This window comes from Pseudomonas sp. NFIX28 (assembly GCF_900107395.1).
Taxonomy (GTDB): Bacteria; Pseudomonadota; Gammaproteobacteria; order Pseudomonadales; family Pseudomonadaceae; genus Aquipseudomonas.
In genome coordinates, this window is record NZ_FNPW01000014.1 from 53,216 (window position 1) to 109,304 (window position 56,089).

At 63.0% G+C, this 56,089-nt stretch carries 51 protein-coding genes (1 of these 51 only partly in view); 26 read left to right on the top strand and 25 right to left on the bottom strand.

Translation table 11 applies throughout. From position 1 onward, the window contains the following. Positions 1–261: 261 nt before the first annotated feature. The 3 genes from BLV20_RS23560 (at position 262) to BLV20_RS23570 (ending at position 3,137) form a co-directional block, all read left to right on the top strand. On the top strand, positions 262–1,317 hold the full coding sequence (locus tag BLV20_RS23560) for a Gfo/Idh/MocA family protein (RefSeq protein WP_092304848.1): 1,056 nt from the start codon (positions 262–264) through the stop codon (positions 1,315–1,317). A gap of 2 nt (positions 1,318–1,319) precedes the next feature. Then, positions 1,320–2,135 carry a sugar phosphate isomerase/epimerase family protein gene (locus tag BLV20_RS23565; RefSeq protein ID WP_092304849.1) on the top strand — a complete coding sequence of 272 codons (816 nt, stop codon included), beginning with the start codon at positions 1,320–1,322 and terminating at the stop codon, positions 2,133–2,135. A 123-nt stretch (positions 2,136–2,258) separates the two neighbouring features. Next, a complete protein-coding gene (locus BLV20_RS23570) occupies positions 2,259–3,137 on the top strand; it encodes a DMT family transporter (protein ID WP_092304850.1) in 879 nt (292 codons plus the stop codon). Positions 3,138–3,364: 227 nt separating this feature from the next. On the opposite strand, the gene BLV20_RS23575 is transcribed toward BLV20_RS23570, so the two are convergent. Continuing rightward, positions 3,365–4,702: an MFS transporter gene (locus tag BLV20_RS23575; protein WP_092304973.1), complete on the bottom strand. Its 1,338-nt coding sequence runs from the start codon at positions 4,700–4,702 to the stop codon at positions 3,365–3,367. Positions 4,703–4,880: 178 nt separating this feature from the next. Continuing rightward, the gene (locus tag BLV20_RS23580) at positions 4,881–5,363 is read right to left on the bottom strand and encodes a hypothetical protein (RefSeq protein WP_139192734.1); all 483 of its coding nucleotides are present in this window, start codon (positions 5,361–5,363) and stop codon (positions 4,881–4,883) included. Here BLV20_RS23580 and quiC point away from each other — a divergent pair. After that, positions 5,350–7,260, top strand: coding sequence for a 3-dehydroshikimate dehydratase QuiC (quiC, locus tag BLV20_RS23585; protein WP_092304852.1), 1,911 nt, complete (start codon positions 5,350–5,352; stop codon positions 7,258–7,260). The genes BLV20_RS23580 and quiC overlap by 14 nt on opposite strands. Positions 7,261–7,364: 104 nt before the next feature. Further along, positions 7,365–8,042 (top strand): TetR/AcrR family transcriptional regulator, encoded by a 678-nt coding sequence (locus BLV20_RS23590; protein ID WP_092304853.1) that lies wholly within the window; start codon positions 7,365–7,367, stop codon positions 8,040–8,042. A gap of 4 nt (positions 8,043–8,046) precedes the next feature. Here the strand turns inward: BLV20_RS23590 and BLV20_RS23595 are convergent, their stop codons facing one another. Then, the gene (locus BLV20_RS23595) at positions 8,047–9,612 is read right to left on the bottom strand and encodes a MocR-like pyridoxine biosynthesis transcription factor PdxR (RefSeq protein WP_256577867.1); all 1,566 of its coding nucleotides are present in this window, start codon (positions 9,610–9,612) and stop codon (positions 8,047–8,049) included. Positions 9,613–9,658: 46 nt separating this feature from the next. Between BLV20_RS23595 and BLV20_RS23600 the strand changes: the two genes are divergently transcribed. After that, a complete protein-coding gene (locus tag BLV20_RS23600; RefSeq protein ID WP_092304854.1) occupies positions 9,659–10,858 on the top strand; it encodes a benzoate/H(+) symporter BenE family transporter in 1,200 nt (399 codons plus the stop codon). Between the two features lie 75 nt (positions 10,859–10,933). On the opposite strand, the gene BLV20_RS23605 is transcribed toward BLV20_RS23600, so the two are convergent. From BLV20_RS23605 to BLV20_RS23620, 4 genes are all read right to left on the bottom strand, one after another. After that, a complete protein-coding gene (locus tag BLV20_RS23605) occupies positions 10,934–11,788 on the bottom strand; it encodes a shikimate dehydrogenase (protein WP_092304855.1) in 855 nt (284 codons plus the stop codon). Beyond that, a complete protein-coding gene (gene aroQ / locus BLV20_RS23610; protein ID WP_092304856.1) occupies positions 11,785–12,234 on the bottom strand; it encodes a type II 3-dehydroquinate dehydratase in 450 nt (149 codons plus the stop codon). Before aroQ ends, BLV20_RS23605 begins: the two co-directional genes overlap by 4 nt. A 295-nt stretch (positions 12,235–12,529) precedes the next feature. Continuing rightward, positions 12,530–13,609, bottom strand: coding sequence for a tRNA (uridine(54)-C5)-methyltransferase TrmA (gene trmA, locus BLV20_RS23615; RefSeq protein WP_092304857.1), 1,080 nt, complete (start codon positions 13,607–13,609; stop codon positions 12,530–12,532). Continuing rightward, complete coding sequence (locus BLV20_RS23620; RefSeq protein ID WP_092304858.1) at positions 13,606–14,901, bottom strand: NCS2 family permease; 1,296 nt, start codon at positions 14,899–14,901, stop codon at positions 13,606–13,608. Before BLV20_RS23620 ends, trmA begins: the two co-directional genes overlap by 4 nt. 207 nt (positions 14,902–15,108) lie before the next feature. On the opposite strand from BLV20_RS23620, the gene BLV20_RS23625 reads away from it, so the two are divergent. Both BLV20_RS23625 and BLV20_RS23630 read left to right on the top strand, forming a co-directional pair. Further along, positions 15,109–15,558 (top strand): DUF4879 domain-containing protein, encoded by a 450-nt coding sequence (locus BLV20_RS23625; protein ID WP_092304859.1) that lies wholly within the window; start codon positions 15,109–15,111, stop codon positions 15,556–15,558. A 69-nt stretch (positions 15,559–15,627) separates the two neighbouring features. After that, the gene (locus tag BLV20_RS23630; RefSeq protein ID WP_092304860.1) at positions 15,628–16,179 is read left to right on the top strand and encodes a DJ-1 family glyoxalase III; all 552 of its coding nucleotides are present in this window, start codon (positions 15,628–15,630) and stop codon (positions 16,177–16,179) included. Positions 16,180–16,182: 3 nt separating this feature from the next. On the opposite strand, the gene BLV20_RS23635 is transcribed toward BLV20_RS23630, so the two are convergent. The 3 genes from BLV20_RS23635 to BLV20_RS23645 form a co-directional block, all read right to left on the bottom strand. Beyond that, entirely contained in the window at positions 16,183–16,473 is a 291-nt protein-coding gene (locus tag BLV20_RS23635; protein WP_092304861.1) for a HigA family addiction module antitoxin, read from the bottom strand. A gap of 15 nt (positions 16,474–16,488) precedes the next feature. Next, the gene (locus tag BLV20_RS23640; protein WP_092304862.1) at positions 16,489–16,767 is read right to left on the bottom strand and encodes a type II toxin-antitoxin system RelE/ParE family toxin; all 279 of its coding nucleotides are present in this window, start codon (positions 16,765–16,767) and stop codon (positions 16,489–16,491) included. 107 nt (positions 16,768–16,874) lie between these two features. Beyond that, positions 16,875–18,113: an MFS transporter gene (locus tag BLV20_RS23645; protein WP_092304863.1), complete on the bottom strand. Its 1,239-nt coding sequence runs from the start codon at positions 18,111–18,113 to the stop codon at positions 16,875–16,877. Between the two features lie 502 nt (positions 18,114–18,615). Here BLV20_RS23645 and BLV20_RS23650 point away from each other — a divergent pair. The 3 genes from BLV20_RS23650 to BLV20_RS23660 all read left to right on the top strand — a co-directional run bounded on the left by BLV20_RS23650 (position 18,616) and on the right by BLV20_RS23660 (position 21,320). Beyond that, on the top strand, positions 18,616–20,052 hold the full coding sequence (locus BLV20_RS23650; RefSeq protein WP_092304864.1) for a cytochrome ubiquinol oxidase subunit I: 1,437 nt from the start codon (positions 18,616–18,618) through the stop codon (positions 20,050–20,052). A gap of 3 nt (positions 20,053–20,055) precedes the next feature. Next, complete coding sequence (cydB, locus tag BLV20_RS23655) at positions 20,056–21,063, top strand: cytochrome d ubiquinol oxidase subunit II (RefSeq protein ID WP_092304865.1); 1,008 nt, start codon at positions 20,056–20,058, stop codon at positions 21,061–21,063. An 89-nt stretch (positions 21,064–21,152) separates the two neighbouring features. Continuing rightward, complete coding sequence (locus BLV20_RS23660) at positions 21,153–21,320, top strand: DUF2474 domain-containing protein (protein WP_092304866.1); 168 nt, start codon at positions 21,153–21,155, stop codon at positions 21,318–21,320. A 210-nt stretch (positions 21,321–21,530) separates the two neighbouring features. On the opposite strand, the gene BLV20_RS23665 is transcribed toward BLV20_RS23660, so the two are convergent. Continuing rightward, positions 21,531–22,655, bottom strand: coding sequence for a methyltransferase (locus BLV20_RS23665; protein WP_092304867.1), 1,125 nt, complete (start codon positions 22,653–22,655; stop codon positions 21,531–21,533). 227 nt (positions 22,656–22,882) lie between these two features. On the opposite strand from BLV20_RS23665, the gene BLV20_RS23670 reads away from it, so the two are divergent. Continuing rightward, positions 22,883–23,659, top strand: a complete 777-nt coding sequence (locus BLV20_RS23670; protein WP_092304868.1) for a ferredoxin--NADP reductase — start codon at positions 22,883–22,885, stop codon at positions 23,657–23,659. A 54-nt stretch (positions 23,660–23,713) separates the two neighbouring features. On the opposite strand, the gene mscL is transcribed toward BLV20_RS23670, so the two are convergent. Beyond that, positions 23,714–24,127 (bottom strand): large-conductance mechanosensitive channel protein MscL, encoded by a 414-nt coding sequence (gene mscL / locus BLV20_RS23675; RefSeq protein WP_092304869.1) that lies wholly within the window; start codon positions 24,125–24,127, stop codon positions 23,714–23,716. Positions 24,128–24,412: 285 nt separating this feature from the next. Here mscL and katB point away from each other — a divergent pair, with 285 nt between their 5' ends. The 4 genes from katB (at position 24,413) to BLV20_RS23695 (ending at position 28,852) form a co-directional block, all read left to right on the top strand. Further along, positions 24,413–25,954 carry a catalase KatB gene (gene katB / locus BLV20_RS23680; protein ID WP_092304870.1) on the top strand — a complete coding sequence of 514 codons (1,542 nt, stop codon included), beginning with the start codon at positions 24,413–24,415 and terminating at the stop codon, positions 25,952–25,954. Positions 25,955–26,136: 182 nt separating this feature from the next. After that, complete coding sequence (locus BLV20_RS23685; RefSeq protein ID WP_092304871.1) at positions 26,137–26,685, top strand: ankyrin repeat domain-containing protein; 549 nt, start codon at positions 26,137–26,139, stop codon at positions 26,683–26,685. 46 nt (positions 26,686–26,731) lie between these two features. Then, complete coding sequence (radA, locus tag BLV20_RS23690) at positions 26,732–28,099, top strand: DNA repair protein RadA (protein WP_092304872.1); 1,368 nt, start codon at positions 26,732–26,734, stop codon at positions 28,097–28,099. 24 nt (positions 28,100–28,123) lie between these two features. Then, positions 28,124–28,852 carry a hypothetical protein gene (locus tag BLV20_RS23695; protein WP_092304873.1) on the top strand — a complete coding sequence of 243 codons (729 nt, stop codon included), beginning with the start codon at positions 28,124–28,126 and terminating at the stop codon, positions 28,850–28,852. Positions 28,853–28,877: 25 nt separating this feature from the next. Here the strand turns inward: BLV20_RS23695 and BLV20_RS23700 are convergent, their stop codons facing one another. Both BLV20_RS23700 and BLV20_RS23705 read right to left on the bottom strand, forming a co-directional pair. Beyond that, the gene (locus BLV20_RS23700; RefSeq protein WP_092304874.1) at positions 28,878–29,246 is read right to left on the bottom strand and encodes a PilZ domain-containing protein; all 369 of its coding nucleotides are present in this window, start codon (positions 29,244–29,246) and stop codon (positions 28,878–28,880) included. Positions 29,247–29,306: 60 nt separating this feature from the next. Continuing rightward, positions 29,307–29,768 carry a methyltransferase family protein gene (locus BLV20_RS23705; RefSeq protein WP_092304875.1) on the bottom strand — a complete coding sequence of 154 codons (462 nt, stop codon included), beginning with the start codon at positions 29,766–29,768 and terminating at the stop codon, positions 29,307–29,309. 208 nt (positions 29,769–29,976) lie between these two features. Between BLV20_RS23705 and BLV20_RS23710 the strand changes: the two genes are divergently transcribed. From BLV20_RS23710 to yjiA, 3 genes are all read left to right on the top strand, one after another. Further along, entirely contained in the window at positions 29,977–32,043 is a 2,067-nt protein-coding gene (locus tag BLV20_RS23710; RefSeq protein ID WP_092304876.1) for a carbon starvation CstA family protein, read from the top strand. A gap of 15 nt (positions 32,044–32,058) precedes the next feature. Beyond that, positions 32,059–32,256, top strand: a complete 198-nt coding sequence (locus BLV20_RS23715; RefSeq protein WP_007930039.1) for a YbdD/YjiX family protein — start codon at positions 32,059–32,061, stop codon at positions 32,254–32,256. 107 nt (positions 32,257–32,363) lie between these two features. Next, positions 32,364–33,350 carry a GTPase gene (gene yjiA / locus BLV20_RS23720; protein ID WP_175540252.1) on the top strand — a complete coding sequence of 329 codons (987 nt, stop codon included), beginning with the start codon at positions 32,364–32,366 and terminating at the stop codon, positions 33,348–33,350. Between the two features lie 99 nt (positions 33,351–33,449). Here the strand turns inward: yjiA and BLV20_RS23725 are convergent, their stop codons facing one another. From BLV20_RS23725 to BLV20_RS23745, 5 genes are all read right to left on the bottom strand, one after another. Next, entirely contained in the window at positions 33,450–34,160 is a 711-nt protein-coding gene (locus tag BLV20_RS23725) for a GntR family transcriptional regulator (protein WP_092304878.1), read from the bottom strand. A 45-nt stretch (positions 34,161–34,205) separates the two neighbouring features. Beyond that, entirely contained in the window at positions 34,206–34,910 is a 705-nt protein-coding gene (locus BLV20_RS23730; protein ID WP_053281003.1) for a FadR/GntR family transcriptional regulator, read from the bottom strand. An 83-nt stretch (positions 34,911–34,993) separates the two neighbouring features. After that, positions 34,994–36,307, bottom strand: coding sequence for a C4-dicarboxylate transporter DctA (locus BLV20_RS23735; protein WP_092304879.1), 1,314 nt, complete (start codon positions 36,305–36,307; stop codon positions 34,994–34,996). A 355-nt stretch (positions 36,308–36,662) separates the two neighbouring features. After that, a complete protein-coding gene (glyA, locus tag BLV20_RS23740; protein WP_092304880.1) occupies positions 36,663–37,916 on the bottom strand; it encodes a serine hydroxymethyltransferase in 1,254 nt (417 codons plus the stop codon). A gap of 235 nt (positions 37,917–38,151) precedes the next feature. Then, positions 38,152–41,988 carry a sensor domain-containing protein gene (locus BLV20_RS23745; protein ID WP_092304881.1) on the bottom strand — a complete coding sequence of 1,279 codons (3,837 nt, stop codon included), beginning with the start codon at positions 41,986–41,988 and terminating at the stop codon, positions 38,152–38,154. Between the two features lie 285 nt (positions 41,989–42,273). Here BLV20_RS23745 and ettA point away from each other — a divergent pair, with 285 nt between their 5' ends. After that, positions 42,274–43,938: an energy-dependent translational throttle protein EttA gene (ettA, locus tag BLV20_RS23750; RefSeq protein WP_038575602.1), complete on the top strand. Its 1,665-nt coding sequence runs from the start codon at positions 42,274–42,276 to the stop codon at positions 43,936–43,938. A gap of 261 nt (positions 43,939–44,199) precedes the next feature. Continuing rightward, positions 44,200–45,537 (top strand): NADP-specific glutamate dehydrogenase, encoded by a 1,338-nt coding sequence (gene gdhA / locus BLV20_RS23755; protein WP_092304882.1) that lies wholly within the window; start codon positions 44,200–44,202, stop codon positions 45,535–45,537. Here the strand turns inward: gdhA and BLV20_RS23760 are convergent. From BLV20_RS23760 to BLV20_RS23775, 4 genes are all read right to left on the bottom strand, one after another. Continuing rightward, the gene (locus BLV20_RS23760; RefSeq protein WP_092304883.1) at positions 45,534–46,028 is read right to left on the bottom strand and encodes a GreA/GreB family elongation factor; all 495 of its coding nucleotides are present in this window, start codon (positions 46,026–46,028) and stop codon (positions 45,534–45,536) included. The genes gdhA and BLV20_RS23760 overlap by 4 nt on opposite strands. A gap of 71 nt (positions 46,029–46,099) precedes the next feature. Continuing rightward, positions 46,100–46,456, bottom strand: a complete 357-nt coding sequence (locus BLV20_RS23765; RefSeq protein WP_092304884.1) for a hypothetical protein — start codon at positions 46,454–46,456, stop codon at positions 46,100–46,102. Positions 46,457–46,618: 162 nt separating this feature from the next. Further along, positions 46,619–48,472: an Lnb N-terminal periplasmic domain-containing protein gene (locus BLV20_RS23770; RefSeq protein WP_092304885.1), complete on the bottom strand. Its 1,854-nt coding sequence runs from the start codon at positions 48,470–48,472 to the stop codon at positions 46,619–46,621. A gap of 94 nt (positions 48,473–48,566) precedes the next feature. After that, positions 48,567–49,055, bottom strand: a complete 489-nt coding sequence (locus BLV20_RS23775; RefSeq protein WP_092304886.1) for a DUF3015 domain-containing protein — start codon at positions 49,053–49,055, stop codon at positions 48,567–48,569. Between the two features lie 273 nt (positions 49,056–49,328). Between BLV20_RS23775 and BLV20_RS23780 the strand changes: the two genes are divergently transcribed. Both BLV20_RS23780 and BLV20_RS23785 read left to right on the top strand, forming a co-directional pair. Continuing rightward, positions 49,329–51,767 carry a Lon protease family protein gene (locus tag BLV20_RS23780; RefSeq protein ID WP_092304887.1) on the top strand — a complete coding sequence of 813 codons (2,439 nt, stop codon included), beginning with the start codon at positions 49,329–49,331 and terminating at the stop codon, positions 51,765–51,767. Positions 51,768–51,977: 210 nt separating this feature from the next. Next, positions 51,978–52,289, top strand: coding sequence for a PA4575 family protein (locus BLV20_RS23785; protein WP_092304888.1), 312 nt, complete (start codon positions 51,978–51,980; stop codon positions 52,287–52,289). A 33-nt stretch (positions 52,290–52,322) separates the two neighbouring features. Here the strand turns inward: BLV20_RS23785 and BLV20_RS23790 are convergent, their stop codons facing one another. Then, on the bottom strand, positions 52,323–54,155 hold the full coding sequence (locus BLV20_RS23790) for a hypothetical protein (protein WP_092304889.1): 1,833 nt from the start codon (positions 54,153–54,155) through the stop codon (positions 52,323–52,325). A 160-nt stretch (positions 54,156–54,315) separates the two neighbouring features. Between BLV20_RS23790 and BLV20_RS23795 the strand changes: the two genes are divergently transcribed. The 3 genes from BLV20_RS23795 to BLV20_RS23805 all read left to right on the top strand — a co-directional run bounded on the left by BLV20_RS23795 (position 54,316) and on the right by BLV20_RS23805 (position 55,991). Next, positions 54,316–54,804 carry a TIGR00645 family protein gene (locus BLV20_RS23795; protein WP_092304890.1) on the top strand — a complete coding sequence of 163 codons (489 nt, stop codon included), beginning with the start codon at positions 54,316–54,318 and terminating at the stop codon, positions 54,802–54,804. A gap of 135 nt (positions 54,805–54,939) precedes the next feature. Then, the gene (locus tag BLV20_RS23800) at positions 54,940–55,242 is read left to right on the top strand and encodes a DUF6482 family protein (RefSeq protein ID WP_092304891.1); all 303 of its coding nucleotides are present in this window, start codon (positions 54,940–54,942) and stop codon (positions 55,240–55,242) included. A 131-nt stretch (positions 55,243–55,373) separates the two neighbouring features. Further along, a complete protein-coding gene (locus BLV20_RS23805; protein WP_007924751.1) occupies positions 55,374–55,991 on the top strand; it encodes a BamJ family beta-barrel-assembly machinery protein in 618 nt (205 codons plus the stop codon). A gap of 95 nt (positions 55,992–56,086) precedes the next feature. Here the strand turns inward: BLV20_RS23805 and BLV20_RS23810 are convergent, their stop codons facing one another. After that, a protein-coding gene (locus BLV20_RS23810) for a PA4570 family protein (RefSeq protein ID WP_092304892.1) crosses the window boundary here: on the bottom strand, positions 56,087–56,089 show its 3' portion. The gene runs 270 nt beyond the window's last position; only the last 3 of its 273 coding nucleotides appear in the window; its start codon lies off the right edge, out of view — the gene reads right to left on this strand; the stop codon is at positions 56,087–56,089.

The following is a 56,089-nucleotide window of genomic DNA, read 5'->3' on the forward strand; positions in this document are numbered from 1 at the left end:
GCTGCGGTGAGGCAGGTGGAATGCGGTTGGCCGTTTTGCGGGCGCTGCGCGCCCGATCGCAGCCTCGCGGGGCTCGGCAGCGGCTACGGGTTTTCCGTTTTGCTTGCGCGTTTTTTGTAGCCGCTGGCGCCTTCGCGATCTCAAGCGTTAAAGCTGTTCGCTGATCGGACACTATTTTGTTTTGCTCTTGTGTGAAAGTGGAACCGAGTTCTAAATATTTTAAATTTCGTGTTCCGATAACAATCACACGAGGATCCCGCCTTGGACTCGCCTTTGCGCATTGCCCTGATCGGCGCCGGCAATATGGGCCAGCAGCATTATCAACACCTCAAGACCCTCACCGAGGCCAGGCTCTGTGCCGTGGCCGATCCTGGGCCGCAAGCCGCGGGAATCGCCGATGGCTGGCAGGTGCCGTATTACCCCGAGTATCGACGGATGCTCGAACAGGCCCGCCCCGATGCAGTGATCGTCGCCAACCCGAACAACCTGCACGTCAGCACCGCGCTGGATTGCCTGGCCGCCGGCGTGCCGGTGCTGCTGGAGAAACCGGTCGGCGTGCAACTGGAGGAGGCGCGCGAACTGGTCGCTGCGGTGAAAGCCAGCGGCGTCCCGGTGCTGGTCGGGCATCATCGGCGCCATAACCCGCTGATCGCCCGCGCCCATGAGTTGCTGCGGGGCGGGGCGGTGGGCCGCTTGACCACGGTTACCGCGCTCTGGCAATTGCACAAGCCCGACAGCTATTTCGAGATTCCCTGGCGCCGCGAGCCCGGGGCCGGAATGCTGCTGACCAACCTGATTCACGACCTCGACCTGCTGCGTCACCTGTGTGGCGAAGTGCGGCAGGTGCAGGCTGTCACCAGCAATGCGGTGCGCGGTTTTGCCAATGAGGATTGCGCCGCCGTCCTGTTGCAATTCGCCAACGGCGCCCTGGGCAGCCTGACCGCTTCCGACGCCGTGGCGGCGCCCTGGAGCTGGGAGCTCGATTCCGGCGAGAACCCGGTGTATCCGCGCCAGGCCGACCAGCCATGCTACCTGCTGGCCGGCACCGGTGGCGCCCTGAGCATTCCGCAGCTCAAGCGCTGGCAATACGCCGAGGCCGGGGCTGGCTGGCATCAGCCGTTGCTGGTGAGCGAGGAAAATGTCACCGCCGCCGAAGCCCTGCGCCTGCAATTGCAGCACTTCGTCAAAGTGGCGCGGCGCGAGGTCGAGCCGCTGGTCAGCGTGGCCGATGCGGCGCGGACCCTGGCGCTGATCGAGGCGATTCGCGAAGCGGCCGCGACCGGCCGGGCCTGCGCTCCGGCGCTGATCGAGGAATGAGCATGAACGAACGCATTCTTTCCCTGGCCAGCCTCACGGTGCTGGAGATTTCGCCGCCGCAGATGGTCGAGGTCGCCGCCCGTGCCGGTTACAGCCACGTCGGTTTGCGCCTGGTGCCGGCGACGCCGGAAGAACACCACTTTGCCCTGGTGGCCGACGCCGAGTTGCGCCGGCAGACCCTGAGCCGCCTGCGCGACACCGGCATTTGTGTGCTGGATGTGGAGATCCTGCGGCTCAAGCCGCAAACCCGGGTGGCGGACTTCGAAGCGGTGCTGGCGGTGGGCGCGGAGTTCGGCGCCAGCGAGCTGCTGGTGGCCGGCAACGACCCCGACGAAGGGCGCATGACCGAGCGCTTCGCCGAACTGTGCGACCTGGCGTCGATCTACGGCTTGCACCCGCACCTGGAGTTCATGCCGTGGACCGATGCACGCAACCTGGAACAGGCGCTGCGGGTGGTGGAGAACGCCGGCCGCGGCAATGCCGCGGTGCTGGTGGACGCGTTCCACTTCGATCGCTCGGCCTCGCGCCTGGAAGACCTGGCGCAGGTCGCGCCAGCGCGGTTGCGTTATGCCCAGCTGTGCGACGTGGCCGGCCCGCGCCCGGACGATATGCAGGAGATTTTGCGTCAGGCCCGCAACGAGCGGCGTTTCCCCGGCGACGGCGATTGCGACCTGACGGGGCTCTTGCGCTGCTTGCCGGCCAACCTGCCGTTGAGCCTGGAAATCCCCACGGTGGCATTGCTCGAGCAGGGCGTTAGCGCCCTGGAACGGGCGCAGCTGGCGCTGGACAAGACTCGCGCGCTGCTCGCCCGGCTTTAGCGGGTAGCGGGTGCGACTTTTTTCGCGGGCAAGCCTCGCTCCTACGGACCCGGTTTCGTAGGAGCGAGGCTTGCCCGCGAAGCTGTTTTCTACACACAAACCCTATCTTGAGAGGCCCCGCGGATGACCCTCAGCACACCCCTTTGCGGTGTCAACCAGCCCTTCAAGGGCATCCTGCTGGTCGTCGTGGCGACCTTCCTGTTCGCCAGCCACGACGCCTTGTCGAAGTACCTCTCGGGGTTCTACCCGGTGGTGATGGTGGTCTGGGCCCGCTACCTGATCCATACCCTGCTGATGGCCGGGATCTTCCTGCCGCAATCGGGCCTGCGAGTGCTGCGCACCAAGCGGCCGCTGTTGCAGTGTGTGCGGGCCTTGTGCCTGCTCAGCACCAGCCTGCTGTTCACCTCGGCGCTGCTGTTCATTCCGCTGGCCGAAGCCACCGCGGTCAACTTCCTCGCGCCGGTGCTGGTCACCGCGCTGTCGGTGCCGCTGCTCGGCGAGCGGGTCACGCGGGGCCAGTGGCTGGCGGTGATCTGCGGCTTTATCGGGGTGCTGATCATCGTTCACCCGGGCGGCGACCTGTTCACTCCGGCGGTGTTGCTGCCTTTCTGCTCGGCGCTGTTTTTCTGCTTCTACCAACTGCTGACCCGCAAACTCGCCGAGCACGACAGCCCGACCACCAGCAACTTCTTCGCCGGCCTGTGCAACACCCTGGCGATGAGCGCGCTGGTGCCGTTCTTCTGGCAGCTGCCGAGCTTTACCCATGGCGTGCTGATGTTGGCGCTGGGGGCCTGCGGCATGACCGCCCACCTGTTCCTGACCCAGGCCTTCCGCCATGCAGCGCCGGCCTTGCTGGCGCCGTTCGGCTATTGCCAGATCGTCTTCGCCGGGTTGCTGGGCTGGCTGCTGTTCAGCCATACGCCGCTGCCAATCACCCAGCTGGGCATCGCCGTGATCTGCCTCAGCGGCCTGGCGGCTGCCTGGCAACAGCGTCGGCGCTGAGTTGCGTTGGTAACAGGGGGACAGCCGGTATCGACTGAGAGAAGAAAAAAAGCAGGCCCGGACTTACTGCCGATCAGCGAGGGCGATCCCCCGTAGGAGCGAAGCTTGCTCGCGAAAAACCTTAACGACAACGCGCACTATCTGGTTCAACGCGCTGTGCTGGAGGTCTTCGCGGGCAAGCCTCGCTCCTACATTAGGCCCGGAACCGGGCCTGCGAGAGGAAAGCGTCAGTCTTCTATTTTTGGAATCTTGCGTGGGGCCATGAAGTACATCCAGGTCAAGGCAATGAAGTACATCGCCGGGATCAGGGTGAACAGCACGGTGTAGTTATTGTTGGTGACGGTCAGGATGTGGCCCACCAGCTGGGTCATGAACATGCCGCCGATGGCCGCGCACATGCCGCCGAAACCGAACACCGTGCTCATCATGTGCTTGGGCGTGTAGTCCATCACCAGGCTCCAGATGTTGGCGGTCCAGGCCTGGTGCGCGCCGATGGCCAGGGAGATGGCGAACACCGCCAGCCACAGGTTGCTGGCGCCGGCCGCCATGACCACGCCGACGATGCAGCAGGCGAACAGCAGCATGGACATCAGGCGCGCCTTGATCGGGTTGACTCCGCGGCCGATCAGGAACGACGAGAGGATGCCGCCGCCGACGCTGCCGAAGTCGGCGGTCAGGTAGATGATGATCAGCGGGATGCCCATCTGGGTCACGTTGATGCCCAGGTTGTACTGCTGGTTGAGGAAGGGTGGCAGCCAGTACAGGTAGAACCAGAACACTGGCGCGGTGATCGAGTAGGCGAGGGCGAAGGCCCAGGTGCCGCGCATGCGCAGGATGCGCGAGAAAGGCACGCGGGTCTGTTCCGGCTCGACTTCTTTCTGGATGTATTCAAGCTCGGACTGTTTGACCGTCGGATGGTCCTCCGGGTTGAAGTACTTCAGGCCCCAGAACAGCAGCCAGACGCCGCCCAGCGCGGCCATGCACAGGAACGCCGCCTGCCAGCCCCAGGCGTGCAGGATCAACGGCAGCAGCATGGGCGTGAACATCGCGCCGACGTTGGTCCCGGCGTTGAAGATGCCGGTGGCCACCGCGCGTTCGCCGGCCGGGAACCACAGGCGCGTGGTCTTCACGCAGGCCGGGTAGTTGGCGGCCTCGGTCAGCCCGAGGATGAAGCGGCAGACCATAAAGCCCGCGGCCGAAGTGGCCAGGCCGTGAGCGCCGGTGGCCAGGCTCCACAGCAGCACCGCGAAGAAGAACACGCGCTTGACGCCGACCCGGTCGATCAGCCGTCCCTGCAGGACGAAACCGACGGCGTAGCCGACCTGGAACCAGAAGTTGATGTTGGCGTAGTCCATCGCCGTCCAGCTCATTTCCTTGGCCAGGATCGGTTGCATGACCCCCAGGGCGGCGCGGTCGATGTAGTTCAGGGTGGTGGCGAAGAACACCAGGGCGAGCATGCCCCAGCGGGTCTTGCCGACCGCCATGGCACCGCGGATCTTGTCGCCGATGCCACCGGAGGCGGTGCCGAGGCTCGAGGCCATGCGGGAGCTTTGAGAAGGAATCATGTGGGCCATCCGTTCAATGACTGACGAGGGACAACTCGTCGGGACTCAAGGGCGCGTGATCGATTGTCGACTGTGCGGACGGACCGCGGGGGAACTCGATGATCGATCGGCTGAGTGCTTTGGTCGACGCGCGTCGGGCGCGGCGGTGGAAAGCGGGTTGGTCAGCGTGCGGGCATGGTCAGCCCAGGGGCCGTAGTGTGTCCGTCTGAAGGCGGCGGTGAGAGGCGTGGGCGGATGAGAGCTGCGGGAGCAGGCAAAGAAGTGTGGCGTTGAGTGCAAGCATGAGGGTGTACCCGATTTTTGAAATTTTTATGGTGTGTTCTGGGTCTTTGGCGATTGAAGCCCGCAGGTTCGGTGCCGGCTCAATGTGCTGTCGATGGTGCGTAGTGGACGAAAAATCGTCAATTCGCCAACGGGCATTTTGTTCGATAATCGCACGAAAAACTAACTGGTTCGTACACTTTAAATTGCTGTCTGCAATGCCCGGCTCAATAATCCGCCCCATCCAATAACCAACGTACCTGTAGCCGCTGCCGCAGGCTGCGATGGCCCGCGAAGCGGGCGCGGGAGCTTCAGTGCGCTGGAGGACCTGCGGCAGCGGCCACAGGCACGGCGCCCGATCTGTGGTCATTACCGGGAGTTGAAACATGCAGCGTTCCATTGCCACCGTCTCCTTGAGCGGTACCCTGCCGGAAAAACTCGAAGCCATTGCCGCCGCCGGTTTTGACGGCGTGGAAATTTTCGAGAACGACCTGCTCTATTACGACGGCAGCCCCCGGGAGATCCGCCAGATGTGCGCGGACCTGGGCATCGCCATCACCTTGTTCCAGCCCTTTCGCGATTTCGAAGGCTGCCGCCGCGACCGCCTGCAGCGCAACCTGGAGCGCGCCGAGCGCAAGTTCGACCTGATGCAGGAACTGGGCACCGACCTGGTGCTGGTGTGCAGCAACGCCGCGGCCGACAGCGTCGGCTACCGGCAGATCCTCGTGGACGACCTGCGCCTGTTGGCCGAGCGCGCCGGCAGCCGTGGCCTGCGCATCGGCTACGAAGCCCTGGCCTGGGGCCGGCACGTCAATACTTATCAACAGGTGTGGGACATCGTCCGCGAGGCCGACCACCCGAGCCTGGGCGTGCTGCTCGACAGCTTCCACACCTTGTCGCTCAAGGGCGACCCGGCGGCGATCGCCGAGATTCCCGGGGACAAGATTTTCTTCGTGCAGATGGCCGACGCGCCGATCCTGGCCATGGACGTGCTGGAGTGGAGCCGGCACTTTCGCTGCTTCCCGGGGCAGGGCGATTTCGACTTGCCGGGGTTCCTCGCGCCGATCATCAAGAGCGGCTACACCGGGCCGTTGTCGCTGGAGATCTTCAATGACGGTTTCCGTGCCGCGCCCCCACGCGCCAATGCCGCCGATGGCCTGCGTTCGCTGCTGTACCTGGAGGAGAAAACCCGCCAGCGCCTGGAACAGGAAGCCGCGCCGGTGGCCAATATCGATACCCTGTTCGCGCCGCCGCCGGCCAGTGAGTATGGCGGCACCGAGTTCCTTGAGTTCGCCGTGGACGACGCGCTGGGCGCCAAGCTTGGCGGCTGGCTGGAACGCCTGGGGTTCGCCAGGGCCGGCCTGCATCGCTCGAAGAACGTCAGCCTGATGCGCCAGGGCGATATCAACCTGATCCTCAACTCTGAGCCGTACTCCTTTGCCCACAGTTTCTTCGAAGCCCACGGCCCCTCGGTGTGCGCCACGGCGATCCGGGTCAAGGACAGCGCCAAGGCGCTGGAGCGCGCGGTGGCCTACAAGGGCCAGCCGTATCGCGGGCTGGTGGGGCCCAACGAGCTGGAACTGGCCGCGGTGCGCGAGCTGGATGGCAGCCTGATCTACCTGGTGGACCAGGAGCAGGGCGGCCAGCACCTGTACGACACCGATTTCAATATGTTCCCGGGCGTGGTGGCCAAGGGCGGCCTCAAGCGCATCGACCACATGGCCATGGCGCTGCCGGCCGAGAGCCTCGACAGCTGGGTGCTGTTCTACAAGAGTCTGCTGGATTTCACCGCCGACGACGAAGTGGTGCTGCCCGATCCCTACGGGCTGGTGAAGAGCCGGGCGCTGCGCAGCCGCTGCAGCAGCATTCGTCTGCCGCTGAACATTTCCGAAAACCGCAAGACCGCGATCTCCCATGCGCTGTCCAGCTATGGCGGCTCGGGCGTGCATCACATCGCCTTCGATTGCGACGATATCTTTACCGAAGTCAGCCGGGCCAAGGAAGCGGGCGTGCCGCTGCTGGACATCCCGCTCAACTACTACGACGACCTGGCGGCACGCTTCGATTTCGACGACGAGTTCCTCAGCGAACTGGCCTATTACAACGTGCTCTACGACCGCGACGCCCAGGGCGGCGAGTTGTTCCACGTCTACACCGAGCCGTTCGAAGGGCGCTTCTTCTTCGAGATCATCCAGCGCAAGAATGGCTATGTCGGTTATGGCGCGGCGAACGTCGCGGTGCGCCTGGCGGCCATGGCCAAATCGCGCAGCGGCGGGGCGCGGCACGCCAAGTTGTAGGAGTTTCGTAACGGCGGCGGCAAAGGGCCGCCATCCTGCTTTCCTTCGCTGCGCGAGGCGGCCCATAATCGGCCGGGTGTGTAGTGATGGCCGTGAGCCCCAGAATGACAATGACCAGAGAACTCTCCGTAGCGCCCGAACAGCCTGTGATCGAGTCGCGCAAGAGTCGCAAGAACAACCCGGAAAAGACCCGCGAGAACATTCTTCAAGAAGCCATTGTCGAGTTCGTGCAGCAGGGTCTGTCCGGTGCTCGGGTGGATGCCATCGCCGAGCGCATCCACACCTCCAAGCGCATGATCTATTACTACTTCGGCAGCAAGGAGCAGCTGTACGTCGAGGTGCTGGAGAAGCTCTACGGCGATATCCGCAACACCGAAAGCCGCCTGCACCTGGCGGAGCTGGCGCCGCGCGATGCGATTCGCCGGCTGGTGGAATTCACCTTCGACCACCACGACCGCAACGTCGATTTCGTGCGCATCGTCAGCATCGAAAACATCCATAACGCCGAGTACGTGAAGCGCTCCGAAGCGATCAAGGCGATGAACAACACCATCCTCCATGCCCTGGGCGAGATCCTCCGGCGCGGTGTCGACGAGGGTGTGTTCCGCGCCGGCCTGGACCCGCTGGACGTGCATTTGCTGATCAGTTCGTTCTGCTTCTACCGCGTGTCCAACCGCCACACCTTCGGCGAGATCTTCCAGATCGACCTGCCCGACGAAGCGATCAAGCAGCGCCACCGCGAAATGATCTGCGAATCGGTGCTGCGTTACTTGCAGGCCTGATCGCCTAGGCGGTTGAGCCGCGCTGCCGATCGATCAGGCGGCACAGGGTTGCAACCGCATCCGGCATCGACTCCGCCCGGGTATTGCCAAAGCCCATCAGCAAGCCAGGGCGTGATTCGCCCTGGGCTCCGACGAAAAAACCTGACAGCGGCGCGACCCCGATCTTGCGGGCATGGGCGGCGGCCGCGATCGCCTGGTCGTCGAGCCCATCGGGCAGTTCGGCGAGCAGGTGCAATCCGCTGGTGCTGCTGGCTACCCGCATGCGCTCGCTGCCGGCGTTGTGAATGGCCGCCAGCAAGGCGGCGCGACGCTGCGCATAAACCGCCTGGCTACGACGGATATGGCTGCCGAGGTGGCCATTGCCGATGAACTCCGCCGCCGTCGCCTGGAGCGACACAGGCACGCGGTGGCCGCTGCCATTGCGCACGTTGCGCAATACCTCCACCACGGCCTCGGGGGCGACCAGGAATCCCAGGCGCAGGCCCGGCGCCAGCAGCTTGCTCAAGGTCCCGACATAAATGACCCGCCCCTGATTGCCGTCCAGCGCCTTGAGCGCCGGGGTTGGCGCGCCGCCGTAGCGAAACTCGCTGTCGTAATCGTCTTCGAGGATGAAGGCGTCGGCATCGTGGGCCCATTGCAGCAAGGCCAGGCGCCGCGCCAGGCTCATGCCGACCCCCAGGGGATACTGGTGCGAAGGCGATACCAGGGCGAGCCGGGCGTCGGGCGCGAGCCGGCGGCCGGCCTGCACATCCAGGCCTTCCGCATCCACCGGAACGCCCACCGCCTGCACACCGGCCAGCACCACGCTGCGGTAGGCCGCATCGTAGCCGGGGTTCTCGACCCAGACCCGTTCCCCCAGGTCGGTGAGCGCCAGGGTGGCAATCGACACCGCTGCTTGGGCACCGGGGGTAATCACGATGTGGCTGGCCTGGCATACCACCCCGCGCGCCGCGCCGAGGTAAGCCGCCAAGGCTTCGCGCAATGGCAGCAAGCCCTGCGGGTCGCCGTAGGACAGGTCGGGCAGTGGCCGGCGCCGCCAGAAGCGGCCTTCCAGGCGCCCCCACAACGCATAGGGAAAAGCATCCAGCGCCGGCAGGCCCGGGGTCAGCGGCCAGGCGGCCCGGGCCACGGACATCGAGTCGCTCCCGGTCAGCGCCCGCGCCCGGGTGGAGCCGACGGGGGCTGCTATCCGGGCGGGTGGCGGGGTCGTTTGCTCGGCGATCCGTGCCATGACGTAGGTACCCGAACCTGTCCGGGCCTCGAGGAACCCCTCGGCGATCAACTGCCCGTAGGCCTCGGTCACGGTCATGCGCGATAGCCCCAACTGTGTCGCCAGCACACGGGAAGCCGGCAGGCGGATGCCGGCCTTGACGCTGCCGTCGGCGATGCCTTTGCGCAGGAACAGCAGCAACTGCTCGCGCAAGGACAAGTGGCCGTCCTTGGCCAGTTGCAGGCGGTTCCAGATGGGATAGGCGGTTTTGCGGGTTTTCATCGGGGCCTGTGGATCGTCGGTGGCAGCTGGAAAGTGGTATGGGATATTGATCGAAAGTGGATATTTTATATAGACCATTGCCTGCGGATACTCCCTCGCCTCCAAACATCCAGAGGGCTCCCCGATGAAAACCGCCAGCATCAGAATCGCTGACCTGCTGCATCCGAGCGTTGCCGCGCTGATTTCAGTCATCGTCAATTACGGCGGAACCTTCATTCTGGTTTTCCAGGGGGCCAAGGCGGCCGGCCTGAGCCCGGAGCAGACCGCCTCGTGGATCTGGTCGATCTCCATCGGCGTCGGCCTGACCGGCGCCTGGCTGAGTTATCGCTACCGCGAGCCGATCATTACCGCCTGGTCGACACCGGGCGCGGCCTTCCTGATCGCGGTATTGCCGAGCACGCCTTACCCGCAAATGATCGGCGCCTTCATGCTCTCGGCTGTCGGCTTCGTCGTGCTGGGCATGTCGGGCTATTTCGAGCGGGTGGTGAAGCTGATCCCACCGGGGATCGCGGCGGGCCTGCTGGCGGGCATTCTGTTGCGCTTCGGGATTGGCGCTTTCGACGGCGCGGGGGTCGATCCTTTGCTGGTGGGCGCGCTGCTGCTCAGCTATGTGGTGCTGCGCCGCTTTACCGCGCGTTATGCGATTGTCGGGGTATTGCTGATCGGCATCGTGCTGTTGCTCGGCTTGGGGCAGGTCAGTTTCGCCAGCCTCGAGCTCAAGCCGGCCCTGCCGGTGCTGACCTGGCCGGTGTTCTCGCTGAATGCGTTGCTGAGCGTGGCCCTGCCGTTGTTTCTGATCACCCTGACCGGCCAGTACATGCCCGGCATGCTGGTGCTGCGCAACGATGGGTTCAAGACCAGTGCCAATCCGATTCTCACCGCCACCGGCCTGGGCTCGTTGTTGATGGCGCCGTTCGGTTCCCATGCGTTCAACGTCGCGGCCATTACCGCCGCGATCTGTACGGGCAAAGAGGCGCATGAGGAACCGGCCAAACGTTACCTGGCCGGCCTGGCGTGTGGGGTGTTGTATCTATTGGTGGGGATCTTCGGCAGCACCCTGGCGGCGCTGTTCGTGGTCCTGCCGGCGGCCTTTATCACCACCCTGGCGGGCCTGGCCCTGCTGGGGGCGATCGGTGGCAGCCTCGCCACCGCGCTGGTCGAGCCCAACGGCCGGGAAACCGCCTTGATCACCTTCCTGGCGACCGCCGCCAATATCACCTTGTTCGGTTTGGGCGGCGCATTCTGGGGCTTGCTGGCGGGGCTGCTGGCGCATGGCGTGATACACGGTCGACTGCGGCCCGCCGGTCGTCATGAACGCGCCTAGTCGCCATGCATGGCCGCGGGGAGTGTGCCGAGAGCGGAGCCGATCACAGCCCCGCACTGATCCGGTCAGGCACTGTCAGCCATTCATGCTCTGGAAATGCGCGAGCATGCGCTGGGCATCCGGTGTCACGCCGCTGAACAGTTCGAACGCCTTCACCGCCTGGAACACCGCCATGTTGCCGCCGTCGAGGGTGCGGCAGCCGAGGGCGCGGGCGTTGCGCAGCAGCTCGGTTTCCAGCGGGAAGTAGACGATCTCCGCGACCCACAATTCAGAGCGCAGCAACTCGACCGGTACCGGCATGCCCGGCAGCTTGGCCATGCCCATCGGCGTGGTGTTCACCAGGCCGTCGGCGGCAGCCAGGGTGGCGGGCAGGTCGAGGCCGGCCTTGGCCCGGCCGGCGCCGAAATGCTGGTTGAGGTTGTCCGCCAGGCTCTGGGCGCGGGCGCTTTCGACATCGAAGATATGCAACTGCCGCACGCCTTCGCTGAGCAGCGCATGGGCCACCGCGGCACCGGCACCGCCGGCGCCCATCTGCACCACACGCTCCAGGGCCACGCCCTGCAAGCCGCGACGGAAACCCTCGGCAAAACCCAGGCAATCGGTGTTGTGACCGATGCGCTTGCCATCCTTGAGTGCCACGGTATTCACCGCGCCGATGCCACGGGCCTCGGGCGACAACTCGTCGAGCAGCGGGATGATGCTTTGCTTGCATGGAAAAGTGATGTTCAGCCCGGTGAAACTCATGCGCTCGGCGGCCAGCAGCAAATCGGGCAGGGCGCTGCTGTCCAGTTGCAATGCGTCCAGGTCGATCAGCCGGTACAGGTAGCGCAGGCCCTGGGCGTCGCCTTCATGTTCATGCAGCGCCGGGGTGCGCGAAGCCTGGATGCCGGCGCCGATCAGCCCGGCCAGTACTGTGTGCTGCTGGGTCATGCCCGGGCTCCTTGAAAATGCTGGCCGAAATGCGCCAATGCCAGGCGATAGCCGTGGCTGCCGAACCCGCACATTACCGCCAGGGCGATGCCCGAGACAAAGGAATGATGGCGGAACGGCTCGCGGGCGTGGACGTTCGACAGGTGCACTTCGATCACCGGCAACTCGCTGGCCACCAGGGCATCGCGGATCGCCACCGAGGTGTGGGTCCAGGCCGCCGGGTTGATCACGATCCCGGCGCAACGGCCACGGGCACCGTGAATCCAGTCCAGCAGCTCGCCTTCATGGTTGGTCTGGCGAAACTCGACGCCCAGGCCGAATTCCTCGGCGGCACGCCCGCACAGCGCGGAAATGTCGGCCAGGGTCTCGTGACCATAAGTGGCGGGTTCGCGGGTGCCGAGCAGGTTCAGGTTCGGGCCGTTGAGCACCAGAACGATAGGGCGCATGAGGTGTTTCTCCGTTGTTATTGTGGGCGCGGCTCGAGCGGCCGGCGGCTGGGGATAAATTGTACTAACTGGTTAATTTGGTCAATTGCACCGGGACGACGAAACGCTGGCGCTGGCATTAAGTGTTCGGTGATCGAACGTATCCCTGTTGCGTGTGGTATTCGCCAACCCACTTCAGGCGGGGCTGCAACGGCCGCACAGCCGGTTGGCGGGCAAGGTGCAGAGGCTGCCATGAAAGGCTCGGGCACAAAAAAGCCGTCGCGGGGACGGCCTTTTTGTGGCGGGCGACAGGCAATTAACGCCGGGTCAGCAAGACCCCGGATTCCATGTGGTGGGTCCACGGGAACTGGTCGAACATCGCGCAGCGGGTGATGCGGTGGGTGTCGTGCAATTGGGCGATGTTGGCCGCCAGGGTCTCTGGGTTGCACGAGATGTACAGGATGTTGTCGAAGCGCCGGGTCAGCTCGCAGGTGTCCGGGTCCATGCCGGCGCGCGGCGGGTCGACGAACACGCTGCCGAACTCGTAGCTTTTCAGGTCCACGCCCTGCAGGCGGCGGAACGGACGCACTTCGTTCAGCGCCTCGGTCAGCTCTTCGGCGGACAAACGCACCAGGGTGACGTTCTCCACCGCGTTTTCGCTGAGGTTGCTCAGGGCCGCGTTGACCGAGGTCTTGCTGATTTCGGTGGCCAGTACCTTGCGCACCCGGGTGGCCAGCGGCAGGGTGAAGTTGCCGTTGCCGCAGTACAGCTCCAGCAGGTCGTCGGGGCGATCGCCCAGGGCGTCGTAGGCCCAGTTGAGCATCTTCTGGTTGACCGTGCCGTTGGGCTGGGTGAAGGCGCCTTCGGGCTGGCGGTAGCTGAAGGTGCGCCCGCCGACTTCGAGTTTCTCCACCACGTAATCGTGGCCGATCACTTCGCGCTTGCCCTTGGAACGGCCGATCACGCTGACGTTCAGGTCGGCTGCCAGCTGGCTCGCCGCGGCGTGCCAGTGCTCGTCCAGCGGGCGGTGATAACACAGGGTGATCATCGCGTCGCCGGCCAGGGTGGTGAGGAACTCGACCTGGAACAGCTTGTGGCTCAAGGCGCTGCTGGCTTGCCAGGCGGCCTTGAGTTGCGGCATCAGCTGATTGATGCGCTGGCTGGCGATCGGGAATTCCTCGATCAGGATCGGCGTGCGTTTGTCTTCCTGGGAAAACATCGCGTAATGACGCTCGCCGGCTTCGCGCCACAGGCGGAACTCCGCGCGCAGGCGGAAGTTCTGCAGCGGCGAGTCGAACACGGTCGGCTCTGGCGCATCGAACGGCGCCAGCAGTTCACGCAGGCGCGCGACCTTGTCGGCGAGCTGGGTGGCGTAAGCCTGGGAATCGAAAGTCATGCGTTGAACCAACCCAACTTGATCACAAACAGTATCGACAGGATCACCAGCGGCGCGTTCAGCTCACGGCCACGGCCGGACAGCAGTTTGATCGCGGTCCAGGCAATGAAACCGAAGGCGATGCCGTTGGCGATGGAGTAAGTGAATGGCATGGCCAGGGCAGTGACCACGACTGGCGCGGCGACGGTGATGTCTTCCCAGTCTATTTCCGCCAGGCCCGATGTCATCAGCACCGCGACGAACAGCAGGGCCGGGGCGGTGGCGAAGGCCGGGACGCTGGCCGCCAGCGGCGAGAAGAACAGCGCCAGCAGGAACAGGATCGCCACGACGATGGCGGTCAGGCCGGTGCGGCCACCGGCGCTGACGCCCGCGGCGGATTCGATGTAGCTGGTGGTGGTCGAGGTGCCCAGCAGGGAGCCGGCCATGGCCGCGGTGCTGTCGGCGATCAGGGCCCGGCCCATTTTCGGCATGTGGCCGTCCTTGCCCATCAGGCCGGCGCGCTTGGCGACGCCGATCAGGGTGCCGGAGTTGTCGAACAGGTCGACGAACAGGAAGGCGAAGATCACGCTGACCAGGCCGATGTCCAGCGCGCCCTTGATGTCCAGTTGCAGGAAGGTCGGGGCCAGCGAAGGCGGCATCGAGGTCACGCCGCCGAACGGGGTGAAGCCCAGGGCGATGGAGACGATGGTCACCGAGAGGATGCCGATCAGCACCGCGCCGCGGACTTTCAGGGCTTCCAGGGCGACGATCAGGGCAAAGCCCAGGGTCGCGAGGATCGGCGCCGGCTGCTTGAGGTCGCCGAGGCCGACCATGGTCGCCGGGTTGCCGACCACGATGCCGGCGTTGTGCAGGGCGATCAGCGCCAGGAACAGGCCGATGCCGGCGGCGATCGCCGAGCGCAGCGGCAGCGGGATGCTGTTGATGATCCATTCGCGGATCTTGAAGATCGACAGCAGGAAGAACAGCACCGCCGAGATGAACACCGCGCCCAGCGCCACTTGCCAGGTATGGCCCATGTGCAGGACCACGGTGTAGGTGAAGAAGGCGTTCAGGCCCATGCCCGGCGCGAGGGCGATCGGGTAGTTGGCGATCAGGCCCATCACGGTCGAGCCGATGGCGGCGGCCAGGCAGGTGGCGACGAACACCGCGCCCTTGTCCATGCCGGTCTCGCCGAGGATGCTCGGGTTGACGAAGAGAATGTAGGCCATGGCCAGGAAGGTGGTGAGGCCCGCGAGAATCTCGGTCCGCACGTTGGTGTTGTGTGCCTTGAGTTGAAACAGCCTTTCCAGCATGTCTGCTCCCCGTGGCGCGCAGGGCGCCGTGAATGTATCGACCCAGACAGCAAAGCACAGACCATAAAAAAGCGTCCGGGGATTTTGTGCTGGTCGGAAAAAGCCGCGCATCATACCAGCAGCGTAAGGCTATGGCTGCGATCGTCGGCGATGTTTTGCCAAGGTGGCGACTGGGGCATACTGCGCCGACGTTTTTAGGGGGAACTTATGCACGGCACGATCAAAACGCTGGCCCTGGCGGCAGCGGCGAGCACCTTGTGGTGGGGCGCACCGGCGGCCATGGCCCGTTCCGCGCCGCCCTTGAGCCAGGTGGAGATCCTCAAGGTCGAGTCGCCTTCGTGCGGCCTGGAAGATGTGTCGGACGGGCGCGACAAGACCTCCTGCGATCACCAGGGCCCGAATATCAAGGTGTATGTGCTGGAAATCGGCTACGGCCGCCAGCCCCGCGTGGCGCTGGATGGCTTCGAGGTCAACGGCACGCGCGCGGCGGTCTGCGAGGAAGGCTCCAGCCTGGTGCCGTGCGGTAACGCCGGGATCACCGTCGGCTACATCTATACCTTCGACCTGGCCGGCAAGCAGGAAGGCACCTTCACCTTCAGCAACACTTCGCTCAATGCGCCGGGCAACAGCATGAGCGCGCAGATCCAGATCAAGTGACGCCTGTGCCCGAACGCGGGGGCAAGGAAAGCTGACTAAGCTTTAAAGACCTTATCGCGGACACAGCCCATGACCTTTAGAGCCCTGATTCCCCTCGCCGAGGGTGTCGACGACCTGCAAAGCGTGACCCTGATCGATGTGCTGCGCCGCGCTCAAGTCGAAGTGCTGGTGGCCAGCATCGAAGGGCGGCGCATGCTCACCTGCGCCCGCGGCACCCGCATGACCGCCGACGGCATGCTGGTGGATGTGCTGGCGCAGAACTTCGACCTTGTCGTGCTGCCCGGTGGCGCCGTGGGCGCGCAGCACCTGGCGGCGCATCAACCGCTGATGCAATTGGTCAAGGACCAGGCCGCCGCCGGACGCCTGTTCGCCGGCATCGGCGAAGCGCCGGCCGTGGCCTTGCAGAGTTACGGGGTGCTGCGCCAGCGGCGCATGACCTGCCTGCCCAGCGCCAGCCATCAGCTGTCGGGCTGTAACTTCGTCGACCAGCCGGTGGTGGTGGATGGCAACTGCATCACCGCGCAAGGCTCGGGCGCGGCCCTGAGTTTCGCCCTGACCCTGGTGGAACAGTTGTGCGGCCGGGGCCGGCGGACGGTGGTGGAGGGGGAGTTGCTGGTTTAGCGATCAGCAGACATGAGCGGCAATAGGCTCGATGCGCGGTAACAAGTCTTGCTCGGTATGCCAGATATCGTAGTCAGCCTGTACCGCCAGCCAGACCTTGGCTTTACCTATTCCGGCGCGTTCCAGCCTTACCGCCAGTTCCGGCCGGATCGGCGCATGGCCATTCAGCACTTTGGACAGATGGGGGCGGGCGTAGCCAAGACGCCTGGCCAGTTCCGTCACGCTGATTCCCAGCTCGGGCAATACATCCACACGTAGTGTTTCACCGGGGTGTGGCGGGTTGTGCATGGGCATGATCCTGCCTCCTGTTCAGTGGTAATCCAGATAGTCGACCAGCTCGATATCCGAACCCGTAAAACGAAAAATCACTCGCCAATTGCCCGATACGGTCAGGGACCAGTATCCGCGACGCTCGCCCTTGAGCGGATGCAACCGCCATCCCGGAAGGTCGAGATCGTCAGGCTCTGTCGCGTGATCCATGAAAGGCAGCATGCGCGCCAGGCGCCTCGCATGATCGGCCCGGATCCCTCGAGTCGATCCCGTTTCATAGAAGGCCTTGAGGCCTTTGTGCTGAAAGGATTTGATCATGCGGCGAGTGTAAGGCGATACATTACACTCTTCACAGCGGATATGTATTGCAGCGCGTGAACCGGACGATCAATGGCCATCTCCCGCGCGGCTCATATCACCCTGAATCAGGCCTTCGCTTCTTCCACCGGCTCATGCATGCGATCGCGACGGGCCAGGGTCGGGAACAGTTTTATCCACACCCCGGTCACCAGCAGGGTGCTGACTCCGCCCAGGACCACCGCCGGCACGGTGCCGAACCAGTGGGCGGTGAGCCCGGACTCGAATTCGCCAAGCTGGTTGGAGGCGCCGATGAACAGGCCGTTGACGGCGCTGACCCGGCCACGCATTTCGTCCGGGGTTTCCAGCTGCACGAAGGAGGCGCGGATCACCATGCTGATCATGTCCGCCGCGCCCAGCACCACCAGCACCGCAAGCGAGAACCAGAACGAGGTCGACAGGCCGAAGGCGATGGTGGCGACACCGAACACGCCGACGGCGGTGAACATCACCCGGCCGACATGGCGGTCGACGGCAAAGCGCGCCAGCCACAGCGACATCAGCAGCGCCCCCACCGCCGGCGCCGAACGCAGCAGGCCCAGGCCCCAGGCGCCGGTGAGCAAAATGTCCTTGGCGAACACCGGCAGCAGCGCGGTGGCGCCGCCCAGCAATACGGCAAACAAGTCCAGGGAGATGGCGCCGAGAATGTCCGGCCGGCTGCGTATGAAGCGCACCCCGGCGAGCAACGAATCGAGGGTGGCCTTGCCCTTGTTCAGCGGCGTCTGCCGCGCGGGCAGGTTGAGCATCAGGCAGCAGGCAATCACATACAGCAGCACGGTCGGGCCATAGACCCACACGCTGCCGAAGGCGTAGAGCAACCCGCCCAGGGCCGGCGCGACGATGGTCGCCGATTGCTGGGCCGACTGGGCGGCCGCCACGGCGCGCGGGAACAGCGCGCTGGGCACGATGCTCGGCAGCAGTGCCTGGGTGGTCGGCATTTCGAAGGAGCGGGCGGCGCCCAGCAGGAAGGCGAGGATGAAGATCATCTCGCGAGTGACGTTATGGGTCGCGCTGCCGATGGCCAGGGACAGGGCAATCAGTGCCTGCAGCGTCTGGCAGATGGCCGCCACCTTGCGCCGGTCATAGCGGTCGGCCACATGCCCGGTGTGCAGCATGAACAGCACCCGCGGCGCGAACTCCACCAGCCCGACCAGGCCCAGGTCGAGCACGTTGCCGGTCAGTTGGTAGAGGTTCCAGCCAATGGCCACGGTGAGCATCTGGAAGCCGCTGGCGGTGAAGATCCGCGCCAGCCAGAAAGCAATGAACGGACGGTGATGGCGAAGCAGCAGAGGGTCTTGGCTAGGCATCTCAAAGGCAGGTCTTGGGCGTGGAGTGAGGCGAGGTTATCACCAAGATGTAACCAATAGTTGCAGAAACGTTAGCCTCGCATCTATCCCGTTTATTCGAAATAACCCAATCCCTGTAGCCGCTGCCGCAGGCTGCGATAAGGGCCGAAGGACCTTCGACGGTGCAGAAATCGCCACGACCGTTCCGGTCGATCGCAGCCTGCGGCAGCGGCTACAGGGAGAGCAAAACTTCGGGAAAACCCCGTGCTTGACGTGGCGAGGCAACCTGTCACGCGACAAAAGACCACACAAACCGATGATGAAAATGCGACTACTCTTTCAACGTTGATTGATCCAGATCAAAACCTTTTCCAAGGTTGGGTCTGGCGGCCACATGGCCAGACTCCCTGCGTTGCGATGGGTTTAAAAAGAACGAATTCGAATTCGCCACACTCCATATCCGTGGGGACAGTGGGTGCAGGCCTCCAGCCGGCAGCCGGTATTACCTGACAGAGGAAAGCTTATGTTCGGTTTGGAGGCACTTGATCTCGCCCGAATTCAGTTCGCGTTCACCATCTCATTCCACATCCTGTTCCCCGCCATCACCATCGGTTTGGCGAGCTACCTCGCGGTGCTCGAAGGGTTGTGGCTCAAGACTCGCGACGATACCTACCGTGACCTGTACCACTTCTGGTCGAAGATCTTCGCCGTCAACTTCGGCATGGGAGTGGTCTCGGGCCTGGTCATGGCCTACCAGTTCGGTACCAACTGGAGCCGTTTTTCCGATTTTGCCGGTGCCGTCACCGGGCCGCTGCTGACTTATGAAGTGCTCACCGCATTCTTCCTCGAGGCCGGTTTCCTCGGGGTCATGCTGTTCGGCTGGAACCGCGTGGGGCGCGGCCTGCACTTCTTTTCCACGGTCATGGTGGCCGTCGGCACGCTGATTTCGACCTTCTGGATTCTCTCGTCCAACAGTTGGATGCAGACCCCGCAAGGCTACGAAATCATCGATGGCCGGGTGATTCCGGTGGACTGGCTGGCGGTGGTGTTCAACCCTTCGTTCCCGTACCGCCTGGCGCACATGGCCACGGCCGCGTTTGTCGCCACGGCGTTCTTCGTCGGTTCGTCCGCGGCCTGGCACCTGCTGCGTGGGCGCGACAACCCGGCGATTCGCCGCATGCTGTCGATGGCCATGTGGATGGCCCTGATCGTGGCGCCGATCCAGGCCGTGATCGGCGACTTCCATGGCCTCAATACCCTCAAGCACCAGCCGGCGAAAATCGCCGCGATCGAAGGCCATTGGGAAAACGTCGGTGACGAGCCGACCCCGCTGATCCTGTTCGGCTGGCCGGACATGAAGGAAGAGAAGACCAAGTTCGCCGTCGAGATCCCGTATCTGGGCAGCATCATCCTCACCCACTCGCTGGACAAGCAGGTGCCGGCGCTCAAGGAATTCCCGCCGCAAGACCGACCGAATTCGACCATCGTGTTCTGGTCGTTCCGGATCATGGTCGGCCTGGGCATGCTGATGATCCTCACCGGCCTGTGGAGCCTGTGGCTGCGCAAGCGCGACCGCATCTACCACAACCGTGCGTTCCTGTACCTGGCGCTGTGGATGGGCCCGTCCGGCCTGATCGCGATTCTCGCCGGCTGGTTCACCACCGAGATCGGCCGCCAGCCGTGGGTGGTCTATGGGCTGATGCGCACCGCGGATGCGTCTTCCGGGCATAGCCTGACGCAGATGAGCATTACCCTCGCGCTTTTTGTCGTGGTGTATTTCGCGCTGTTCGGGGCAGGCCTGGGCTACATGATGCGCCTGGTGCGCAAAGGGCCGAAGACCAACGAAGGCAAGGAAGTCGCCCACGGCGGCCCTGGCCAGAAACGCACGCCGGCCCGTCCGCTGTCGGCCGCCGACGACGATGCCGAAGACAACGGCACCAGCCTGAACAAGGGGAATTGAGTCATGGGTATCGATCTTCCGCTGATCTGGGCCGTGATTATCATCTTCGGCATCATGATGTATGTGGTCATGGACGGTTTCGACCTGGGCATCGGGATTCTCTTCCCGTTCGTCAAGGACTCACGCGACCGTGACGTGATGATGAACACCGTCGCCCCGGTCTGGGACGGCAACGAAACCTGGCTGGTGCTGGGTGGTGCCGCGCTGTTCGGCGCCTTCCCGCTGGCTTATTCGGTGGTGCTCTCGGCGCTGTACATGCCGCTGATCCTGATGCTTATCGGCCTGATCTTCCGTGGCGTGGCCTTCGAGTTCCGCTTCAAGGCCAAGGAAGCCAAGCGCCATATCTGGGACAAGGCGTTCATCGGTGGTTCGGTGGCGGCGACCTTCTTCCAGGGCCTGGCGCTGGGTGCTTTCATCGACGGCCTGCCGGTGGTCAACCGCCAGTACGCCGGCGGATCGCTGGACTGGTTCACGCCGTTCACGCTGTTTTGCGGCGTCGCGCTGGTGGTGGCCTATGCCTTGCTCGGCTGCACCTGGCTGATCATGAAGACCGAAGGCAAGTTGCAGGAGCAGATGCACGACCTGGCGCGGCCTTTGGCCTTCGTGCTGCTAGGCGTGATCGGCATCGTCAGTATCTGGACGCCGCTGGCCCATCCGGAAATCGCCTCGCGCTGGTTCACCCTGCCGAACCTGTTCTGGTTCCTGCCGGTGCCGATCCTGGTGCTGGTGACCATGTACGGCCTGCTGCGCGCGGTGGCCCGCAATGCTCACTACACGCCGTTTTTGCTGACCCTGGTGCTGATCTTCCTCGGCTACAGCGGCCTGGGCATCAGCCTGTGGCCGAACATCGTGCCGCCGTCGATCTCGATCTGGGACGCCGCCGCGCCGCCGCAAAGCCAGGGCTTCATGCTGGTGGGCACGCTGTTCATCATCCCGTTCATCCTGGGTTACACCTTCTGGAGCTACTACGTGTTCCGCGGCAAGGTCACCCACGAAGATGGCTACCACTAGCCAATGCATCGCTCCCTTGCAGGAGCGAAGCTTGCTCGCGATGGCGTCCTTACCGGCGCCATCCCCACGAAATAAGAGGAGTCACGCCCATGTCCGGTAAACCCTCGTTGCAGGAAATCGAAGAAGCCGAGAAGAAGCCGCTCTGGCAGCGCCTGGGCTGGCTCGCCGGGATCTGGGCCGGCAGCGTGCTGGCGCTGTTTATCGTCGCCAGCCTGATGCGCATGTTCATGAACGCCGCGGGCCTGACCACGCACTGATTTTCACCACCGCTCATCCCATCCCGTTGCCTCGCGGCACGGTTTTATAACCCTCCTCTGGAGGGTTTTTTTTGGTCTGGGGTTGCCACGTTTTTCTTCCGTAGGAGCAGCCGGTCGACGCTCGATTGCTCGCGATGAACGATAACGCAGTGCTTCAGGCAGTCCGCGTGACACGTATCGCGAGCAAGCTTCGCTCCTATGGAGAGGGGGTTATTTGCGGGCCTTGAGGATCACGAACTTGGGCGTGGCGGCCACTTGCTCGACGCCGCGGAACAGCCGCGCCAGCTTGCTGTGATAGCCCAGGTGACGGTTGCCGACGATGTACAGCGCGCCGCCCACCACCAGGGCTTCGCGGGCCTGCTGGAACATGCGCCAGGCGAGGAAATCGCCGACCACCTGCTGCTGGTGGAAGGGCGGGTTGCACAGCACCACGTCCAGCGACTGCGGTTCCTGCCCGGCCAGGCCGTCGCCGGCGCGCACGATCACCTCGCGCTGGCCCAGGGTCGCGCGCCAGTTTTCCAGGGCCGATTGCACGGCCATGAAGGATTCGTCCACCAGCGTGTAGTGGGCCTCTGGGTTCTGCAGGGCGCTGGCGATGGCCAGTACGCCGTTGCCGCAACCGAGGTCCGCGACCCGGGCCTTGCCGAGGTTTTTCGGTAGGTGCGGGAGGAAGGCGCGGGTGCCGATGTCCAGGCCTTCGCGGCAGAACACGTTGGCGTGGTTGAGCAGCTCGATGGCCGGCTCGTCGAGCTTGTAGCGGGTCGGGTAGGGCGAAACCGCCGGGGTTTTCGCCTCCGGGGTGGCGATCAGCAAGCGGGCCTTTTTCACCGCCAGCGAGGCCTGCACCGGGCCAATGTAGCGTTCCAGCAGGTCGCCGGCGGCCCGTGGCAGGTGCTTGACCATCGCCGCGGCCACCACCTGGGCGCCCGGGGCCAGTTGGCCTTGCAGGCGAATCAGCTGTTCTTCCAGCAGGGCCAGGGTCTTGGGCACGCGGATCAGCACGCGGTCGAACGGCCCGCTCAGCGGCTCGCTGGCGGGCAGCACGGTGACGGCGTCGAACGGCAGGCCATTGCGCACCAGGTTTTTCTCCAGCGCCAGCGCGCCGAGGAACGAATCGCCGCTGCTGCGCACCTGCACGCGCCCGACCAGGCTGGCCGCCAGCGCGCCGAAGCTGTCGTTGAGCACCAGCACCCGGGTCTCGGCCGTCGGCTGCTGTTCGGCGAGGTGATTGAGCAAATACTCGTCGGCCGCGTCGAAAGCTTGCAGGGGCTCGTTCTGTTGTTCGGGCTGGCGGATCAGGTCGAGCTGGGCGAAGGGGCTGTCGAGCAGGGGCATGGGACGGACTCTTGGTAATCGGTGAATGTCCTGCCGGCGGGAGGGGCGCGAGGCGGGCGGGACCGTTCGGGCAGATGGCGCGCAGGCCGCGGGACATCGGCTCGAAGAGGCGGCAATGGTACGTTTTTTTGCGCCTGATTGCCCGTGCTCTATGCCATTACAAACCGCCGGTGTTTCTGCCGCGCGCTTTGCGGGACACTAAGGGCATTCGCTTATTGGAGCCTGCCATGACTGCCAGTGCAGAAAAATACACGCGCCAGACCTTGCTCGACGTCCAACCCTTGACGCCCAGCCTGTTTACCCTGCGTACCACGCGGGATGCGGGTTTTCGTTTTCGCGCCGGGCAATTCGCCCGCCTGGGGGTGACCAAGGCCGATGGCAGCACGGTGTGGCGCGCGTATTCCATGGTGTCTTCGCCCTTCGACGAGTTTCTCGAGTTCTTCTCCATCGTCGTGCCCGGCGGCGAATTCACCAGCGAGCTGAGCCGGCTGGGGGAGGGCGACACCTTGCTGGTGGACCGGCAAGCGTTCGGTTACCTGACCCTGGACCGTTTCGTCGATGGCCACGACCTGTGGCTGCTGGCCACCGGAACCGGGCTCGCGCCTTTTGTCTCGATCCTGCAGGACTTCGAGGTCTGGGAGAAATTCGAGCGGATCATCCTGGTCTACAGCGTGCGCGAGGCCAAGGAGCTGGCTTATCAGCAATTGCTGGCCGAGCTGAGGGAGCGCGATTATCTGGCGGAAGTTGCGCACAAGCTGCAAGTCATCACCACCGTGACCCGCGAGCAGCATCCGGGCAGCCTCAATGGGCGGATTACCCATTTGCTCGAAAGCGGCGAACTGGAGCGGGCGGCGGGGATAGAACTGAGCGCCGAGCACTCGCGCGTGATGCTCTGCGGCAACCCGCAGATGATCGACGACACCCGCGCCTTGCTCAAGCAACGGGACATGCACCTGAGCCTGACCCGACGGCCCGGCCAGGTGGCGGTGGAAAACTACTGGTAAAAAAAACGGCGCCGCCTTGTAGCAAGGGGCGCCGTCTTTCTTGTAACAACAGCCTCAGGGCTTGTTGTTCTGTGCCTTGAGCAGGTCGCGGATCTCGCCCAGCAGCTCTTCTTCCTTGGTTGGAACCGGCGGCAGGGTTGGCGCCACGGCTTCTTCGCGCTTCAGGCGGTTGATCGCCTTCACGCCCATGAAAATGGCAAAAGCAACGATGATGAAGTCGATCAGGCTCTGGATGAATTTGCCGTAGGCCAGCACCACGGCTGGCGTCTCGCCGACACCCTCCTTGAGCGTGATCGCCAGGTCACTGAAGTCCACCCCACCGATCAGCAAGCCAATTGGCGGCATCACCACATCGCCGACAAACGACGAAACGATCTTGCCGAAAGCGGCGCCGATGATAATACCGACGGCCATGTCGACCACATTACCTTTGACCGCGAAGGCCTTGAACTCACTTAGCACGCCCATAGGTTATTCCTTGTTACAGATGAGGTTGGTGAACGCAGTGTAATTCAGCGAAAGGCATCTTGCTGAAGCAACTGCCTATTGCGTTCGCAGTTATCGACCGGGTTAACGGCAAATAGTTTACAAAGTGCCATCAATCGCGCGCGAAATACCTGTGCCGGTTCTTTCATACCAGAATATTTTCTCAATCGGACTGTTGCGACCTTTCTATTTAGAGTTCGACTCATTGGTCACTAGCCTCTGACAGGCGCACCTGGATGCGTTTGATTAAAACCAGAGGAATAAAACATGACCATGATCATTGGCCTTGGGACTCTTTCCCAGCGACGCGTATTGGGCGCACTCGCCGCCAGTATGCTTTCTCTTTCCGTACAGGCCGCTACATTGACCCGCGATAACGGGGCAGCGGTGGGCGATAACCAGAACTCGCAGACCGCGGGTGCTACCGGGCCGGTCTTGCTGCAGGACGTGCAGTTGATCCAGAAGCTCCAGCGTTTCGATCGCGAGCGCATTCCAGAGCGGGTGGTGCATGCCCGCGGCACCGGTGCCCATGGCTCTTTCACCGTGACCGACAGCCTGAGCGACCTGACCAAGGCCAAGGTTTTCGCCGCCGGCCAGGTGACCCCGGTATTTGTGCGTTTTTCCGCGGTAGTGCACGGCAATCATTCGCCGGAAACCCTGCGTGACCCACGCGGTTTCGCCACCAAGTTCTATACCGCCGAGGGTAATTGGGACTTGGTCGGCAACAACTTCCCGACTTTCTTTATTCGGGATGCGATCAAGTTCCCGGACATGGTTCATGCATTCAAGCCCGATCCACGTACCAACCTGGACGATGATTCGCGTCGCTTCGATTTCTTCTCCCATGTTCCAGAAGCGACCCGGACCCTGACCGAGCTGTATTCCAATTCCGGCACTCCGGCCAGTTACCGGGAAATGGACGGTAATGGCGTGCACGCCTACAAGTTGGTCAATGCCAAGGGCGAAGTGCACTACGTGAAGTTTCATTGGAAAAGTTTGCAGGGCATCAACAACCTCGACCCTAAACAAGTGGTCCAGGTGCAGGGCCGTGATTACAGCCATATGACCCATGACCTGGTAACGCATATCAACAAGGGCGACTTCCCGAAATGGGACCTGTATGTCCAGGTGCTGAAGCCGGAAGACTTGGCCAAGTTCGATTTCGACCCGCTGGATGCCACCAAGATCTGGCCGGGCGTGCCTGAGCGCAAAGTCGGGCAGATGGTGCTCAACCGCAACCCGGCCAACGTGTTCCAGGAAACCGAGCAGGTAGCCATGGCCCCGGCCAACCTGGTGCCGGGCATCGAGCCATCGGAAGACCGCCTGCTGCAAGGCCGGGTGTTCTCCTATGCCGATACCCAGCTCTATCGCCTGGGCGCCAACGTCCTGCAATTGCCGATCAACGCACCGAAAGTCGCGGTGAACAATGGCAACCAGGACGGCGCGATGAACATCGGCAGCACCAGCACCGGGGTGAACTACCAGCCGAGCCGACTGATGCCGCGCGAAGAACCGCAAGGCGCGCGCTACAGCCAACTGGCGCTGAGTGGCAGCACCCAGCAGGCGAAGATCCAGCGCGAGCAGAACTTCAAGCAGGCCGGCGATCTGTATCGCTCGTTCAGCCAGAAGGAGCGCCAGGACCTGATCGAGAGTTTTGGCGGTTCGCTGGCGACCACCGATGACGAAAGCAAGCACATCATCCTGTCGTTCCTCTACAAGGCCGACCCCGAGTACGGCACCGGCGTGACCAAGGTGGCCAAGGGCGACCTGGCTCGCGTCAAGGCGCTGGCCGCCAAGCTGTCGGATTGATCCAACCCGCGTCACGCCCCGGCGTGACGCATCTTCTTTATGTAGGCGCGAGGCTTGCCCGCGAACGGCCGCAAAGCGGCCCCAACACCGATGACCGCGTTCTAGCTGACGAACGTCGGGCCGAAGTCATCGCGGGCAAGCCTCGCTCCTACACAGAATCTTTGAGACAAGGGAGTCGCACCATGCGCCTGTTCATTTCGCTGCTGCTGGCCGCCTGCTCGCTGGGCGCTTATGCAAAACAACCGGCCCCCGCGGACCCGGTGGCGGTCAAGGTCCAGCTTGAGAATTACTACTTCGATGCGGCCCGTCGCGGCGACCTCGAGATACTCAACACCTTTATCGAGGCCGGTTATTCCCTCGATACCCAGGACGAGAAGGGCTACACCGCCCTGATCCTTGCGGCGTATCACGGCCAGGGGCTGGCGGTGGAGCGTTTGCTGGCCGCCGGTGCCGACGCCTGCGTGCAGGATAAAAGAGGCAACACGGCGCTGATGGGCGCCATTTTCAAGGGTGAAGTGAGCATCGCCCGACGCCTGCTGGCCACCGATTGCAACCCCGACCAGCGCAACGGTGCCGGCCAGACCGCGGCGATGTATGCCGGGCTGTTCCGGCGGGTGGAATTGCTCGACGCCCTGGCGACCAAGGGCGCCGACCTCAATGCCGAGGACTCGCTGGGTAACAGCGCCACGCGTCTGGCCGAGGGTGAAATCCGCATGGCGGCGCCGCGCTGATCCGCTCCAGCTGAGCTATCATCGCGGTTTTTGCCCGGGGGATCAGATGGCCAAGGCCAAGCGCATGTACGGCTGCACCGAGTGCGGCGCAACCTTTCCCAAATGGGCCGGCCAGTGCGGCGAATGCGGGGCCTGGAACACCCTGACCGAAACCATGGTGGAAAGCGGCGGCGCCGCGGCCCCCAGCGGTCGTACCGGCTGGGCCGGGCAGCAGGCGCAGATCAAGACCCTGGCCGAAGTCAGCGTCGAAGAGATCCCGCGTTTTTCCACGGCCTCCGGCGAACTGGACCGGGTACTGGGCGGCGGCCTGGTCGACGGTTCGGTGGTGCTGATCGGCGGCGACCCGGGCATCGGCAAGTCGACCATTCTGTTGCAAACCTTGTGCAACATCGCCACGCGCATGCCGGCGCTCTATGTCACCGGCGAAGAATCGCAGCAACAGGTGGCGATGCGCGCCCGGCGCCTGGGCCTGCCCCAGGACCAACTGCGGGTGATGACCGAAACCTGTATCGAAACCATCATCGCCACGGCCCGGGTGGAGAAACCCAAGGTCATGGTGATCGACTCGATCCAGACCATTTTCACCGAGCAACTGCAATCGGCCCCAGGCGGGGTTTCCCAGGTGCGCGAAAGCGCGGCGCTGCTGGTGCGCTACGCCAAGCAGAGCGGCACGGCGATCTTCCTGGTCGGCCACGTGACCAAGGAGGGCGCGCTGGCCGGGCCACGGGTCCTGGAGCACATGGTCGATACCGTGCTGTATTTCGAGGGTGAGTCCGACGGCCGCCTGCGTTTGTTGCGGGCGGTGAAGAACCGCTTCGGCGCGGTCAACGAGCTGGGCGTGTTCGGCATGACCGATCGCGGCCTGAAGGAAGTGTCCAACCCTTCGGCGATTTTCCTCACGCGTGCCCAGGAAGAAGTCCCAGGCAGTGTGGTCATGGCCACCTGGGAAGGCACTCGGCCGATGCTGGTGGAAGTCCAGGCGCTGGTGGATGACAGCCACCTGGCCAACCCGCGCCGGGTCACCCTGGGCCTGGACCAGAACCGCCTGGCGATGCTATTGGCGGTGCTGCATCGCCACGGCGGCATTCCGACCCACGATCAGGACGTGTTCCTCAACGTGGTCGGCGGGGTCAAGGTACTGGAAACCGCGTCCGACCTGGCGTTGATGGCGGCGGTGATGTCCAGCCTGCGCAACCGGCCCTTGCCTCACGACTTGCTGGTGTTCGGCGAAGTCGGCCTGTCCGGCGAAGTGCGCCCGGTGCCGAGCGGCCAGGAGCGCCTCAAGGAAGCGGCCAAGCACGGCTTCAAACGGGCCATCGTGCCCAAGGGCAATGCTCCGAAGGAGGCGCCGCAGGGCCTGCGGATCATTGCGGTAACCCGTCTGGAACAGGCGCTGGATGCGCTGTTCGAATGATCCCTTACTGAAAGGAAGCAGTTGATGCGGAAGACAGGAGCGGGCCTCGGAGCCCTTGGTTTTACGCTGTTATGGGCCGGCGGCCTGGCTGCTGCCAGCCAGGAGGATGCGCCGCACGGCTACCGGATCGCCCAGGAGCTGCTGGTTGGCGACGGCACGGTGCTCGAGGTGCTGGAAGACCGGCGCATCACCGCGCAGTTGCACGCGCAGAGTTGGGGCAGCGGCCTGGACGAAGAAACCTTCGACGAATCGACGGACAGCGAGCACCAGCCGCAGCTGGAAGCCCGGGTTCGGCTGGTGTCGGATTTCGGTGAGGTGCTTGCCGAGCAGGCCCTGGGCTATCCGCTGGCGAAGGTGGAAAAGGCTCCGCTCAGCGGCCTGCCATACCCGGCGTTTTTCCTCACCGTCGATCAGACGGCGCCGCTGGGCACCTACAGCGGCCCGGCCACGCAGATCCTGCTGCCCACGCAAAGCCGGCTGGAGCCGGTCCGGTATCGGGCCGAAGACGGCAAGCAGCATCCGTTGGTGATGGCCCAGACCGGCAAGGCGGCCTGGCAGATTCTTCCATCGGCGTCGGGCGCCACCGAGTCGATTGCCCAGGTGTCGTCGGCGCCTGCCAGCGAGGGTGACGATTTTGTCATCACCTACCGTATCTATCGCTGGGTGGACGGGCAATGGATCGCCAGCAGTCGGCAACAGCCCGGCTATTGGGACATGGAAAGCGAATTCCCCGCGCCCTCGGCATTCCCTTGAACGGCTGGCGGGAAGGGGCGGGCGCTCAGGTCTCGAGCAGCGCCCCCAGCTCGCGCTCCAATTGCTGCGGATCGGCGAGGTTCAGTTCGATCAGCCGGCGCAGGTGCTCGATCGATTCCAGGTCGATGTGCAGGCAGACGAAGCCCAACTGGCCGTGATCGTCATGGGCCAGTTGCACGTCCATGCGCACCTGGACGTCATCGCTCAAATGAATATCGGCCTCGAACGGCTGGCTTTCCTCCCCCCGCCAGGGTTCGGGGCGCTGGATCAGCATGCCCTTGAGCGAGAGGTCGAGCAGTTGCACGGACCAGCGATAAGGGCCCTGGCTCAACTCGGTACGGGCATCGAAGGCGATGCGTTGGAAACGGCGGCGATCGCTATGGTGTTCGCTCATGGGCAGCCCCTCTGCATGGTGCAATGACTATAGTCCAGGCCCCGGCGCGCTCCACCGCGACTACAGCCAGCGACGCACCTTGCGGCAATAGTCGCGGTAGTTGTCGCCGAACAGCGCCAGCAGATGAGCCTCGTCCGGACGGATCACCGTCCGGTTCATCAAGTAAAGCAGCAGCGGCAACAACAGCCACGGCCAGAGGCTGCCGAGCAACAGGGCAATGGCGCAGTAACCCAGGGTGTCGCCGAGATTGATGGGGTTGCGCGAGATCGCAAACGGGCCGTCGCACAGCAGGCGCCGGGGCTCGCCGGCATTGCTGGTGGTGGTGTGCTGTTGCCTGAGCCGCCACATCGCCCAGAACGACAGGCTCTGGCCGCCGATGATCAATAGCACGGCCAGGGTGCGCAGCCAGGCGTTGACCGGGAGCGGCAGGGGCAGGCTATCGGCGAGCAACAGCGCCGCCACCAGGAACAACTGATACAGCAGCGGCGGTGACAGCGGCGGTCTATCGTGCGGCGCGGCCATGGGCGCTCCAGGCAACGAGTCGTTAAAGGTGCGACCGCTGTTTTGCCCAGCAGGTTCAGTGCCTCCAGGAACCGTTGCACCGGGGCGGTGCACACCTGAGTCAATTCTCAAAAGACGGCTCTAGACCAACGTGGGGGTGGTCTTTGAGGCCAGTAGCGCTAAACTCCCGGTGGCTGTCTTTCTTGTCCACCCTGGCTGGAATAAAAAAATGAAAAATAATAATAGCCCGCTACGCCACTTACCCTGGCTGGTGCTGGCAATCGTAGGAGCGTGCGCCCTGGGCGTAGTGGCATTGCGCCGCGGCGAGGCGATCAACGCCTTGTGGATCGTGGTCGCTGCCGTGGCCATCTATCTTGTCGCATACCGCTACTACAGCCTGTTCATCGCTAACAACGTGATGCAGCTCGATGCGCGCCGGGCCACCCCCGCCGTGCTCAACAACGACGGTCTGGACTACGTTCCGACCAACAAGCACATTCTCTTCGGTCACCACTTCGCGGCCATTGCCGGCGCGGGGCCTCTAGTAGGACCGGTGCTGGCGGCGCAAATGGGCTACCTGCCCGGCACGCTGTGGCTGATCGCCGGGGTGGTGCTGGCGGGCGCGGTGCAGGACTTCATGGTCCTGTTCATGTCCACCCGGCGCAACGGCCGTTCCCTGGGCGACATGGTCCGTGAGGAAATGGGCCGCATCCCGGGGACCATCGCCCTGTTCGGCTGCTTCCTGATCATGATCATCATCCTCGCGGTGCTGGCGCTGATCGTGGTCAAGGCCCTGGCCGAGAGCCCGTGGGGCATCTTCACGGTGATGGCGACCATCCCGATCGCGATGTTCATGGGCATCTACATGCGCTACATCCGCCCGGGCCGCATCGGTGAAATCTCCATTGTCGGCGTGCTCCTGCTGCTGGGTTCGATCTGGCTGGGGGGCCAGATTGCCGCGGATCCTGTGTGGTCCAAGGCCTTCACCTTCACCGGCGTACAGATCACCTGGATGCTGATCGGCTACGGTTTCGTCGCCGCGGTGCTGCCGGTATGGCTGATCCTGGCGCCTCGCGACTACCTGTCGACCTTCCTCAAGATCGGTACCATCGTCGCCCTGGCGATCGGCATCCTGATCACCATGCCCGAGCTGAAAATGCCGGCGCTGACCCAGTTCACCGACGGCACCGGCCCGGTCTGGAAAGGCGGCCTGTTCCCGTTCCTGTTCATCACCATCGCCTGTGGCGCGGTGTCCGGCTTCCACGCGCTGATCTCTTCCGGGACCACGCCGAAGCTGCTGGATAACGAAACCAACGCCCGTTACATCGGTTACGGCGGCATGCTGATGGAGTCCTTCGTGGCCATCATGGCGATGGTTGCCGCTTCGGTGATCGAGCCAGGCGTGTACTTCGCCATGAACAGCCCGGCGGCCATCGTCGGCGGCGACGTGGTGACTGTGGCGCAGACCGTCAGCAACTGGGGTTTCGCCATTACCCCGGATCAACTGCAGGCAGTGGCCAAGGACATCGGTGAAACCACCATCCTGGCCCGTGCCGGCGGTGCGCCGACCCTGGCGGTCGGTATCGCGCAGATCCTGCACACGGTGCTGCCGGGCGAGAACACCATGGCGTTCTGGTACCACTTCGCAATCCTGTTCGAGGCGCTGTTCATCCTGACCGCGGTGGACGCCGGTACCCGTGCCGGCCGTTTCATGCTGCAGGACCTGCTGGGTTCCTTCGTGCCAGCCCTGAAGCGCACCGAGTCCTGGACCGCCAACCTGATTGCTACCGCCGGCTGCGTGGCCCTCTGGGGTTACCTGCTGTATCAGGGCGTGATCGATCCACTGGGCGGCATCAACACCTTGTGGCCGCTGTTCGGCATCTCCAACCAGATGCTGGCGGGTATCGCGCTGATGCTCGGCACTGTCGTGCTGATCAAGATGAAGCGCCAACGCTACATCTGGGTGACCCTGCTGCCAGCCACCTGGCTGCTGATCTGCACCACCACAGCGGGCCTCATCAAGCTGTTCGACGCCAACCCGGCCGTCGGTTTCCTGGCCCTGGCCAAGAAGTACAGCGATGCCCTGGCCAATGGTCAGATCCTGGCTCCGGCCAAGGACATCACGCAGATGCAGCACGTGATCTTCAACGCCTACACCAACGCCACGCTGACGGTGCTGTTCCTGGTGGTGGTCTTCAGCATCCTGTTCTATGCACTCAAGGTGGGTATTTCTGCCTGGGGTAAAAAAGAGCGCACGGATAAAGAATCGCCATTCCATGCACTGCCGGATGCTTGATCGAGGATTGCAATCGTGTTCAATGACCTGAGTCGCCTCGGTAAATACCTCGGTCAGGCCGCGCGCCTGATGGTCGGCATGCCCGACTACGACAATTATGTCGAGCATATGCAGACCAAGCACCCGGACAAGCCGGTGATGTCGTACGAGGCGTTCTTCCGGGAACGCCAGGAAGCGCGGTACGGCGGCAAAGCCGGGCCGAAATGCTGTTGACGCACGACCATTGAGCGACACCCCACTGTAGGAGCCCGGCTTGCCGGCGGTAGCGATCTTCAGGACGCCATCGCCGCCAAGCCCGGCTCCTACAGTCTTTTCTGCCCATGGGAGATTCCGTTTTGTTAGCCCCAATCCCCGTCACCGTTCTCAGCGGCTTCCTCGGCGCCGGCAAGACCACCTTGCTGCGCCATCTGCTCAAGGCCGAGCACGGCCTGAAAATCGCTGTGATCGAAAACGAATTCAGCGACGCCGGTATCGACAGCCAATTGCTGGGCGACGAGCCGGTACAAGTGATGACGCTGTCCAATGGCTGCGTCTGTTGCACCATCCACACCGACCTGACCAAGGCGCTGTTCTTGCTGCTCGAACGCCTGGACAGCGGCGAAATCGCCTTCGACCGGCTGGTGATCGAATGCACCGGGCTGGCCGACCCCGCGCCGGTGGCGCAAACCTTCTTTATCGATGAAGAGCTGCGCGAGCGTTACATCCTCGACGGCATCATCACCCTGGTGGATGCCAAACACGCCGAGCACCACCTGACCCAGACCATCGCCCAGGCCCAGATCGGCTTCGCCGACCGGCTGCTGGTGAGCAAGCGCGACCTGGTGGACGAGCCGGCTTTCAACGCCTTGAGCGAGCGCCTGACGCGCATCAATCGCCGTGCGCCGATCCGCGTGGTCGAGCACGGCCGCATCGACCTGGCCGAGCTGCTGGATGTGCGAGGGTTCAACCTGAATGCCGACCTGGGCGGCGGAATCAGCTTGCGGCCGGTGAGCAAGGCGCCTTCCATCGATCGTATTTCCAGCCTGGTGCTGCGCACCGACGCGCCGCTGGATATCGACCGGCTCAGCGAGTTCATGAACGAGCTGCTGGAAGAACACGGCAAGCAATTGCTGCGTTACAAGGGCGTGCTGAATATTGCCGGCGAGCCGCGGCGCCTGGTGTTCCAGGGCGTGCTCAAGCTGTACGGTTTCGACTGGGACAGCGAATGGGCCGAAGGCGAGACGCGGGAAAGTGTGATTGTGTTCATTGCCGACGATCTGCCGGAAGAGAAGATCCGCGCGGGGTTTGCCCGCATGGCCGGGGCGTGAATCAGTTAGCGCCGGTGTGCGGTGTTCGCGAGCGCGTTCGCGCCTCCAGGGAAAAGTAGCAGCCTGCGGGCGCGAGCTTGCTCGCGAGAGCTCAGCGCATCATTTCGCCCCCGCGCTGGCCTTGAGCAACCGTTCTTCCAGGTGATCCAGGTGACTGGTCATCAATGCGACGGCGCTCTTGACGTCAGCGTCTTCGATGGCATCGACAATCGCCGCGTGTTCCTGCCAGGCGCAATGGCTGCAGGCACGGGTTTCATGATGGGCAATCGCCAGTGACGTCAGCGGCACCAGGCTGCCGAGGAAATGCGCCAGTGGCGCGTTGCCGGCCACCTCGGCCAATTGCAGGTGGAACTCGCCGGACAGGCGGATCGCCGGGCCACGCAGGCCACGGTCGATGCAATCGCGTTCTGCGGCGATCAACTCCCGTAGGCGCTTCAGGTTACGCGGTGCCGGTTGCTGGCAGGCGAGCCTGACCAGGGTGATTTCCGTCAGGCGTCGGGCATGCAGGATCTGCCGTGTTTGCTCGTGGTCCGGCGCCGCCACCTGGGGCCGATGGTTGGGCCGCAAGATAATCACCTGCTGGTGCGACAAGCGTGCCAGGACCTGGCGAATGATGCTGCGGCTGACCCCGAACACTTCGCCGAGGCTGTCCTCGGTGAAACGGCTGGCGGGGGCGATGCGTTGTTCGAGGATGGCATCGAAAATCTGCGGATAGACGTCGTCGACCAGCAGTTTTTTCTCGCCGCTGCGGCGCCGTGGCAGGGCAGCGGGGAGGGGGAATGCAAGTTTGTTCAAGGCGTAGCTGGCCATGGCCTGTCTCCAGTCCGGTTACCGATACGAAAATGTTGGTGCGGCTTAGTTGCCCAGATGGTCGTCCGGGATGTTCAGCTCGATGCCCATGCGCTGGCCTTCCTTGAGGATGTGCCGGCGCATTTCGGCACTGGCCAGCGCGCTGTTCTTGTTGCGGATGGCGCGGACCACCGCTTCGTTTTCTTCCAGGCGTTCGGCCAGGTGCTCCGGCGAGTTGCGCAGGATCTCCGCGCTCTGCTTGAGGGCGTTGCTGGTCTGCTGCACCACGTTCTGGAAGATCGGGTTGGAGGTCAGGGTGAACAGCTCTTCGTGGAAGGCGATGTAGGCGTTCATTCCGGCTTCGCTGTCATTGGCGTCCAGGGCTTCGCGCATGTCCATCAGGGTCAGCCGCAGCTGGCCCACTTCCTTGCTGCTGATGGACTGCGCCACCAGGCCGACGATAAACGGCTCGAGGGTGTAGCGCAGTTGCAGCACGTCCTCGAGGCTGGCCCCCGCCACACCGCTGTCGCTGGCCGGTTGCTCGTTGAGGCTGGCTTCAAGCACCACTACGCCCTTGCCGGGCATGGAGCGCACCAGGCCGAGGGTTTCCAGGACCGTCACCGCTTCGCGCAGGCTTGGGCGGCTGATGCCCAACTGCTCGGCCAATTCACGTTGCCCCGGCAGCATGTCGCCGGAGCGCCATTGGCCACGGGCCAAGGCCGCCCGCAGCTTTTCTACCACTGAATTTACAACCGTTGACGAGGTGATCACTGTTCACTCCCTGGAATATGGCGAATGAGGCTCATGGCAGGCGCTGATTGTTGTGCCTGCCGGCAACAGGCACAAGGCATGGCTCAGAACTCCTGCTGCTGCGCACCGGGCAGCGGTTTGCGCGGTTGGAAACCATAGCCCTGCTGGCCGCTCAGGACTTTGTTGGCCCGTTGAATGTCGATGTCTTTTTCCCAGCGGGCGATGGCCACGGTGGCGACGCAGTTGCCGATCAGGTTGGTCAGCGCCCGGCCGATGCCCATGAACCAGTCCACCGCCAGCACCAGCACCAGGCCCACCACCGGGATGGCGGGAATCGCGGTCAGGGTCGCGGCCAGGATTACCAGCGCCGAACCGGGTATCCCGTGGGCGCCTTTGGAGGTGATCAGCGAGACCAGCAGAATGGTCAGCAGGTCGGACGTCGACAGCGGTGTGCCGGTGGCATTGGCGATGAAGACGATGGCCAGGGTCAGGTAGATCGAAAAACCGTCGAGGTTGAACGAATAGCCCGTGGGAATGACCAGGCCGACCGTGGAGCTGCCGATGCCCAAGTGTTCCAGTTTGCGCATGATTTGTGGCAGTACGGCGTCGGAGGAGGCGGTGCCGAGGACGATCAGCAACTCTTCGCGCAGGTATTTGAGGAAAGGCAGCATGCGCAGGCCGGAACAGCGCATGACCACCCCGAGGATGATGGACACGAAGGCAAAGCAGGTCAGGTAGAACAAACCCACCAGGCTGCCCAGGTGCTGCAGCGACTCCAGGCCATATTTACTGGTGGTGAAGGCGATGGCGCCGAACACGCCGATCGGCGCCAGGCGCACGATCATGCCCATGATGCGGAAAATGATGTGGCTGAGCTCGTTGATCAGCCGCGAGATGCCGGAAGCGGCTTCGCCCACCAGGTTCAGCGCGCTGCCGAACAACACGGAGAACAGCAGCACCTGCAGGATGTTGTTTTCGGCGAAGGCGCCGAGGACCGAGTTGGGGATCAGCCCCATCAGGAACTCGGAAGTGCCGTGCATGTGCTGGCTGCGCTGGGCGATGTCGCCCATGTCGGCGGTGGACAGCTGCTCCAGATGGATATTGGCGCCGCTGCCGATGCCGGTGGTGAACGCGAAGACCAGGCCGATCACCAGGGCGATGGTGGTCAGGATTTCGAAGTAGATGACCGATTTGAGCCCGATGCGTCCGACCTTCTTCAGGTCGCCGGCGCCGGAGATGCCACTGACCACCACACAGAAGACGATCAGGCCGATCAGCATCTTGATCAGCTTGATAAAGGCATCGCCCAGTGGCTTGAGTTGCGAGGAGTATTCGGGGAGTGTCAGTCCGCACACGATGCCGAGCATCAGTCCGAGGACTACCTGGAGGAAAATCGAACGCGAGCACCATCTGAGCATGAGGAGGAATCCTGGTCGGTGTCCCGGCTGCCGTGCGCGGAGCGCATCAGATTCGGGACTTAATTATTGTGGTCTTACCGGTATGTCCAGTGCAGGCGCAGTCTATGCCCGATATTCCTACAAATACAAGGGTTGATCCGAAAATTGGCATGACCGGTCTGACCAGTGGTGCTGGTCCTGTAGCCGCTGCCGCAGGCTGCGATAAGTCCGAAGGACTTCCTGCGATCTTCAGAGTGTCGCGGCCGTGCCGGCCGATCGCAGCCTGCGGCAGCGGCTACAGGTCCCGGGCCAGACAATTCACGGGCAAAAAAAAGCCCGGCGCGAAGGCCGGGCTTTTCATGCAGCGTTCTGCTTATCAGGCGCCGTATACCGGCAGCTTCTTGCAGATGGCTTTGACTTTCTCACGAACGGCGTCGATCACCGCTTCGTTGTTCAGGTCGGCCAGGATGTCGCAGATCCAGCCAGCCAGTTCCTTGCACTCGGCTTCCTTGAAACCGCGAGTGGTCACGGCCGGAGTACCGAAGCGCAGGCCGGAAGTGACGAACGGGGAGCGTGGGTCGTTTGGCACGGAGTTCTTGTTCACGGTGATGAACGCTTTGCCCAGGGCGGCATCGGCGTCTTTACCGGAGATTTCCTGCTTGATCAGCGACAGCAGGAACAGGTGGTTCTGAGTACCGCCGGAAACCACGTCGAAACCGCGCTCGATGAACACGCCGGCCATGGCCTGGGCGTTCTTCACCACTTGTTGCTGGTAGGCCTTGAACTCAGGCTGCAGCGCTTCCTTGAAGCAGATGGCCTTGGCGGCGATCACGTGCTCCAGCGGGCCGCCCTGGGCACCCGGGAATACCGCGGAGTTCAGCTTCTTCTCGATGTCGGCGTTGGCGCGAGCCAGGATCAGGCCGCCACGTGGACCGCGCAGGGTCTTGTGGGTGGTGGTGGTCACGACGTCGGCGAAAGGCACCGGGTTCGGGTAGACGCCAGCGGCGACCAGTCCCGCAACGTGAGCCATATCAACAAAGAGATAGGCACCGACCTTGTCGGCGATTTCGCGGAAGCGTGGGAAGTCCAGGACCTGCGAGTAGGCAGAGAAACCGGCCACGATCATCTTCGGCTTGTGCTCGACCGCCAGGCGCTCGACTTCGTCGTAGTCGATCAGGCCGTTGGCATCGATGCCGTACTGGACGGCGTTGTACAGCTTGCCGGAGGAGGAAACGCTGGCGCCGTGGGTCAGGTGACCGCCATGGGCCAGGCTCATGCCCAGGATGGTGTCGCCAGCCGACAGCAGCGCCAGGTAGACGGCGGCGTTGGCTTGCGAGCCGGCGTGCGGCTGAACGTTGGCGTAGTCGGCGCCGAACAGCTCCTTGGCTCGGTCGATGGCCAGTTGCTCAACCACGTCGACGTATTCGCAGCCGCCGTAGTAACGCTTGCCTGGGTAACCTTCGGCGTATTTGTTGGTCAGCACCGAGCCTTGAGCTTCCATCACCGCAGGGCTGGTGTAGTTTTCCGAAGCGATCAGCTCAATGTGCTCTTCCTGGCGCTGAGCTTCTTGCTCCATGGCGGCAAAGAGATCGGCGTCGTACTTGGCAATAGTCAAATCACGGCTGAACATGGCGGTCCTCAAGGATCGGGGCAGAAAAGGGGGGCATTCTAACCCAACGGCTTTTAGATGGCATATGAAAGGACATCATGTCGCAGACAAGTGGTGTTCATGAGCTGCCCAGGCTGAGTCCTGTAGCCGCTGCCGTAGGCTGCGATCGACCACACAGTGGTCGTGCTCTTGAGGCCACTGAAGGCCTTCGGCCTTATCGCAGCCTGCGGCAGCGGCTACAGGGAGGCGAGGTTGATCAATCGAACATGAACAGCGCGTCGTTGCTGAACTGCCCTTCGAAGCTGTTGGCCGGCATCGGCCGGCCGAACAGGTAGCCCTGGACTTCGTCGCAGCCGTGCTCGCGCAGGAAGTCCAGCTGTTCGTGGGTTTCCACGCCCTCGGCGATCACCGCCAGGTTCAGGCTGTGGGCCATGGCGATAATGGCGCGGGCGATCTGCGCGTCCTGTTCGCCAGAGGGCAGGCCGTCGACGAAGGTGCGGTCGATCTTCAAGACATCGATGGGGAATTGCTTGAGGTAGTTCAGCGATGAATAGCCGGTGCCGAAGTCGTCGACCGCGATGCTCAGGCCGAGGTTCTTCAGCCCGTCGAGGATCTGCATCGCTTCGCTGACTTCGCGCATCAGGATGCTCTCGGTCAGTTCCAGCTCCAGGCAGGCCGGCGGCAGGCCGGTGTCCTTGAGGATGTTGGCGATCCGCATGCCCAGTTGGCCATCGGAGAACTGGCGGGCCGAGATGTTCACCGAGACCTTCGGCACGCGGACCTTGGCCTGGTGCCAGGCCTTGAGCTGGCGGCAGGCTTCGCTGATCACCCAGTCGCCGACATCCACCACCAGCCCCAATTCTTCGAGCACCGGGATGAAATCCCCCGGCGGTACCAGCCCGCGCCGCGGATGGCGCCAGCGCAGCAGCGCCTCGGCGCCGGTCAGGCGCTTGCCGTCGCCGCTGAATTGCGGCTGGTAGTAAAGGATGAATTCCTGCTGTTCCAGGGCATGGCGCAGGTCGCTTTCCAGCTCCAGGCGTTCCAGGGCGCTGGCGTTCATGTCGGCCTGGTAGAACTGGAAATTGTTCTTGCCGCGCTCCTTGGCGTGATACATCGCGGTGTCGGCGTTTTTCATCAGCTGGCTCAGCTCGTTGCCGTCCTGCGGGCTGAGAGCGATGCCGATACTGGCAGTGACGAAGAACTCGCGGCCTTCGAGCACGAACGGCTTCACCAGGCTGGCGAGAATCTGCTCGGCAACGTGAATCGCCCGGTTCAGGGCGATCTCGCGGCTGGCTCGCGGTTGCAGGAGCAGGGTGAACTCATCGCCGCCCATGCGCGCCACGGTGTCGTCATCGTCGACGCAATCGAGCAGGCGAGTGGCCATTTCCTTGAGCATGCGATCGCCCGCGGCATGGCCCAGGGAGTCGTTGATCGGCTTGAAGCGGTCCAGGTCGAGGAACATCAGCACCACCCAGGATTTCTGCCGCTCCGCCGATTGCAGGGCGGTGTGCAGGCGGTCCTGGAACAGCGTGCGGTTGGGCAGGTGGGTCAGGGCGTCGTAGTAGGCCAGGCGGTGGATGCGTTGCTCGCTGGCCTTGCGCTCGCTGATGTCGGTGAAGAAGCACACGTAGCTGGCCAGGTCGCCTTCGTCATCGAGTACCGCGGTGATGCCGACCCAGGCCGGATAGTGCTCGCCGTTGCGCCGCTTGAGCCAGACCTCGCCTTCCCAGGTGCTGTGCTGGTGCAGCTGCTTGAGCACATAGCGCAGGTGGGCCTCCTGCTGTTCGTCGACGGTGAGCATGTTCGGCAACTGGTCGAGCACCTGGGACACCGCGTACCCGCTGACCCGGCTGAATGCTTCGTTGGCCTGGACGATGTAGCCCGCCGGGTCGGTGATCAGGATCGCCGAGGTCGAATGCTCGAATACCGTGGCCGCCATGCGCAGGTCTTTTTCCGCGCGACGCTGCTGGCTGATATCGCGTCCGACCCCGAGCACGCCTTCGAAGGCGCCGTGTTCGTCCCACACCAGCACCAGCCGCAATTCGATGGGGATCTTGCGTCCGTCGGCCCGCAGGCAGTCGAACAGGAACAACTGGGTTTGCACCTGATTACGCAGGCGCGCCAGTTGCTCGGGCTTGTCCAGGGCCTTGCTGACCCGCTCCATCAGGGCGTAGATGCCGGTCAGCTGTTGCGGATTGGCGATGGTCGATTGCCAGCCGTTCTGGAAGATCCATTCCACGTCATAACCCAGCACCGACTGCACCGAGGGGCTGACATAGTTGAGCGCCATCTGGCTGTTGGTGGAGAAAATCACGTCGCTGATACTTTCGGCGAGCATGCGATAGCGCCGTTCGCTGTCGCGCAGCGATTCGCTGGCCTCGATCTGGTCGGTGATGTCCTTGGCCACGCCGATGATGCGCGTGACCTGGTCGTACTTGTCGCGCGCCAGGGCTTGTTCGCGAATGTCGAAGCAGCGCCACTGGCCGCTGCGGTGGCGAAAGCGCAAATGGCACTGCAGCAACTGCAGGTAGCCGGCATGCCGTTGTTCCTGGCGCAGGCGGTGATAAAGGTCGGCGTCTTCCGGGTGCAGGAGGATTTCCCAGAAGTACTCGCCCATCTGGTGCAGTTCGGTCTTGTTGTAGCCCAGGGTCTGGCCCAGGTGATGGTTGCTGAAGATCATCCGCTGGCTGATGACGTCCTGCACATACAGGTGGTCCGGTACGGTGCGCACCACGTCTGACCAGAAACCCTCGCGCTCCAGCAGCGACAGTTCGATGAGCTTGCGGCTGGTGATGTCGCTGATGCTGAGAATCACCGCCCGATAGTCGGCCGGGTCTTCCGGCAGGCGCAGCACCAGCCACAGGTGCTGGTCGTGGCCCTGGGCGTCGCTGAGGCGGATCTCCAGCTCCAGCTGTTTATGCTGGTTGACCACGGTCTCCAGCAGCTGGTTGCCGATGGCGCTGCTGTTGAGCGGGCTGCCGTCGATCAACAGTTTCCAGGCCTGTTCGCAGGACTCGACATTGAGCAGCCGCAGGGCTACCTGATTGACCTCGGTGATGCGCAGTTCTTCAAGCAGCAGCTGGCGCTGTTGTGGGTTGTGCTCCAGCCAGGTCTTGAGCTGTTCGCTGTCGTGCAGTTGCGCCTTGTCGAGAAACGCCGGCAGCCCGGAGATGTCCAGCACACAGAGGGCGACCCCGGTTCCTTCGAAAATATCCTGGTAGCGGCGACGCCCTTCGTGCAGCTGCCGTTGGCGCCGCCGCATGTTCAGCAGGGCAATCACCGGCAACAGGGAGAACGCCAGCCCGAGCAGGCATTTGGCGATGAACGCTGGCAACAATCGCTCGATCAGCGCGCTGTCGTCGAACAGGCCGCGCAATTGCCAGTCGCTGTTGCCCAAGGGGGCGACCAGCACGCTGTTGGCTATGTCGTCGCTGGTCACCGGGGTGTCGCTGCCATCGTCGCGGCTGAGGGCTTTCTGGTTCAGGCGGTTTTCAATGACCCAGGTCGGATGAAAACCCTGGTCGGGGCCGAGCTCCAGGGACTGCACGAAGGTCGGTGCCAGGCGCAGCACCCAGTAACTCTTGAGCGCGCCGCTGGGCTGGTGCAGCAGTTGCACCGGCGTGCCGTCGACGGCATTGCTGTAGTAATAGCGCTGGCCGCGGCTGCGGCTGGTCAGTTCGGCAAGCCAGGCGGTGTCCTGGTTGTCGGCGTCGCTGTCGCTGATGAGCTGGCCCTTGGCATCGAGCAGCGCGATGCCTTGCAGGTCGGGCAGGGAGCGCTGGAGCTTTTTCAGCAGCTGTTGCTGCTGTTCGGCATTCTGTGGCGGTTCGACGATCGGCAGCAGGTTGAGGGCGATCTGCGCATTGAGCGCCAGGTTGAGGCTGATGTGTTCGGCCAGGTCGGCGTTGTAGTCGATCGCGTGTTGGCGCTGGTCTTTACGGGTCTGTTGCAGTTGGTCGAGCAGTTGCCAGAACAGCAGGGCGAGCAGCAGCAGGACCAACGTCGCCAGCACGCCTTTCAGGGTGCCGCGCAGGGGCGAGCCGGACGCAGGCGCAGAGGCGCGCAGGGAAGAGGGCGGAGTGGCATTGGACAAACTGTGATCCTGCGGTTTGGCTGGACTGGCGCGACGTGCACTATAAGCCGGACGCCCGAAGGGCGGCTAGCATGCCTTGAGTTGTGGCAAAGTGCCAGCCCTGGCTGGCTGGACCTTGCCCGGCCATTGAGGTAGCTTTGCCGGTTACGCGGGAGCGCTCCAGCTCCAGACAATCAGGCTTTTTCGGTACGCAGGCATTGATCGCTATCAAATGCCGGCGCCGCGCATGGCCTGGCCCGGGCTTCGCCCGCTCTCTATTCATCAGTCACTGACGCTAGGTTCATCATGGCTCAATACGTCTTCACCATGCATCGGCTGGGAAAAGTTGTTCCGCCGAAGCGGGAAATCCTGAAAAACATTTCTCTGTCGTTTTTCCCGGGCGCCAAGATCGGCGTGCTGGGCCTCAACGGTTCGGGTAAGTCCACCCTGCTGAAAATCATGGCGGGCGTCGACACCGAGTTCGAGGGCGAAGCCCGTCCGATGCCCGAGCTGAACATCGGCTACCTGCCGCAGGAACCTCAGCTGGACCCGGCCAAGACCGTGCGTGAAGTGGTCGAGGAAGCGGTCAGCGTGATCAAGGACGCCCAGGCGCGCCTGGACGAGGTCTACGCGGCCTACGCCGACCCGGATGCCGATTTCGACAAGCTGGCCGCCGAACAGGCCAAGCTCGAAGCGATCCTGCAGGCCAGCGATGGCCACAACCTGGAGCGCCAGCTGGAAGTTGCCGCCGATGCGCTGCGCCTGCCGGCCTGGGATGCCAAGGTCGAACACCTGTCCGGTGGTGAAAAGCGTCGCGTGGCCCTGTGCCGCCTGCTGCTGTCCGCCCCGGACATGCTGCTGCTCGACGAACCGACCAACCACCTGGACGCCGATTCCGTAGCCTGGCTGGAGCACTTCCTCCATGACTTCCCGGGTACCGTGGTTGCGATCACGCACGACCGTTACTTCCTGGACAACGTCGCCGGCTGGATTCTCGAACTCGACCGCGGCGCCGGTATTCCTTACGAGGGCAACTATTCGGGCTGGCTGGAAGCCAAGTCCGATCGTCTGGCCCAGGAATCCAAGCAGCAATCGGCCCATGAAAAGGCCATGAAGGAAGAACTGGAGTGGGTGCGCAAAGGCGCCAAGGCTCGTCAGTCGAAATCCAAGGCTCGCCTGGCCCGCTTCGAAGAAATGCAATCGCAGGAATTCCAGAAGCGCAGCGAAACCAACGAGATCTACATCCCGGCCGGCCCGCGCCTGGGCGACAAGGTCATCGAGTTCAAGAACGTCACCAAGGGCTACGGCGATCGCGTGCTGATCGACAACCTGTCGTTCTCCATGCCAAAAGGCGCCATCGTTGGTGTGATCGGCGGTAACGGTGCGGGTAAATCCACCCTGTTCCGCATGCTGATGGGCAAGGAAACACCGGATTCGGGCACCATCGAAGTTGGCGAAACCGTACAGCTGGCGTGCGTCGACCAGAGCCGCGAAGACCTGGACGGCAGCAAGACCGTGTTCCAGCAGATCTCCGACGGTTCCGACCAGATCCGCATCGGCAACTACGAGATCCCGTCGCGTACCTACGTCGGTCGTTTCAACTTCAAGGGCGGCGACCAGCAGAAGTTCGTCAAGGATCTGTCCGGTGGTGAGCGTGGCCGCCTGCACCTGGCCCTGACCTTGAAAGAGGGCGGCAACGTCCTGCTGCTCGACGAACCGTCCAACGACCTCGACGTCGAAACCCTGCGTTCCCTGGAAGAAGCCCTGCTGGACTTCCCGGGCGCCGCCATTGTGATCTCCCACGACCGGTGGTTCCTTGACCGTGTCGCGACCCACATCCTGGCGTACGAAGACGACTCGCAAGCGGTGTTCTTCGAAGGCAACTACACCGAGTACGAAGCCGACCGCAAGAAGCGCCTCGGCGACGCGGCAGCCCAGCCGCACCGTGTACGCCACAAGAAACTGGCCTGATCCGGGTCGCTAGCTTGTAGAAAAACGGAGCCTTCGGGCTCCGTTTTTTTTGCGCCATTTCCAGCCTGGCCAACATGGGGCGTTGGCCGTAGGACTTATCCCTTGAATGGTGCGTGAAATACCTGAAAAGGCCGCTGATTTATATCCAGTGCACCATTTAAATTCATGGATGCGACATTTTGCGCTGTCACGGTGCTGTTCGAGTTGCTAAAGTCCCGGGCAAATCTGCGTTAACGACAATAAATTTGCCGAGACTTTTCCATGATCGAATCCGTCGAAGACTTCCTCGCCCGCCTGAAAAAACGCGACCCGGACCAGCCTGAATTCCACCAGGCGGTGGAAGAGGTGCTGCGCAGCCTGTGGCCGTTCCTGGAGGCCAATCCGCATTACCTGACCTCGGGCATTCTCGAGCGCATCTGCGAGCCGGAGCGGGCGGTGGTGTTTCGTGTGTCGTGGGTCGACGATCAGGGCAAGGTGCAGGTCAACCGCGGGTTCCGCATCCAGATGAACAGCGCCATCGGCCCGTACAAGGGCGGTTTGCGCTTCCACCCATCGGTCAATCTGGGCGTGCTGAAATTCCTCGCCTTCGAGCAGACGTTCAAGAATTCCCTGACCTCGCTGCCCATGGGCGGTGGCAAGGGCGGTTCGGACTTCGATCCGAAGGGCAAGAGCGACGCGGAAGTAATGCGCTTCTGCCAGGCCTTCATGAGCGAGCTGTACCGCCATATCGGTGCGGACGTGGACGTGCCTGCCGGGGATATCGGCGTCGGCGCCCGGGAAATCGGCTTCCTGTTCGGCCAGTACAAGCGCCTGAGCAACCAGTTCACTTCGGTGCTGACCGGCAAGGGCATGAGTTATGGCGGCAGCCTGATCCGCCCGGAGGCCACCGGCTTCGGTTGCGTGTATTTCGCCGAGGAAATGCTCAAGCGCCGCAACGACCGCGTGGAAGGCAAGCGCGTGGCGATTTCCGGCTCCGGCAACGTGGCGCAATACGCGGCGCGCAAAGTCATGGACCTGGGTGGCAAGGTGATTTCCCTGTCGGACTCCGAAGGCACGCTCTACTGCGAGGCCGGGCTGACCGAGGAGCAATGGCTGGCGGTGCTGGAGTTGAAGAACGTCAAGCGCGGGCGCATCAGTGAGCTGGCGGCGCAGTTCAACCTCGAATTCCTCGCCGGACAGCACCCCTGGGCGTTGCCTTGCGATATCGCGCTGCCGTGCGCCACCCAGAACGAGCTGGACGCCGAGTCCGCCCGCACATTGCTGCGCAATGGCTGCAGTTGCGTGGCTGAGGGGGCGAACATGCCGACCACCCTGGAGGCTGTGGATATCTTTATCGAGGCGGGCATCCTCTTCGCCCCGGGCAAGGCGTCGAACGCCGGTGGCGTGGCGGTCAGCGGGCTGGAGATGTCGCAGAACGCCATGCGCCTGCTGTGGAGTGCCGGCGAGGTGGACAGCAAGCTGCACGGCATCATGCAGTCGATCCACCATGCCTGCGTGCATTACGGCGAAGAGAACGGCCGGATCAACTACGTTAAAGGCGCGAACATTGCCGGCTTCGTCAAGGTTGCCGATGCCATGCTGGCCCAGGGCGTGGTCTAGGCCGGGTCGATGCGGATGACCTCGATCACCTGATCGCCAGCGGGGCGCTGCCATAGCACTTCATCGCCGAGCTGGGTGCCCAGCAGCGCCCGGCCCAGCGGCGAGCCCCAGTTGATCAGGCCCTTGGCGACATTGGCCTGGTCCTCTCCGACCAATTGCACGCACTGTTCGGTGCCGTGTTCATCGGCGAAAGTGACCCGGCTGCCAATCTGCACCTTCGAGCGCGATGTCGCCTGGGGAACCACCTGGGCGCTTTGCAGGCGCTGGTTGAAATAGCGCAAGTCGCGCTCGATATCGGCCAGCAACTGCGGGTCGGCCTGATCGCCCAGCGCCGCTTGTTCGCTGTGGCGGGTTTGCAGGTGCGTGACCCTGGCCTGCAGCTCGCTCAGGCCCTGTGGGGTAACGTAGTTGGGCTGCGCACTGATCTGCCGTTCCACGGGTGGGTCGGCCTGGGCGCCAGCCTGGTCTTCATTGACGAAGGCGCGGCTCATGGTGGTTCTTCCATTATGGAGTTTGGGCCATGGTCGCAGCCTTTTGGGTTCGGGCCATGTCTGAAAGCGACTTATTGCGAGCGATAGGCTCGCGCGGCATCGCGGTCTTTTTCTTCTTCCCAGGCGCGTTCGCGTTCGTCCCAGTGACGCTCCCGGTAGTCATTGCGTTCCTGGTTTTCCAGCATGGCCTGGCACTGGCGAAAACCGTCGCCCCAGCCTTCGGCGTATTGCGGGTCCTTGAGGTAGCGCGGCACGTCCTTGCGAAATTCGCCGCTGATCGCCCCGGCAGCCTGGCGTCCGCTGACGCAGCCATCATCGAAGCCTTCGGCGAAGGCCGGTGGATAACCCTGTTTCAGCAAATGCTCGTGGGTCGTCTCGCAACCGGCGATCGATGCGAGCAATGCCGCTACTACCGCATACCGCCACATCTTGGTTCCCACGCCGTTCAACGGCTCATAAGGGAAGTCTAGAAGGGGATTCGTCAGTGGTGGGGAAAGCCTGGCGAGAAAGCTGTAGTCGCTGCCGCCGGTCGCTCTGTTGAAGGCTTTCAGGCCTTTTCCCAGCGCGCGGCAGCGGCTACAGGGGCGGAGTCAGTAGTGATACCACTTGAGTTCGAGCATGACCTCGTTCTCCGCCGTGGCCAGGTGGCTGAATTCGCGCTGGGCGCTCAGGCGCAGGCCCAGGTTGCGCGACAGCTCCCATTGCTGGTTGAGGCTCAGGCTGCGGCGTACCTCGCCGTTGGTGAAATAGTCGCCCTTGGCTTCGACGCTGAAGTTGCCCAGCGGGTTTTTCCACAGCAGGCCGGTGTTGAAGCCGGCCGCCGGGGTGATGAAGCCGGCGAAGTCGGCATTGTGCTCGACGCGCATGGTGCCCAGGGCGAAGCCGAGCATGTTTTCGGCAAGTTGCCAGGTGGCGCCACCGCCGCCGTTGACATGGCTGACCAGGGTTTCATCGTCGTGTTTGCCCGGCACCCGCTCCAGGCCCCCGGTGACCTGCCATGACCAGGGTTGCAGCAGGTCGTTGCGTGGGGTCAGCGAACGAATGGTCGCCAGGTCCAGTTGTTGCAGCTGCCAGTTATTGCCTTCGTACTGGCGCAGCTTCATCTGCAGGATTTCGATCTGTGCGCCCAGGGGGAAGCCTTCGGCGTTGTCGTTGAGGTCGTGATAGGCCATGCGCAGCCCGTATTCGCCAAAGGCCTGGTCGCCGCGAGTGCCCACGCCGACCTGCCAGGTGCGCGACTCATGGCCGTCTTCGGGCAGGCCTGGGCGCTCGATGGACAGCTCGGGCGGCGGGTTGCGGTTGATCGCCCGCAACAGCTCGAAGCTGCGCTGCGCCCGTTGCGGATCGCGCTCCTGGCCGTTGGCCCGGTAGCGTTCGAGGCGATAAGCCGCATCGATGACCAGCGCCTGGCGCTCCCGTGGCAAGGCCTTGAAGGCCGGGTCCTGCAACTGTTTCTGGTCGGCGCTGACCTTCAGCACCCATTGCTGTTCGTCGTTGCTCAGCGGTTTGGCGCGCTCGAGCAGCTCACGTTCGCGAGACGGGCGATATTCGATTTTCTCCACCAGCCCGGCGTCCTTGACCGCCTTGACGGTGTCGGTAGGAATCGCCGTCAACGGGAATTGCCCGGTCAGGCGCAGGCTCGGACGGGCGACTTGCAACAGCTCCAGCAAGCGGTAGGAACAGTTCTCGTCAAAGAAGAAATAGTCGAATTTGATCTGTTTCAATTCCCAGACGTGCTCGACCATGCGTTCGGTCTCGGCCTGGGTCAGGTTCAGCCGGTATTCCCACAGGTCGCGGTTTTCCAGGCTGCGGTACTCCGAGAGTTTTTCCTGGTAGGGCACCAGCGCGAACAGGCCGGGGTAGCCGCCCATCAGGCCTTTCCAGGCATAGAGGATGCTGTTGTCCGAGCCTTCGATGTAGGCGCCGAAATTGATCGCATAGCTGAGCAGGGCGGTGTGGTTGCTTTGCACGTCGGCCTGGTCGATGCGCAGCAGGGTATGGCCGAACATCGACGACGGGCTGTTCAGGTAGGCCGCCGGAAAAATCATCACCGTGCTGTGGGGCGAGACGTCCTTGAACCACTGGTTGAATTCATTGCAGTCCACCGTCGGCAGATCGCTCAGGTTCAGTTGCGCCTTGAGCCAGCGGGTGCGGGCGGGGTACACGCATTGGGCATGCTGGTTGCCGCTGCTGGCGGGGGCGTAGATCGCCTCCAGGGTGGCCTTGAGCTCGGCGTCGGGGTGTTCGGCGCCGTCGCTGGCAAGGAAAAACTTCGAATCGCTGACGTAACTGCGCCAGCCCCCAAGCTTCGCGCTTTCGTAATGGCCAAGGGAAATCCAGAAGGGATCGGTGGCCAGTTGCTGCAAACGTGAAGGGTCGATATGTGGCGCGGCGGACAGCGGGGCGCAGACACAGAGCGCCAGGGAGGCAAGGCGTTTGAGCATGGTGGGCAACTTGAGTCGGAAAAAACAAAGACCCGGGAGGGATCATGTCCGAAAAACAAAAGCCCGCTCTTCGGGAAGAGCGGGCGGGTCGAGATTAAGCCGGGGTGGCGTATTTGGCCAGGCGTGCATCGTTTTTCAGCACGGCCAGAGTGTTGCTGTGCACATCTTCCGCGGTCACGTCGGCTTTGCTGAAAATCTGCTGGAAATGTTCGTGGGTGACGGCAGCGAAGTGCGCGCGATCTTCAGGCGCGACGCCCAGAACCACGGCGTAGGTGGTCAGCGCTTCGCCTTCACCTTTGGCCATGTCTTCGGAGAGCTCGTTCATCATGCCATTCATGGCAAACCAGGATTTGCCGCCGTAAGTCAGCGCACTGTTGGTCGAGCAACCGTTGGTGCCGGAAGTCATACCGAAGGTCGCGTTACCGGAGGTGCCGTTGGTGGTGGAGGCCAGGAAGTGAGCCGGAGTGCCGCGCTGCCCTTCGAACAGCATGTTGCCCCACCCACAATCCGGACCGCCTGGCGCTTGGGCCATTGCATTGATGGAAACAGCGGTGAAGAGAGTACCGAGAAGAATCCGTTTCATAGCTTTGTTCTCTTAGTGTGCAAACCAATGGACAAGGGTTCTGGCCCATGTCGGCGCCAGGGGGCCGGTTATTAGTCCAGCCGCGCAGGTTGGAGTTTAGGCAGATTCCAAGGGTTCCGTGCTTTTTTGCAAAACATTCCTTGAAATAGACGGTTTTTGTGCTGTCTGCACAACGCCTGGAATCTGTCGCTGCTTTCGCTTTCTCGCGCCTTGCCAGCCGGTGGACCCGGCGCCAGAATGCCCCATCTGCCCCGCCTGATGTAAGGAAGCCCGATGCCTGATCCTGTTGCTGCCAGCTTGCGTCTAGCGCCCGAAGCGCTGACCCGTCCGTTTTCCGCTGAACAGTTCAGCTTCTCGACCACCAATGATTTGGAGCCTTTTCGCGGTGTGCTTGGCCAGGAACGTGCGGTCGAAGCCTTGCAGTTCGGTGTGGCCATGCCACGCCCCGGTTACAACGTCTTTGTCATGGGCGAGCCTGGCACTGGCCGCTTCTCTTTCGTCAAACGCTACCTGAAGGCCGAAGGCAAGCGCCTGCAGACCCCGGCCGACTGGGTCTATGTCAACAATTTCGATGAGCCGCGCGAGCCCCGCGCGCTGGAGCTGCCTTCGGGAGCTGCGGGGGCGTTCATCAGCGACATCAACGCGCTGATCGACAACCTGCTGGCGACCTTTCCGGCGGTTTTCGAGCATCCGTCCTATCAACAGAAGAAAAGCGCGATCGACCGCGCGTTCAACCAGCGTTATGACCGCGCCCTTGATGTCATCGAGCGCCTGGCGCTGGAGAAGGACGTCGCGCTGTATCGCGACAGCAGCAATATCGCCTTCACGCCGATGCTCGAGGGCAAGGCGCTGGACGAGGCGGAGTTCGCGCAGTTGCCCGAAGCCGAGCGCGAGCGTTTTCATGAGGACATTTCCGCCCTGGAAGAGCGCCTCAATGAAGAGCTGGCGAGCCTGCCGCAGTGGAAGCGCGAGTCGAGCAACCAGCTGCGTCAGCTCAATGAAGAAACCATCACCCTGGCCTTGCAGCCGCTGCTGGCGCCGCTGTCGGAAAAGTATGCGGAAAACGCCGGCGTGTGCGGCTACCTGCAAGCCATGCAGGTGTATCTGCTCAAGACCGTGGTCGAGCAACTGGTGGACGACAGCAAGACCGACGCCGTGGCCCGCAAGCTGCTGGAAGAGCAGTACGGCCCGAGCCTGGTGGTCGGCCACCCGGCCAGTGGTGGCGCGCCAGTGGTGTTCGAGCCGCACCCGACCTACGACAACCTGTTTGGCCGTATCGAATACAGCACCGACCAGGGCGCGCTGTACACCACTTACCGGCAGCTGCGTCCGGGCGCCTTGCACCGGGCCAACGGCGGCTTCCTGATTCTCGAAGCCGAGAAAATGCTCGGTGAACCCTTTGTCTGGGATGCCCTCAAGCGGGCCCTGCAATCGCGCAAGCTGAAGATGGAATCGCCCTTGGGCGAGCTGGGGCGCCTGGCCACCGTGACTCTGACGCCGCAGCACATCCCGCTGCAGGTCAAGGTCGTCATCATTGGCGCCCGTCAGTTGTATTACACGCTGCAGGACCTGGATCCGGACTTCCAGGAAATGTTCCGTGTGCTGGTAGATTTCGACGAAGACATCCCGATGGTGGACGAGAGCCTCGAACAGTTCGCCCAACTGCTGAAAACCCGTACTTCCGAAGAGGGCATGGCGCCGTTGACCGCAGACGCAGTAGCGCGCCTGGCGACCTACAGCGCACGCCTGGCGGAGCACCAGGGGCGCTTGTCGGCGCGTATCGGCGATCTGTTCCAACTGGTCAGCGAGGCGGATTTCATCCGCAACCTGGCCTCGGACGAAATGACCGATGCCGGGCACATCGAGCGGGCGCTCAAGGCCAAGGCCACGCGTACCGGGCGGGTCTCGGCGCGGATTCTCGACGACATGCTGGCCGGGATCATCCTGATCGACACCGATGGCGCTGCCGTGGGCAAGTGCAACGGGCTGACAGTGCTGGAAGTGGGCGACTCGGCCTTCGGCATACCGGCGCGGATTTCCGCCACGGTTTATCCGGGCGGCAGCGGGATCGTCGACATCGAGCGCGAGGTCAATCTCGGCCAGCCGATTCACTCCAAGGGCGTGATGATTCTCACCGGCTACCTGGGCAGTCGTTACGCCCAGGAATTCCCCTTGGCGATTTCGGCGAGCATCGCGCTGGAACAATCCTACGGTTACGTCGATGGCGACAGTGCGTCGCTGGGCGAGGCGTGCACGCTGATTTCGGCCCTGTCGAAAACCCCGCTCAAGCAGTGTTTTGCCATTACCGGATCGATCAACCAGTTTGGCGAAGTGCAGGCGGTTGGCGGCGTCAACGAGAAGATCGAAGGCTTCTTCCGTCTGTGCGAAGCACGCGGGCTGACGGGCGAACAAGGCGCCATCATTCCCCAGGCCAACGTCGCCACCCTGATGCTCGATGAGAAGGTGCTGGCGGCGGTGCGTGCCGGGCAGTTCCATGTGTACGCCGTGCGCCAGGCCGACGAGGCCCTGAGCCTGCTGGTCGGCGAGCCTGCGGGCGAACCGGATGCGGATGGCCAGTTCCCTGAAGGCAGCGTCAACGCGCGGGTGGTGGAGCGTCTGCGAGTCATCGCTGAAATGATCAGCGAGGACGATCTCAAGGACGCCGAAAAAGAGCTGGCACAAGAGGCGTTGGCGCAAACCAAGCCCGCATGAGCCAGGGCCGCGGCGAGGGCTCTACCCTCGCTGCGGCGCCGGTTCGCTGACGTCAAATTTCGCAAGAGGACCATTCGGCGCCATTCAGCCGGTCAACTTTGCTTATCGGACTTTTCTTCCTATTCTCAGGCAAGGAGAACGACAGTCGTCACTGGATCGAAACAGTCTTCACATGAGGGCTGAATACCGGATCTACCGAGGGTCGCCGCCATGTCGCGCAACCTCTGCCTTACCCGCCAGTGTCTTGGCCTGGTCACCCGTATCGAGTGCAGTATCCGCCCGCTGGCGGGAGATAACGGAATGTGGACCCTGCTGTTCGCGGCCGGAATGGCCGGCGAACAACCTTCGGCCATCAAGTCCCAGGGACCTTTCTGCGGTCCCAGCGTGGCCGAATCCATCCTTGATTCCATCGTCGAAAGCCTGACCACCCATGGCTATGAGCTGGCCGACGATCCACAGATCTGGTGCCTGCACCTTCAGGCGCAACTACGGCAGATCAATGGCGAGCGCTGCCGCCATTGAGCGGGTTTGCCGTCCTGTGCCCTCCGCTGAGCCCTACTCGGCGGAGGGTGGGTTTTCCAGCTTGTCGAGCTTGATCTCAAAGCCATATTCGACGGTGTCGAGTTCGCTGCGCTGGTAGGTTTCCAGTTCGCTGGGCAGTCCATAGAAATAATGCACGTCGAATAATGCCGGGCCGTTCGCTGGCGCCTCATGGCTGACCGCAAGAATTTCCTTCAGGTACTGGCCGCTGCCGTCCTTGGCGTAGAAACGCCAGGCTTCGCTGGGGAATAGTCGCTGGTCGACGATCAGCGCATTGCCCCGCAACTCCATCCCCTTGGGTAACTGGCCGACGGGCAGGGCTTTCTTCTCGATGCGGGCCAGGAACAACGGGATCGAGCCGACGATGTAAGCCGGGGTTTCCGGGAACAGCGTCAGGTCGTAGGTGATTGAGCTGCGCATCGGATCGACCTCGACGGCCTCCGATGGCAGTTCGATGGGCTCGCCGCGTTTGCCGTTTTCGTTCTGGGTGAAGAAGGTCACGGGGCTGTCGCCGGTGGAGAAGGACGTGCCCAGCAACTCGTCGTTGAAGGTTCTCGGCCGGTCGAACTCGATCCGCGCCGCGCTGGCGTCCTCGGTGGACTGATGGACGACCACGCTTTTCTTCAAGGTCTCCTGGTCGAGATTGGCGCCCTTGAGGTAGTTCGCTGCCTGATCGTCATACACCACGACCGGCATTGGCAGCGGCTGGATCTTGCTGTCGGTGGTCAGAGGGTCGAAGCGTTGCACCGGCAGGTCGAGGTCTTTGCGGGTAACGCTGGCACTGGAGAAATCCAGCACGCTGACTTCGAGTTTGTCGATCAAGCCATTGAAATACACCTTGGTGTAATGACTGCGTTGCTCGCGCTCGAAGGTTTTGCGCTGCTCTTCAAGCTGCTGTTCGAATGCTTCGCTCCAGGCTTTCTGCTTCTGCATTTCGGCAAGTTGCTTGGCATAGAAAGCGATCTGTTGGCTGTTCTCATTGATCGACCCGGAGCGCGAAAGGACCTGCCCGCTAGCGTCGCGTGCCTGCACCAGCAGTGGGTTGATCGGCATGTCGCCGAGTTCAGGGGCCAGCGGGGCGCTGTTGATCAACTCGACTTCGGCGCTGTTCTGGTCCAGGGACAACAGTTTCACGCTGACATTCTGGTCGTTGCGCGGCTTGCCGATATCGGCCTTGCCCAGTTCGAAAGTGAGGACCTGGCGGGGAGCGATCACCTCGGCCTTGCCTTGCAGTGTCACGGGTTGGGGCTGGTTCTTGTTTTCGACTTCCAGGCCTTCGATGAACGGGTAGGCCACCGTCAGGTCATCTGGATTGGTCAGGTTGGAACTGGAAGGGCTCAGTTGGATGCCGGGATCGCTTTCCGACCATTCGGGCTGGAAGGCGATGACCTTGCCGTTGCTCAGCGTCACGGACCGCCATTGCAGGCCGTGAGGGAAGGGGAACTGCGCCGGGATCTCGAAGCTGAAGGGGAACACCGGCTGCAGGTCGGTCAGGTAGTCGGAGTTGGAGTGCTTGCGCAGCACGAACAGGCCGTTGAGGTAGGTATCGACCAAGGCCTGGGGGCTGCGGTAGTGCCTGAACAGGGCAAAGGCATCCTCGCCGTATTCGGTCTCGATGGGCTTGTTCTGGAGACGCAGTTGCGCACGTTCGAGCAGTAACAGCGAACCGCCCAGGTCGGCGACGGCTTCCTTGAGCTTGGGGTCCTGGATAGCGTCCAGGGACTGTTCGAATTGTGCGGTCTTCTGTTCAAGGTTGGCTTGTTGTTTCTCCTCGCTGGGCGAGCAGCCGCTGCTGAGCAGTACCGCGATACACAAGCCGGTCCTCGCCAAAGGCAATCGCAAATCCATTCTCCAGGCTTCCTGTCCGTTGTCGTTGAGCTGTTCGAGTGATTTCGACACTAGCAGAAAAACGCTTTGGCAGACGTGCAGGTAATGGATTTGCTTGCGGTTTATGGGCTTTTGGACGGCTGATATACTCGCCGCCATTTCTAGACCTGTGTGAGATTCAATGGAACGCTTAATCGAGAATGCAATGTACGCCTCGCGCTGGCTGCTGGCGCCGATCTATTTTGGTTTGTCCCTGGGGCTGCTTGCCTTGGCGCTGAAATTTTTCCAGGAAGTCTTCCACGTCATTCCCAACGTGTTCAGCATGGCCGAGGCCGATCTGATCCTGGTATTGCTGTCGTTGATCGACATGGCGCTGGTCGGCGGCTTGCTGGTGATGGTGATGATCTCCGGCTACGAGAACTTCGTGTCCCAGCTGGATATCGACGAAGACAAGGAAAAGCTCAGCTGGCTGGGCAAGATGGACTCCTCCTCGCTGAAGATGAAAGTGGCTGCGTCCATCGTGGCGATTTCCTCGATCCATCTGCTGCGGGTGTTCATGGACGCGAAGAATATCGAGCCGCAGTACCTGATGTGGTACGTGATCATTCACATGACGTTCGTGATTTCGGCCTTCGCCATGGGCTACCTGGACAAGCTGACCAAGCACTGATGGCCTGGTCACTGCTGTAGACACGCCGCCCGGCCGTTGCGAAACGGACGGGCGGCGTCGTTTGTGGCTTGTGCTTTTATCGGCCGAGGCATATCCCTGTAAGGGTCACGGGCTCGAACTGCGCGAGGTGCACCGATGAACCTGCACGAGTTGAATGCTTATGCCGTCGCCGGAAAAATCGACGAACTGAACCTGATCTCGCTCGAGGGCGGCATCTACCTGCTCGAGGCACGGATGCATGGGGCGGCCTATCCGTTGAGCGACGCCCACGGCCAGATGCTGCACCTGCGTTCGGTGGAGCATGCCCGGGAAGTGCTGCATGCCTTTCCCAAGTTGCCCTTCAACCTGATCCATGCCTCGGTGCACGACGAGATGTGCGGCTTGTCGGCGGGTACCGATGACAGCCTGCGGGTGCCTCTCGCCCTCCGCTCGGTCTGACGGGCGGGACGCACGTTCTTCATCGCCGTGGCAACTGTGCTAGTCTGCTCGCCCTTTTGGTTCCGGGCGTCCCGGGATGCGCTGTGTACGCACGGCGGATTTCCGAGCCGTCCGCACAGCGGAGCAGTGTCATGTCCGAAGTAAATCTGTCCACCGACGAAACTCGCGTCAGCTACGGTATCGGCCGCCAGCTGGGCGACCAGCTGCGTGACAACCCGCCACCAGGTGTGAGCCTGGACGCCATCCTGGCCGGCCTGACCGACGCGTTCGCCGGCAAGCCTAGCCGTGTTGGCCAGGAAGAAATGTCCGCCAGCTTCAAGGTGATCCGCGAAATCATGCAAGCCGAAGCAGCTGCCAAGGCTGAAGCCGCCGCTGGCGCGGGCCTGGCTTTCCTGGCTGAAAACGCCAAGCGCGAAGGCATCACCACGCTGGCGTCCGGCCTGCAGTTCGAAGTGCTGACCCAGGGTGAAGGCGCCAAGCCATCCCGTGAAGACAGCGTGCGCACTCACTACCACGGCACGCTGATCGACGGCACTGTGTTCGACAGCTCCTACGAGCGCGGCCAGCCTGCGGAATTCCCGGTCGGCGGCGTGATCGCTGGCTGGACCGAGGCCCTGCAACTGATGAATGCCGGTAGCAAATGGCGTCTGTACGTGCCGAGCGAGCTGGCTTACGGCGCGCAAGGCGTTGGCAGCATTCCGCCGCACAGCGTTCTGGTGTTTGACGTCGAGCTGCTCGACGTTCTGTAAGCCTCAACTGCTGGGCTAGCTTGCTCGCGATCCGGGCGCCGTATCTGCGGTGCACAGATCGCGAGCAAGCTTGCCTTGGCAGGGGGTAGGTGGGGTCA

Bases quoted from the DNA above. Each gene is read 5' to 3' on its own strand.
- BLV20_RS23565 (WP_092304849.1), top strand. From the start codon at position 1,320: ATGAACGAACGCATTCTTTCCCTGGCCAGCCTCACGGTGCTGGAGATT.
- BLV20_RS23570 (WP_092304850.1), top strand. From the start codon at position 2,259: ATGACCCTCAGCACACCCCTTTGCGGTGTCAACCAGCCCTTCAAGGGC.
- BLV20_RS23575 (WP_092304973.1), bottom strand. From the start codon at position 4,702: ATGATTCCTTCTCAAAGCTCCCGCATGGCCTCGAGCCTCGGCACCGCC.
- quiC (WP_092304852.1), top strand. From the start codon at position 5,350: ATGCAGCGTTCCATTGCCACCGTCTCCTTGAGCGGTACCCTGCCGGAA.
- BLV20_RS23580 (WP_139192734.1), bottom strand. From the start codon at position 5,363: ATGGAACGCTGCATGTTTCAACTCCCGGTAATGACCACAGATCGGGCG.
- BLV20_RS23590 (WP_092304853.1), top strand. From the start codon at position 7,365: ATGACAATGACCAGAGAACTCTCCGTAGCGCCCGAACAGCCTGTGATC.
- BLV20_RS23595 (WP_256577867.1), bottom strand. From the start codon at position 9,612: ATGGTCTATATAAAATATCCACTTTCGATCAATATCCCATACCACTTT.
- BLV20_RS23600 (WP_092304854.1), top strand. From the start codon at position 9,659: ATGAAAACCGCCAGCATCAGAATCGCTGACCTGCTGCATCCGAGCGTT.
- BLV20_RS23605 (WP_092304855.1), bottom strand. From the start codon at position 11,788: ATGACCCAGCAGCACACAGTACTGGCCGGGCTGATCGGCGCCGGCATC.
- aroQ (WP_092304856.1), bottom strand. From the start codon at position 12,234: ATGCGCCCTATCGTTCTGGTGCTCAACGGCCCGAACCTGAACCTGCTC.
- trmA (WP_092304857.1), bottom strand. From the start codon at position 13,609: ATGACTTTCGATTCCCAGGCTTACGCCACCCAGCTCGCCGACAAGGTC.
- BLV20_RS23620 (WP_092304858.1), bottom strand. From the start codon at position 14,901: ATGCTGGAAAGGCTGTTTCAACTCAAGGCACACAACACCAACGTGCGG.
- BLV20_RS23625 (WP_092304859.1), top strand. From the start codon at position 15,109: ATGCACGGCACGATCAAAACGCTGGCCCTGGCGGCAGCGGCGAGCACC.
- BLV20_RS23630 (WP_092304860.1), top strand. From the start codon at position 15,628: ATGACCTTTAGAGCCCTGATTCCCCTCGCCGAGGGTGTCGACGACCTG.
- BLV20_RS23635 (WP_092304861.1), bottom strand. From the start codon at position 16,473: ATGCCCATGCACAACCCGCCACACCCCGGTGAAACACTACGTGTGGAT.
- BLV20_RS23640 (WP_092304862.1), bottom strand. From the start codon at position 16,767: ATGATCAAATCCTTTCAGCACAAAGGCCTCAAGGCCTTCTATGAAACG.
- BLV20_RS23645 (WP_092304863.1), bottom strand. From the start codon at position 18,113: ATGCCTAGCCAAGACCCTCTGCTGCTTCGCCATCACCGTCCGTTCATT.
- BLV20_RS23650 (WP_092304864.1), top strand. From the start codon at position 18,616: ATGTTCGGTTTGGAGGCACTTGATCTCGCCCGAATTCAGTTCGCGTTC.
- cydB (WP_092304865.1), top strand. From the start codon at position 20,056: ATGGGTATCGATCTTCCGCTGATCTGGGCCGTGATTATCATCTTCGGC.
- BLV20_RS23660 (WP_092304866.1), top strand. From the start codon at position 21,153: ATGTCCGGTAAACCCTCGTTGCAGGAAATCGAAGAAGCCGAGAAGAAG.
- BLV20_RS23665 (WP_092304867.1), bottom strand. From the start codon at position 22,655: ATGCCCCTGCTCGACAGCCCCTTCGCCCAGCTCGACCTGATCCGCCAG.
- BLV20_RS23670 (WP_092304868.1), top strand. From the start codon at position 22,883: ATGACTGCCAGTGCAGAAAAATACACGCGCCAGACCTTGCTCGACGTC.
- mscL (WP_092304869.1), bottom strand. From the start codon at position 24,127: ATGGGCGTGCTAAGTGAGTTCAAGGCCTTCGCGGTCAAAGGTAATGTG.
- katB (WP_092304870.1), top strand. From the start codon at position 24,413: ATGACCATGATCATTGGCCTTGGGACTCTTTCCCAGCGACGCGTATTG.
- BLV20_RS23685 (WP_092304871.1), top strand. From the start codon at position 26,137: ATGCGCCTGTTCATTTCGCTGCTGCTGGCCGCCTGCTCGCTGGGCGCT.
- radA (WP_092304872.1), top strand. From the start codon at position 26,732: ATGGCCAAGGCCAAGCGCATGTACGGCTGCACCGAGTGCGGCGCAACC.
- BLV20_RS23695 (WP_092304873.1), top strand. From the start codon at position 28,124: ATGCGGAAGACAGGAGCGGGCCTCGGAGCCCTTGGTTTTACGCTGTTA.
- BLV20_RS23700 (WP_092304874.1), bottom strand. From the start codon at position 29,246: ATGAGCGAACACCATAGCGATCGCCGCCGTTTCCAACGCATCGCCTTC.
- BLV20_RS23705 (WP_092304875.1), bottom strand. From the start codon at position 29,768: ATGGCCGCGCCGCACGATAGACCGCCGCTGTCACCGCCGCTGCTGTAT.
- BLV20_RS23710 (WP_092304876.1), top strand. From the start codon at position 29,977: ATGAAAAATAATAATAGCCCGCTACGCCACTTACCCTGGCTGGTGCTG.
- yjiA (WP_175540252.1), top strand. From the start codon at position 32,364: ATGGGAGATTCCGTTTTGTTAGCCCCAATCCCCGTCACCGTTCTCAGC.
- BLV20_RS23725 (WP_092304878.1), bottom strand. From the start codon at position 34,160: ATGGCCAGCTACGCCTTGAACAAACTTGCATTCCCCCTCCCCGCTGCC.
- BLV20_RS23735 (WP_092304879.1), bottom strand. From the start codon at position 36,307: ATGCTCAGATGGTGCTCGCGTTCGATTTTCCTCCAGGTAGTCCTCGGA.
- glyA (WP_092304880.1), bottom strand. From the start codon at position 37,916: ATGTTCAGCCGTGATTTGACTATTGCCAAGTACGACGCCGATCTCTTT.
- ettA (WP_038575602.1), top strand. From the start codon at position 42,274: ATGGCTCAATACGTCTTCACCATGCATCGGCTGGGAAAAGTTGTTCCG.
- gdhA (WP_092304882.1), top strand. From the start codon at position 44,200: ATGATCGAATCCGTCGAAGACTTCCTCGCCCGCCTGAAAAAACGCGAC.
- BLV20_RS23760 (WP_092304883.1), bottom strand. From the start codon at position 46,028: ATGAGCCGCGCCTTCGTCAATGAAGACCAGGCTGGCGCCCAGGCCGAC.
- BLV20_RS23765 (WP_092304884.1), bottom strand. From the start codon at position 46,456: ATGTGGCGGTATGCGGTAGTAGCGGCATTGCTCGCATCGATCGCCGGT.
- BLV20_RS23770 (WP_092304885.1), bottom strand. From the start codon at position 48,472: ATGCTCAAACGCCTTGCCTCCCTGGCGCTCTGTGTCTGCGCCCCGCTG.
- BLV20_RS23775 (WP_092304886.1), bottom strand. From the start codon at position 49,055: ATGAAACGGATTCTTCTCGGTACTCTCTTCACCGCTGTTTCCATCAAT.
- BLV20_RS23780 (WP_092304887.1), top strand. From the start codon at position 49,329: ATGCCTGATCCTGTTGCTGCCAGCTTGCGTCTAGCGCCCGAAGCGCTG.
- BLV20_RS23785 (WP_092304888.1), top strand. From the start codon at position 51,978: ATGTCGCGCAACCTCTGCCTTACCCGCCAGTGTCTTGGCCTGGTCACC.
- BLV20_RS23790 (WP_092304889.1), bottom strand. From the start codon at position 54,155: ATGGATTTGCGATTGCCTTTGGCGAGGACCGGCTTGTGTATCGCGGTA.
- BLV20_RS23795 (WP_092304890.1), top strand. From the start codon at position 54,316: ATGGAACGCTTAATCGAGAATGCAATGTACGCCTCGCGCTGGCTGCTG.
- BLV20_RS23800 (WP_092304891.1), top strand. From the start codon at position 54,940: ATGAACCTGCACGAGTTGAATGCTTATGCCGTCGCCGGAAAAATCGAC.
- BLV20_RS23805 (WP_007924751.1), top strand. From the start codon at position 55,374: ATGTCCGAAGTAAATCTGTCCACCGACGAAACTCGCGTCAGCTACGGT.